The sequence below is a fragment of the Enterobacter sp. UPMP2052 genome (genome assembly GCF_053709675.1).
The window spans coordinates 1-54079 of sequence record NZ_JBSKJR010000019.1 but is presented as its reverse complement, the minus strand read 5'-3'; the positions used below and the strand labels follow the sequence as shown (position 1 = coordinate 54079).

Below are 54079 nucleotides of genomic sequence, written 5' to 3'. Positions count from 1 at the left end.
AGTGGTAGCGTATACTTCATCTGTCAGTGCCCAGGACATAAAACATTTTTTCAAAAAAGAGGCATCCCTTATTTTTCCTGCCATAGACGCACTGTATAAAACATGGCGTAGGTTTATAACGAAGGTGGTAAAAATAATTACGCCAAGGCTGGTTCCAGTTTTTAGCATATTTAACGCCAGCATTTGTGCTGAACCGGCAATCACAATACATGACCATGCGGTGCTCTGCCAGACACTCATTCCCAGGCTTACGCTGAGTGCGCCAACGATAAACGAAAACGGGAAATCGCCAATACACAGGGGCATGACAGCGCTCACCCCCCGTAAAATTATCGCCTTTTTATTCATTATCTGTCTCCTGAACGGGTTTGCATGCATGGACTCAACTGTGTGTCAGTGCGGCCTTTTCCGTCATTATGTGGATGATTTCCCTGTCAGTGGCGGGCATGGCTTTAACAACCAGCCGGCTCAGATTATCTATCGTTTGTTCCGCATTGTGACTCACAATCCCGTCGTGAGAGCTGACCTGTATTCCCTGCCGGGCCATGAGCACAGACCTGAATGCACTCATCGTGGCGGTGGAAACCTTCATGGCGCAACTGTTGGATGCTCCATCGCAGATGATCCCACTGACATCGCTGACCATATTAATGATGGTTGCCTGGATTACACTCAGATCGCGGGTGAACAGCCAGGCCATTCCTGCAGCGGCACCCATTGCCGCAGTTGAGGCAGCACACAGAGCGGAAAGCCGCGTGTAGCGGGCATGAACAGAAATAGCAACCAGGTGGGATAATGCCAGCGCCCGGATAAGTTCCTCCCGACTGCTTTTCAGCTCATCAGCAAGAACTACTAGCGGCACCCGTAATGCGCTTCCAGATAGCGACCCCACTGTTTTTTGTAGCGGATATGGCCCAGCCCCGGCAGGCTGCCGCGATTTATCAGGGTATAGCTGTGACGCAGCAGGTGGGGCATGGTAAAGGTGATGTGCTGCCAGTCACAGTCGGGGAGGATGTGGTTCTGCTGCGCCACCCACTGTTCGGTGGCTTTGAAGCCGCAGGCGCTGCAGGCTTTTGACTTGCAACTCAGGCAGAAGAAGCGGGAGTGGGTACAGTCCGGTTTCCTGCCATGCAGATCCGAAAAATCCCGAAGTCGGATCCGCATTTCCCGACATGAAGTTTCGTTGTTAACCGTACAGTTTTTTTGCTTGATTGAGCCCAACTGACAAGTGGCTAACTCAGTTTCTGAACCTTCGCAGATGGCTTTCCGGGACAAAATAGATGTTGCCTCGCGCCCGTGAGCAGGCTACGTATAACCGGTTACGGGAAGACGGCGGAAGTGCCATCAGTTCCTGCCGGATGAGGAGCTTCCAGTGACTGGCTCCCATCACGATGCAGACGTCCTGAAAATGGTCGAGTCCTTTACTGACCCCCCAGTTCAGTGAGTGGCAACCGTAACGGTGATGTTCACGATAGAAGAGCTTGATCACCGTGTTGTCCGCGTGCAGGGCTGCTGTACGCTCTGTATCCGTGACTGTTTCAATCTGGGTTGTATGTGTCCCATGGGCTGCAATACGGATGTTCAGTTGTCCGGTAATGAATTCACACACTGTAGCTGAACAGCGCCATGTCTGGCTAAGCGTCTCACAATCCACCATGATTCCCGCCATCCTGAAGCGGTCCTTGTACCGGGTTATGTCGTCATGCAGCGTTGCATTGACGTTTCCATCGTGGCTTGTGTCAAAGGTATGCTGATAAAAATCGCCGCAACACAGCACAGAGACTTCCGTGCGGCAAAGCTCCAGCAGAAAATTAAAGTCATGCCCTGCAAAGTCCTGGACTTCATCGACGAGCAGTTCATCGTAGTAACGGGCAAGCCGGGTACGGATATCCGGCAGCAATCCCCGGGCTGTCAGCAAGTGTGCGAGCCTTCGGTGATACAGTCGTCCGGCAGGATCCTGATAATGCCGTGCATTCGTGCGCGGTATTCTGGGAGGGGGCTGGTCGAAGCTCAGGCCACGCGATGCCAGCTGCTCCTGCAGGAATGGACGAAAACAGAAACCGTGCAGAAACTCAAACCAGGTCATCACACGGATCCCGTCCGGTATGTAGCCAAAGCGTCTGATAATCTGCGCCCGCAGGTGCGCTTCATTATTCACGGTGAAGGTCAGGATCAGCGTCCGCCGACCCTCCCTTAACCGCTGTATCAGCAGCGTGGTTTTGCCCGATCCGGCAACCGCAAATATCACTCTCTTATCCATGCCAGTGCCTCCTGAATATAATCAGGTACTGTCAGCTCTTCGGCGTGCAGCTGTAACAGCCGGAATGCTGCTTCTGCCTTATTGGCCAGCATGTATTCCTGCACCGTGAGTGTCCGGCGGGTTCCGAGGAAAAGCGTATCACACAGACCAGCGTTATCCTGATACAGGCAGATTTCAAATGTGGATCGGGTGTTGTCGCGATCAGCAAATACCCGGGAGCGGGAACAAAGCACGTCAGCATAGCGTTCATCGCAGTTTTGCTGATAGTTGCCGTCATTATCACGAAGGGCCGCGACGCGATTTTCCAGAAGACGGGCCAGTTCAAGATAACGACGGAAACTCGTTCCGCCGATAGCGATGATGTGAACCCCGTCATCCTCCGGCGCCCTGCCATACAGGCGGTGATAAAAGGCCTCGATCAGAATAAACTCAGCATCCCCCTCCACGAGCAGCACACGTCTGCCCAGCGCAAATTCCAGCACGTTATTATCTGGTGCTTTCATGAAGAAGGCGGCAGTCTCAGCGGAAAGTTCATTCATCAGTACCGGCCGGGCAGATCCGAGGAGGATTGCCTTACGCAGATCGAGGCGGGAGGAGATATGGCTGCTGTGTGTGGCAATAAACACCTGCGTCTGCCGTTCAGTGGCAAGCTGATTAACCAGCCTCTTCATACTAACATGGCTGAGATGATTCTCCGGCTCCTCAAGCAACAGTGCGTGGAGTTCTCCCTGCTGCTGATGCCGCTGCAGCGCAAACTCCGTTTTGATGAAGCACTGCCTTCCTTTTCCACGGTGACGAATAGAAATACCGTCCTCGGTAATGTCTAGATTCGCCTCAAGACCTGATTTAGCGCCGGAACGTACGCCAAACCGATACGTTTCCAGCGTGTCGTTTATGGCAGACAGATGCCGGGTGCAGAAGTGAATTTTCTGTTGCCGGTAATTGTTTTCAAGCCGGTACCGATCGGCCACAGGCACATTGACGTTGTAAACTGCGCGCGTATATTCCTGTGCAGCGTGCTCGTTATCGATGCGTGCACTGTCTAACAGCAGATGGCGCAGATAGCGTCTGAAGCCAGCGAAATGACCACCGGAGAAGGTGCTGAACCGCGCTGAATAGTATTCATAGGGAAAATTATCGGGATCCTGCTGTAGGACATTGTGAATATCCTGGCCGTATTCCTCCGTCATTGGTGCAATGCGCATTCTGAGACCATCCGCATCGATACCCGCCAGATTTTGTCTGCCGTTCAGGTCAGGATCTCCCCCATTACTCAGGAAAACGTCAGCTGTCAGCACGGGTAACTGATCGGCGCGACGCTCACCTTCCTGAAACTGCCTGACTGCTGACTGGGACAGGAGCGATTCCACACCCAATGCCTCGACCCGGTGCCGGCTGTCACTCAGCACAAGGTCAAGGGCCAGCAGAATAGTGCTTTTTCCGGACTCATTGTCCCCGACCAGAATGTTACGGTCATGAGTGAAGCGCAGGTCCAGTTCTGGAAACTTTTTAAAGTTGTGCAGCATAAGCCGCGTGATCAGAGGCATCTTTTATTCCTTTATAAACCGCTGACTGAAAGAGTGTCCGGGAGGGCCAGACCGCCTGTTTAGTGTTACAGCGTTATCTTACCCAGCCTTCCAGCACAAGACCCGGAACCCGTTCAAATTCCCGCGTATTATTCGTCACCAGCACAGCACCGGCGGCGATAGCGTGCCCGGCAAAGCCGTGTCGTTCCGGCCATGCGCAGCGCCACCTTAATCTCCGTGGTCGCATCCACCGGTATAGATGTGGCATATGCAGATGGTGTGTATATGCGTATGCCAGGAGTATGGCTATGCCGAACATGTACGCGGTTCTCTCTTTTTCAGCTGAGATACGAAAAAGGTTAAGACGGATCTTAACCAGCTAAGCAGGTTACGGTTTTACCGACAGTTATGACTCTGGTTATGGCGATAAAGGATGCTTCAGCTTCTCGTAAATCAGCCAACTCTGCTGTTGAAACTCAGGAGCAACAACACGCTCTGAGCGAGTAAGACAACAGAAAGATCTGAAGTATAAATTGACCTGCAGAACAGCAGGTCAATTTTATTGAACGTAAACTGGACGGTGATACTGGCTATACATCGCGTATTTGCCAGTCAGCTTGCTGAATTTTTCATCGGCAGCAGCAGGACGTTTTCTAGATGACAGTTATAGTGAAAATGATCGCCAGAGCGGCGAGAAAGCAGAGTGAAAGCGGGATTTTGTCCTTCAATGTCAGGTTCAGTTCTTCTTCAACCCATGCTTTCTCAAATTCGCAATAAAATTTATAATGTGCGTACCAGTTACTTCCGAAGATCTGTTTGCTAATGACTGTGCCGTAAAACCGGGACATGATAGCATTGATGGATCGCTGTGTGTGTTGATAGTCAAAGTTGGCATCGCTTTTTACGTTGCGGTAGATGACTTCAAGTTCATTAAAAATTTTGGTCTGCTCAATCCCCGCACTTTCGTAACTCTGCTTTTCCGAGTCATAAAACTGAATATACATGGTAGAAACACCAAATATAATTAATATCGCGGAGATGACGTTTGTGGCCAGCTCAGGAATGAAAAGTGCGAACACACCGACAGCAAGAGAAATAAAGCTAATCCAACCGGATGCCTTACAAATCAGATCATAGGTGGCAAAGTTTTTCTTAGCGCCAAATCCAACGTTATAACCGTGTCGGGCGATTAATTTCAGCATCTCTGATTGCGTCATAAAAACCTCAGCTTATGGGAACTTCAATCTGTGCCCGGGCAACCACAACCTCATTTTTTATCACATAGCATTCTACCACGTGATCTCCGCGGAAGTCGGTGATCTCTTTCTTCGTACAGTAGCCGCCGTCCGGAACGATTTGTCCCCGGATCATATTTCTTCTGCGTGCTTCGTCACCCACGTTCAGTACCTTCCACATAACGATGAAGGGTTTCTCTGCCTCCATTTCTGTCAGGTCTACCCGGAAAAGGAGAGATTTTCGGGCGGAGAGACGGAATCTTCTGGTAAGCATCTCCCTCAGGCTTCTGGGAGGGAAACCATCCTGGGTTACGGTACAGTCAAGGTTGAGTGAGTACCTGATATCCACCGGATATTTATCCTCTATAAACTCTTCGGTATCGGCCCAGAGAGCAGCATCAGCCGCATGCGATTCCAGACCGAGGCGGGCTTCCATAATATCCACCTTACGTCTGGGGAAGGCTCGTCCGAACACTTTGCGCCAGCGGTCATTTTCACTAGCAGCCCCCTCACTGTCTAAGGCATCACAACATAATTCATACGCGTGTTTCGCTGCCCGGCCAAACCAGGGGGATTTAACACGAACATATTGATTACTGCCTAACGCGAGATACCTTTCCCTTCTCTCCTCATTTGACAGATATTCAAAAAAGTCTCTTGCGAGGGCTCCCAGGCTGCCGTTTCCGGTATTGTCATAATCTGATGTGGATGAAAGAAAGCGATACCCCAGTGTGTCTATCAGTAAGCCACCCATATTGACGCCATGCAGGTTCTTCCAGGCTCTGATCATTTTACACAGCTTGCGCAGATTGTTGGATTTATCTCGCGAAAATGCGGTCATGGCCGCCTTTTCGTGAAGAGGTTTTGTAATGCGCCAAGCTCCCCCATTATAGCTTTCAGGGAATTTAAAGCTGCCATCATCCTGTCTGAATACAGGTTGAACCTCGACATGAAAGTTTTTAAAAACGACTTGAACGACCAGTCTGTCCTTTTTCACCGTCTGGCCAGGATATTCTTCCGCCAGAATGTTTCTGACATCAGTGAGCAATACAGATTGACCATTATCCTTACGGTTATAATATTCATACTGACTGGGGGGCATAATATAAAGCATATCCAGATCGGATATGCCTTTTATTGCGGTATGTCTACCTACTGACCCCACTTTCAAGCGGTTTGCTACCCGGGAACTCGTTCCTCTGAACGCAAGATTTAATGACTTGGTTATTTTTCGATAGTGATAGCTGATCTTTTTTGCCTGTTTAAGGTCAAGATTCAAATTTTCAAGAAATTCGCTGAACAACTCCCTGCGGCTCATGGGGTTTCCTTTGATATGTGAAACATTAACTTACATTATCATTACACCTTATAAAAACCAAGGTCTTCGGAGGTGAGCGTTATGTATGACTTCATGACTTAAACTTTTACAGGATGGCCATGAAGTCATTTCTGGCAGATGAAATGCTCTGCCTAAGCACGGTCTGATTACTAGTTCTTCATGCACTTAATTGCCGTAGTGCGCAGGAGAAACCAGGACGGATGATGGGTAACATCCTCATGATGACGATGAGCCCCCAGCGCAGCCTGCAGGAGACTGACTGCTCCAGCGGCCATATTCAGCAATGAAGGTGATCCCATATAACCCAGCACTGCCGGTACGGCGAGCAGTGCAGTGTCCTGTATACTCCTGCGCTTCCATATGCTGAGCTTCTGGTGAAGTTCATCCAGCCCTTCATCCGCAATACGTTCTTGGATACGCTGCTGCAGGAGGCGGATCTCATCCGGACCGGACGCGCGCTCCATTTCAACTGCACAGTCACGCAAAGAACGCCTGAAGGCTGTCACGCTTGGCTCGTAATCGGTACGGATGCGAAAAATATCGTGTAAAGACAGGTCCTGCAGAAAAGGGAGATCAATTTTCAGCATCCGGCGTGAAAGTCTGCCCGGTTCATCCAGTTTCTGGAGTATTTTGCTCTGGAACGCACAACGAGTGACAAAAGAGGCACCAGCCCTGGATGACTGGCTGATATCAGTAAGGAGACCGCGATAATGAAAGTACATGCTACGATTTTTGGCTCCGTTTACCCATCGCTCATACCCTTTACGGCTTTCATGTTTACCGCGGGTGATCCTTGCTATAAACGTCCCGTCTTCGTTTATCCGGACAGGCTGCATTTCCTGATAAATATACGCATTGGTGAAAGGACTAAGGCAATCCCGTAATTCCAGCACTATTTCGTCCGGCAATGTTTTTTCTGACACGAACCTGAAATGCCCTTCTTCACCCACTCGCCTGATGCCCCGCACGGAAAGGCTTCGTTCATAAAGCTGAGCCACAGCCGGAGGCATCACGCTGTGAAGGAAATGCCGGTCTGGGTTATCATGCAGGAGCTGCATCCTGCGCTGCTGTTCATGCCTTGCTGATTCACAAGGCGTGAAAGCAATGAAACCGGCCTGAATCAGAAGAAAATTGTCCTTAACAAAACGAATGAATTGCGCAACACCAGTTCTGATATCCCCAAGCCTGTCGGTTTCTCTGTTATGTACCAGATGATCCATCGCCTGGGATGACTCAACAATTTCAAGCCGTAATGCCGCTTCTTCCAGGGCATCGGTCAGGATTATTCGCTCAGCTGACAATAATCCGGGGCGATAAAAGGCTACCTGGTTGTGACGGGCAATCCACAGACTGAGAGGAGAGTTCTCGGGATTATGCCACTCGCTCCGGAGTACGCTGACTGCGTGGAGATAACGGCTGAGCGCGCCCCTCAGCGCTTCAGCGTCGAGGACAGAATAGTCTGTTGCCAGAAGACCGTTATCCCACAGAATACTGTAAGTGAGGGCGGGGAGGTTATTGTACATGGGAGTCTCCTCACAAATCTCCGTACAGGCAGCGCAGCCGGGTCAGGGTCTCCGCCAGTGTGCCTTCAGCACATTTCGTTGTGAGTTCCCTGACCAGCGACTTAAAGGCCTCCGCCGGTAAAAAAATCCGCAGTCCGTCGATACCGAAGAATCCCTCCGGTGTGACATGCCCGGGCGGGGAGAACATCACGCGCTCCCCCTGATGGCCGTGCGTCAGGGCTTCCGGATGTCGGGCGTACAGGCTGAACAGGCCCAGCAGTTCGGAGAACGCTTCCCAGCCGTACGGCACCACGAAGTCCTGGCCGGTGATCAGCAGGTGCAGACGGGGCGTGGTGTACCAGGCCCCCGGGCGTTCTCCGGGATGCTGGCCGTCGATGCGGATCTCCAGGCGCAGCGTGCCAGCCTCAATGGTTTCCGTTACGGCCGTAATCACCGGGCGCAACTCCTGCGCCAGATCTCTGGTCCTCTCCCCGCTCCAGTCCAGCCCGCGCAGCATCAGCGGGAAAATGGCCTTCAGTCGCGGCAGGGTGAAAATCCCAGCGAGCGCACTGTCGGGAATACCGGCGAGGTTAAAGCAGTCGCTCTCCAGCGGACGCAGAAGGTGTTCGGCATACATCTGGTCCACGACCGGGCGCAGCTCCGCCCGGAAGGCGTCAAACTCTTCCGTCCAGTTTTCTCCGGCCAGGCGGAAGATCCCCCTCAGGTAGTGGCTATCCACCGGACGGTCATGCTCCACCTGCCAGGCCAGCAGGTCACGGGTGATGTCGAGCAGTGTGCCCAGGGCCGGGAGGGTGGCCAGCCTGTTCTGGCCGCAAATAAAGGCCTCCCGGGCATAGGCCAGGATGAAGCGCAGCGCATCCCGGGAGACCGGAGCGGTGCCAAAGGTCTGGCCGAGAATGATATGCCGGTACAGCTGCCGGACCGTGCCATCCGGATCCGCGACCAGCTGAAAATACCCGTCGCCGGGCGCGACCGTTTTCAGTCCGTCATCAAGGAAGCGTTCGGCCAGGGCGTTGACCGAAGTATTTTCGCGACCGGCACGCACTTTCAGCGCCTCGATCAGCTTTTTGTGAAAACGCAGGTTAAGCTGGCTGAGCATCATCGTTCCTTTCATCTTTGTTTTGCTTTTAATGCTAACCTAGCACTTTGTCTTTAGCTATAAATCAATTTGTTTTTATTTTTAAAGTTGTGATGTATCTTGAATTACTCAATGTGATGATTGTAATGCTACAGCAATGCCTGTCCCATCTCATTTCTGCGCAGATCCGAAAACCCTGAGTTCCGGATCTTCCTCAGACGTACCGGCGCACGGCGGATGCCTCAGTCCATATCTTGTGGTCACTGTTGTCTTCCCGGCGAGGTTACACCCCATATGTTGCTTTCATCCCTCTTCCGGGCAAGCAGAGGCTGCACACCGGAAAACGCCGTTTTGCTTATTCCCTGACCGTGTTACACTTCCGGAAAGTTGTTATATGCCAGAAACTCGGATCACCCCGGAAACGGCCATCCGGTAATTTAATGACGTGGCTATATGGCTGCTTACTATCAACTTGAAAATGATGGCAGCAGGGGAAAATCAGCCGGGTGACAGTAAGATTCGTGAGTGGGTAATGATTTCATGATGGGCTGTTAAAGTAGAGATAACTCGATGGAATAAGATGTCATTTTATGGAGTGATGGATTGCCGTGAAAAATAATATAGTCATTCTAAACTTTGGTTTGACTCATAACATCAGTGCTAAACTGCTGAAGTTATTACGTTCTTTATTTCCTCGAGAATTGAATTTATCTTCACAGCCCGAACAGATTTAGTCGCTCGCGCGCTGTCTGTAATCTTGCTTCACCGCGGCGGTCATACTGCTGGGTGGTAGTGACACTGGCATGGCCCATTGCATCCTTTACCGTGATGAGATCCTCGCCGTTATCCAGCATCGCGGTCGCAAACGTTCGTCTCAAATCATGCGGAGCACATTTAGCAATGCCAGCCTGCTTCTGGCGCACCTGCAGAATATGGTACACCGCCTGGTCGGTCAGCCTGTCATCCGTCAGGGTATCAAAACGGCGGATTCGCGTGAACAATGGTCCCTCTTTCTCACCGCGTACCTCATCAATCCACGTCTACAGTCGCTGCCAGGTCCCGGCCGGCATATAAGCAAGTCGTTCTTTATTGCCTTTGCCCAGCACCCTGAGCGCACGCTCATGCGTGATAATGTCACTTAAATTCAGCCCGACAGCTTCTGAACGACGCAGACCACATCCGAGTATTGTCCCCAGCAAAGCTGCGTCGCGGGGTCCGATACAGCTTTTGTCAGCCTCGCAAACCGAAAAAAGATGCCTGATTTCACTGGTTGTCAGGGCCCGACCGCGGGGTAACCTGCTCCCCCTCAGATTACGCACGGCCAGAATATGCTGATAGCTTTCGACGTCCATCATTTTCAGCATCCAGGCCTCCCTGGCCACCCCCTTCAGGGCCGAGAGATAGGTGTTGATGGTAGCCGTGGCCCTTCCGGTATCTCTTAAGAGCTCAGTGACCGCCATTATGTGATGGCGGCGGAGACTTCCCCAGATGCAGGTAGTGGCGCTTTCAGCTCCCAGTAATCGGGCGACCACACCCAGAAAAGACCCCATCGTCTGCCGGCTGCGCGGGGAATTGAGAGACAGCAGGTAGGCCCGGGCAGGATCCACCGGGTTTTCCGCTCCGGTCAGCGCGGGCAGGTATTCATGATTGGTGGAAAGTGATTGCACCGGACGGTTCTGGTCGGGTTCCTCGTTTAGCAGGCTCATTCAGACTCTCTTCCGGCCAGTCAGCATCCGGCTCGCACAGTAAATATCGGGATAAATGATACTGCCAGAAGCACATTGTGAAAGTCTACTTTTTCAAAGGTACATTTTAATAAGTAGAGTATTTTTAGAGCTTGCCAGCGATGTCTGGCAGGAATGGAATGTCCCGGGCTCCCCTTACCCGTCCCGTTCGGGTTTATGCCTTCCTGGAGGCAGGCGGGCAGATGAAGGCACCCTGCGGTTGAGTTCATACTCGCTCTTTGCAAGGCATCGGGCTGCTGTTCATTTATGACTGCAGCAACTGCGATGTCGCAGGATCTGAGTTACAGGCAGAAAACAGAAAGGAACAGGCTGACAGAATTAATCCGCCTACAACTCTGTAAAAAAGACAGTGATTTTCCCTGATGCTCCCCCTTAAAAGGTTTGGCCGATACCCGGTGAATAAGGAAAAATCCAGTAAGCCAGTACGCCTAAAAGAATAAGCAATATAATGACACACATTAGAATACTCTTTAAAAATCGCCCCCATAAGTGATGTCCCGGCATCAGTCATCCTCCTTATGATTTATTACTTTTTTTATTAACCATAGTCTTTTCATTAGTATCTTTTCATTAGCTGTGTATTTGATTTATTGCGTAAGCCGGAAAAAACTTCGCATCTCGCAGAATACATATCATTTATGGAAATATTTATAAGCAATTTTGAAATGAAGCCGTATAAAACTGGATCGTCGACGTTGTTATCCGCAAAGAGACATTTACCATTTAGCCGTATCAGGTTACCACTGATAACCCAGGCTGACGTCATACATATTGAGAATCTTTCCCCTTACTTTTTTATATTCATACTTTACCGACTGCGTCCCGATACTAAAAAGAATATTTTCCGTCAGATTAATGATGACTCCCGTGCCGTAACCGAAACCTGTTCGCCTGTAAGATGTGTTCGTTACGACATCATCTTTCCTGTTTCGGTACTGGATCGCCACCCGCCCGACGCCTGCCGTGGCATACAGACTGAGTACAGGCGTGACGTGCCAGTAAGGACCGACACCAAAATATTTTATATCACTGTTTTTTATGATTTTTGATGTGTCTCCCCTGATGCCATCCCCTTTAGGGTTGCTGTCTGAATACAGATATGACAAGGAGGTCATAAAACCTACAGAGGAACTATCTTCCCGGTACCCGTATTTCACCGTAAACCCATCGGCACTTTGCACATGGTGTTCATGGGTAAACGCATAACCAAGAGTTGTAAATAGCGTTCCAGCTGCTGCTGTTCCAGTACAGACAGCTAAAAAAAATAATGAAAGAAGAACGGTTTTAATTTTCATGATGGTCCTCACAGTTCTTTTTAATGCTGTTATGCTTTTCCTGTTAAAACGGTGATACCACCCGTTGTATTTCCACCGTGGGATATTTTTTCCTCGACCGCAATACTGGCAGACTGATTGGGCTCAATCACACCCGTCCAACCGGTACAGTTTACGCTCCCCATCTGAGCTTCCACCCTTACCACTTCGATATTATTGATTTTCACTACCTGCCTCGCATACGCTTTTGTGCCCTGCCCGATAGCAAGTAAGACAGGAATAACGATAAAACGACGATAAGATGCTTCCGGAAGTGAATAAATGCTATTGCTCTTAACGTAATAGAACTCTGTGACGTCCATAGCATGCCCTCAGGTTATGAAATAATGCTCTACTCTTGCGTTTTGACAGAATTATTGTACCCAACAACACCTTGCACAAAATCAATATTCCGTCTACAGCACAAGGGTAATTACGCCACCACAGTAAACACTCTCTTAATTTTATTATTTTGTGAGGTTACGCCAATTTTATCTTCGCAAGTTTCAATCGTTCTAAAATTTTCGGCCTAATCACCAGAGGCCTTCTCTTATACACACGTTGTGGTAACGATATCCCCCGAATCTGTGGATATCTTCACTCCGGTTCTGATAAGCCGGATTACCGGTCTGGTTCATCTCTCTCCTTCGTTATGCCCGGGTAATTCTGTAGCCCCTCCTCTTCCTTCGCCCGGGCCTGCCTTCCCGGATATCGCTCAGACAAAGTCTGCCCCCCCTTCTCAAACTCGGGCTCCGGATACTGAAGATGGTGTAACGGGCTTACCTCTCGGGTCGTAAACGCGACGACAGACTGGCTGTAATCACGAGCTTCCCTCTGCTGGCGTAATACTTCTGCGCTTACCGCCTCGTCCATATTCAGTCCGTCGTTCATTCTGAGGCGGGACATCTCAGCGAACGGTGGAACCGCCATCTCCGGACTTTCCCTGGCGAAAATATCCGTAACAGTTCCTCCTGTCACACGCCGGACAATCAAATCCTGCAGCGTAGCCTTCGGCGCTCTGACGATAACGCCCTCTTCCGGGTATGACTTCGCCAGGATCAGACCGTCACTGACTGAATCCGCCTCCCGCGTTTTCCCGCTGAAGCTCCGCTGTATCAGCGTAAACCCGGCTTCGTTCTCCCCCAGACAGTGCCACTCACCAGACAACCGTCGTAACCGTCCGTTCTCATCACGTTCTCCCGGACAGAGCATGATTGCCTCCAGTTTTCCGGCGGGACCAAACACCGGCAAAGCGATATGAGGAGAGGGATATTTTGTTCCTGCCGGGATTACCCTGGCCCCCCGGCATACACCAGGCAGATCCTGTATAAGACGATCGCAGGCCATTTTTTTCAGAGGCTTAGCTCCCTTCCACAGACGCCTGGCCAGCGCCGTCATTCGCTCGTTTTCGCTCAGGAGAACATCATGTGCGGTTGGACGGTCTGACGATCCGGAAACCCGTTCCAGCCATCTACCGAGATTGTCGGTATAAATCTGAACGTGCTCTTTAGCCCGGGAGAGCGCGACATAGGTCTCACGAAGCGTGGCGAGAGACACCCTCACGCCCTCTGCGCCAGCCAGAACAATGACATATCTGGCGCTCGCGCCCTGTGCCTTGTGTGTCGTGCCGGCGTAGCCATAATCAAGATGCCGGTCCGCCATCTCCTGACCTGGTTTCAGTATCCGGGTGATCTCACCGCGGGTCAGGTGAATTTCGCCGGTTTCGGCGACTGCAGACACCCGCCAGTTTTCGCCAGCGGTACGTCCCCGCTCGCGATCGGAACGAGAAAAGGTCACACACTCGCCAACAGAAATGGCTATCTGGCGAGACGTAAAAATAGCCACGTCGCGAAGGCTGCTTTCAAAGGCAGAGAACAACTGTACCTGTCCTGTGTCATCCATCAGCTCCACTATTCCGCCTGTCTGGCTGTCTTTTCTTACGTGAATTTCGTAGTAACGGTCGTTAATCAGCGCCGTCTTGCCGGCATGTTCAGCCATTCCGTGCACGGATTTGAGCCGATCGCTGTGCGTTTTCTCTCTGTCCAGAACCGTAATAACCGTTTCCGTCCCCAGCTTGCCGCGGGCCTGCAATCGCTGATGAATGGCAACATTTATGGCATTTTTATCAGCATTTGTCTGGGTGACAATGAGGGTGGATGCTCTGCCTTCTGCCGTCCGTCCCGTAAAATCCGCCACTACCGCGGCCAGGACACAATCGCCTTGATCTGCCGTCTGTGGCAGTGCTATCACGGCCCCGGCAGGTTTCCACTGGTCAGGCTCACGCGGAACGGTATCTGGATCCTGTTGACGAATAATATCCAGTGCTGCGGGTACACAACGGTTCGTCAGTGCATAAATCGCAGGCCGCAGAGAGGGTACCTGACGAACGATATCCTTCATGATCGCCGTATCGAGGGGGCTCCGCTCCTGTAATAACGTAAAAGGCGCGCCATGCGCAACCGGGAGCAGCTGGTCGCGATCGCCACACAATACGGCTCGTCCCCCGCCGTTCGCAATATGCTGCAGGCATTCGGCAAAATCCCGGTTCCCGACCATCGAACACTCATCCATCAGAAAAAGAGTCTGCCGAAAATCCGGAGACGCCCCTGACTGAATCTCACGTTCCGTCTCCATCAGAAAGCTGGCCAGAGTCTGTGCTTTTATGCCGCACAGCACCATTTCTCCCACGGCCCGGTGCGTGGGGGCCAGCCCGACAACCACTGGCCGCCCCGGTGCCGGTAGGGCCTCAAGCGCTGTAAGGACCGCCTTCATCTGGGTTGTCTTTCCCACCCCTGCATAGCCTTGGACGGCCACGAAACGATCGGCACTTTCAAGGATCAGTCGGGACGCGTGGCGCTGGCCGTCCGTGAGTCCTGCCGGAAGGGTCACCGTACCCGGCGCTATCAGAGGCGGTTGCGTGCCCAGCCCCTCTGCCACAAGCCGGATAATGCGCTTCTCGGCCTCGTATGTTTCGGCCGTCACATAGCGCTGCAGCGCTGCCCCCTGCGCCCCAGGTACAGGGATCAGCTCGGCGGTGCGGATCTGCCGGCGCAGTTCTCTGTCCACGGCCTCTTTGCCAAGAGAGGGGTGAAGCGGCAGTGCATTTGCGAGTACGTCCATGCGGTTAAAAAATACATTGCTGCCCTGCGTCAGGCTGACGGCCTGTCTGACTGCTTTTTCCGTGACGCTCATTAATGCGTCCCGCCGGGTATCCAGGGCGGTTGCCAGCTCGTCTTCGTTCTGTTTTACCTCAGAAAGCACGGTTCTGGGGCCTGAAAAGCGTGACAGCCGCCGCCGGGCATCCTCCGGTGCAAGTGACGTAAAGATGCTAATGCGGTCTCCGCTCCGGGCCAGTGTGCCAAGCAGTCTGCCCGTCATTTCGCGACCTGCGACGGCGGCAAGGACAACCCCCTTTTCCTGCACGCAGCCTCCCGGCGGGGTGACATAGCCATAACCCGCTTTTAACGGTTCATGAAGGGAAATAACCCGGTCTTTTCCGCGATGTCTCACCGTCAGGCTCGCGTCGTTTATCGTTTTTACCGTGACACTGTCACGGGAATTGGTTTTTCCCTGCCGGGCGAACCAGATGAGTTTTTCTCCCTCTGCGACCTCAATCGTGTGCGGTTGATACAACCCCCAGTCGGCATTCATCTGGCTCAACTTCACGCCTGTTTTATGGCCTGCATCATCCTGTAACCTCAGGCTCCGAGTTTCGTGACTGACTCTGTCGATGATGTAGCGCACCACCGAGCGTTTTTCGGGTTCCCGGTATTCCAGCACCATCCCTTCCCGGTAAGTATCCACTTGACGGCGATTTTTACGGTCCAGCCATACAGGAAGCAGTGTATCGACCCTGACCGTTCTGTTACCGAGGCATCCTCGTTTAAATAACGCCTGGCGGATCCTGGCGTTCAGGGCGGCCTGCTCGCGGGGTCCACTGACCTGCGCGGCCACGGTTTCACCTCTTCTGAAATAACCCGCATACTCCTCCGCCAGTAAGGCATAGCGCTGAATCTTATCCGCCTCACTCTTCACAGCATAACTGACCGGCGCCGATGTCCCGTGCAGCCTGACCACACCGGCCTCTTCCAGGATCTGAAGCGCATTGCCGGTTCCCTGCCTGCCGCTGCTGTCGATCATCAGAAGCTGAGACTGTGTGCGCAATGCGGTATCCATCACGGTTACTGTGTCCCGGAGGGAAAGGGTTTCCGCGCCGGCGACAACCCAGGTGGCCTTCTCCGGCAGTTCAGCCTGAGAAAGCCTGTTGAGGGTCAGCACCGTTCCTGACTCGAGCGATTCTTTTTCCAGGAAGCGCGCAACGGCCCTATCACTGGCCAGAACACGAAATGCGCACCCCTGCGATCTGGCAAGGTCAGCGACAGCCAGAACCGTTTTACGCAGGTTTTGCATCCCGCCGGCCAGACTGATAATGGCGATGGGTAGCCTCCCGTCCGTCAGTGATGTCGGCAATACGTCCGAAGCACAACGCGTTCGTGCCATTCCGGGCACGGATTCATTTCGTATCCGGCGCGTCAGGTCCTGCAGGCTGAGTTCATCCAGAAGATGGAGCGAAGACGTAAACAGGCCTTTTTCACGATCGAGGGGGATAAGCAGTTGTGCACTGATTGCCTCTTCAATGGCCTGTCGGGCCAGCAGGGCTATATGCGATCGGGCATCAAGATTATTCAGGCTTCGGTTCAGCACGTCGGAGTACGTAAAGCGGGTGCGTTTCTCACTGAGCAACGATATGGCATCTCTCACAGCCTGGCGAACATCGGCAGGCAGGATCTGCGTCTTTGCGAGGCTTTCGCGCTTCAGCCTGCTTCGTTCAGCCGCCGCCTTCAGCAGCGTCGGGTATGTAAAGCCATTCTGTTCCAGTCGTTGCTTCCAGTCTGCCAGCAGCATCGACCGGTCCGGCAATCCCTGTTTTTGCTGTCGGGTGGCCAGGGCTGCGATATCGCGTGTCTTCAGGGGGGCATCCTCACCCACCGCAGCCCGTATACGTTCAGTGCGCCTTGAGAATAAGTCCACAGGCACGCCTTCAATTTCCCACAGTCCATTTTTGCCTGTAATGACCGTTTCGAAGCCCATCGCTTCAATGCGCTGACGGAGTTCATGACGATAAATTTTTCCAAGGGCCACCTGGAGGGCGAAGAGGGTTTCAATGAAACCACTTTTCCCGGCCTTATCGCTGGAAAGTGTTCTCCACCGTCCCTGATATTCCGTGATGTTGAGGAGAATGAGATGTGTGTGGAGGTGGGGATCGAGCTCCCGTGACGTATCATGATGAAACGCAGCGGCCAGAATTTTTCCGGTCATAACGGTCTGCTTCACACCGTCACGCATTATTCGTGTTGTGGCGAGGTGTTCAATTTCGTTCATCGCTACGCTGACCGCCTGCTGGTGCGCCTCCAGAAAGCGCCGATCCCCCATGACCAGCCCGATCACGGAGACGCTTTTTGGTGCAGACAGCGTCAGATCGTAGCCGGGCCGGTGGATATTTTTTCCGCCAGACATTCTTGCCAGACTGATCGCTCCCGGGAAATAGCCCGCGAGCGCGCGGTCAAAATCGTGGGGTTGTACGTCCCCCTGCAGACCCATCGTCTGGGCAAGCGTCCCCATCCAGCAGGAGGCCTTTTCGCCCAGAAAATAATAATTGTCTCCGGCGAGGTAGTAATCCGCACCGCCGCTGGCGACCGGGGCGATCGTCAGCATTACCAGTCATCTCCGGGCGGGGTGTTATCCGAGCGGGCATGCGTAAGAAGGTGTTGCTCGCTTGCACGAAGCGCATGCGCCGCTGGCAAGCCCGTGCGTTCCTGCTCCGGTCTCTTCCCCCTTTCCCCGGTCATTCCCTCGACGCCCTGGCCCTCCGGCACTGCCTGCTTTCCGACGGCATCGTCTGCTGATGCCGGATGGTCCGCGCCAGAGGTACAGCCCGCGGTGACGGCTTCTCCCGGACCGTCCTCCAGTGACGAGAGCAGCCGCATCACACGTTCATTCTCCAGGTCCCGGGAGCGGATTTCCGCGTCTATTTCCTGATCGAGGCTGTCGTTGAGCTCGCGTGGAAGAAATTCAGGGGCGATGATATCGAGATCTTCAAAGCGCATATTCATTCGCACCACCGGGTATTGCCCGGGCAGTGTCACAAAGCAGCTCAAATCAGGCAGGGACTGTATATCCGAATAGTTAACGAGATACCGATCTTCTTCCTGCTTACTGAATGAGACTCCGTCACGTACCGTGTTAGCCCCGTAACTGTACTGCTCACTGAAGATGCGGGCGCGGCGCTGACCCAGCTGACGCATGACGTAGCTGGCCACACCTTCATCCGGTGAACGGAAAAAAAAGCGCGTATTGAGCAGATCCATCATTGCGTCGGCAAAGTCCTTTCCATACGTGAAATCGAGCTGGGGTTTGTTCTGAAAACCCAGGACAAAGCAGCCACCAAATTTACGGGCTTCCGACAGGACCAACGGCAATTCAGGAAGTTTATGCAGGGAGGTGAGCTCATCAAAAATAAACCACACCCGACGGTTCGAATTTTCCCCCATTTCCAGCAGACAGTTTGCGGCCTGAGCCAGCCACATGGAGATCAGGGGTTTGAGCGACGTGTGTTGTCGGGCGTTTGATGTGATCCACAGCCAGCCACGAGGCTGTCCGGGTTCATTTACCCGCGTCATCCATTCCCGGATAGCAAAACGCGGTCTGCCGGTGTGTTCAATTCCCTGCATATACCGCAGTGCCTTCACATAATTCGTCAGAACACCGCGTATGGAGATCGCCGTTTTCTCCACCTTTTCCTCCATCAGATTAGAGGCTTCTGTGCCCGCGACGTATTCGCGCAACGCTTCAAGATTGATGGCCAGCAGGGTGCGCAGCAAGCGGTTGTAGGTCCGCTGAGGGTCGTTTTTCAGACGAGCAGAGACCGCAGTAAAAATCGTACGGGCAGCCCCGGTCCAGAAGGGATCTTCCCGCGTACCCTGCGGGATCAACGTATTGGCGATGGAATCGTAATCCGGCGTGGACTGGCACTCCAGCCAGAGATCCCAGTACTCGCAGCGCCTGTCGAGGGGATTCAGCAAGCTGTCTGTCGTCGGATTATAGTGACGTTTTACGAGTGAACATCCTTTGTCATACACTACCACCATATCCCCGCGCGCCCGCAGCTGGCGGAGCAATTTATTCAGCGCATTCGATTTTCCGGACCCGGGCGTACCGTGCAGGAGCAGATTTTTTAGTTCGCTGTCGCGAACCAGACTCAGTTGATCAATATGCAGCGTCGACGCGTTTCCCGACTGATGCAGCATGCGCGTCACCGATTTCACATTTTCCGTTAACGTTCGCCCACCGGTCTGAACATCCTGTGCCTGGTTCGCCCCAAGCCGTTTAAGCCAGTAATAGACGCCATAGCCTGCCACCAGCACCACGAGACTGGCGAGTAACACGGCGATCCCCAGCTCCTGCATAACCAGCTGGCCGGCATAGGTCATATAGGGGTCTTTCAGGATCGTACCGGACGTGAAGTGCAATATCTGGCCCTCGTACCTGACGGCATAAACAGGTGGAACCCTAAACAGGGCGTGCTCCCCCTTCGCGGTAACGGATAACCACCAGTACAACGCGCCGTTGCAGATCTCCTGCCAGGGAACACGCAACCAGAAAATAAATGGCACGAGCAGAATAAAAAGATTACACAGCCAGAAAGCGATACGCCGGTTAACCTGCATAAACATATTCAGCATATAGCTGAAGACCTGCCCCCCCTGCGTTATATGTTTGGTTACACTCATCTCTCCTCCCGAAATATATCCAGTCCTGGCAGTGTTCCTCAAGGCAATATTTCCCGGCATATTCGCTACCGGGCCGGGCAAAAATAATCCGTGGCGGAACCGAAACAGGCATGCACGATGCCCGGAGAAAAACGCGGTAATATGAAAACGGAAGTCTCTTCTGTCTCACGTTCATGGATCCGGCTGACAGGATGAGGCAACAGCTCACCTTTTTGGGTTGGATTTTCCGAGCCTGTGCTGACTCTCAGTGCGGGTCAGGAAAAGTGAGTGCCCGCTCACGTCAGGATGCTAAATATTCGAATTTAAGGGCAACCTGTTCAGTGAAAGCCATCTCAGCATTTATCGCGGACCGGGAGATCTTTCTGGCTGATATACAGTGATTTTAAATCCGGGCGATGACGACGGAGTAAGGGCACTCTTTCAGGAAAACCGAGAGGATGTCATCCGATATAATGTCGTTATGGACAGTATAGTAATGCTGAATACCCGTAAGGGTTACCCGGCGTGGTTATTTTCGCCTGTAGTCTCATTGAATGTGTCTGGCGCAGAAGACACCTCCTGACGGGCCGTTTCCTTTTTCCTTGCTTCATCAAATTCTGTTTTCCCGGTCTGATAGGCCTCAGACAGATGAGCCGCATCAGCCGTTATTTTTGCCTGCCTGGCATTAATAGTCTGCTGGGCAGTTTCAAGTGATGTCCGGGATCCATGATTGTGCTCAGTAACGTCAGCCTCCAGACGGCCATCGTCGCGGGCACCCTCAACCGCGGCTGCCTGAAGGATCTCATGCTGGTGCGTATTGAAATCACGCCTGATTTTCTGCGGGGGCACGCCGGTCGGCGCAGATGACCCCGCCTCTTGTGTCGTTAGCTGCTGCCCCTTGCGATATGCGGCTTCAAGTTGGGGCATCATTCTTTCCTGCACAAATTGCGCGGCAAGCTGTTCGCGTTTTTCGCGTGCCTGTGGTGAGGAAACATCGGTCAGAATCGCATCGGCATCCGGCACCCTCTGCTTCACGTACTCCACAAATTCCTGCGTGGCATGACTGCGTATCGCCGCACTGTGATTTTCTACAAAGCTTGCGAGCCGGGCAGACTCCAGAGACCGGGTTTGTGTGTCGCTGAGCTGGGTTGCCTGAATGCGAATGTCACTGAACGTCGCGGCCATCTGGTTGACCAGTGAACCGGATGCATTTTCTGTGTGGCTGCTGTTATCGGTGACGCGGTGGCTGGTGATGACATCCATACCGTGGCGTATATCCCTCAGATCCTGAACGCTGAAATCCTGTGACTGACCCTGGCGATGGCTGATTTCGCTGCTGACGCCATGGCTGGTTCCGCGTTGCCCGCTGGCATCCACTCTGGTATGCATATCCGCACCTGCACTCACCCCGGTGCCGAGACGGGCCAGTTTGCCAAAAATCTCATCCCCGGAGTCAATTTTCGCGTACGCCCCCGCCCCGGCACTGAGTACGAGATGCTGACTTTTCTCCATTGCCGCCCGGAGGGCTTCCGACTCGCTGACGTGATTGTCGCGGGCATAGCGTGAGACCACACTCTGAAGCTGGCTGATCGCCTGCGCATCACTGGTACTGACACTCTGGTCTGTCCCCTGGCTGACAGTATCGCAGTGACCACGCTGACGTGCCCACTGCGACAACTGTGATACCCCTGAGTTAATCGTTTGTCCCAGCGAGGTCGTCAGATTGTGCAACTGCCCCTGCGCCTCACGCTCCTGGCGCTGAAATCCACTCACCGCAGCGCGATCCAGCTGAATATCGACAGGCAGACGCGATATCGCGGTACTGGTATCGTAGACTGCACTGCCGTCCGGGGTCTGGCTGGCCATCGCGCCATTTGCCAGCTGCGTGGTCGCCATCCCGCTGCGTCGGGCATAGTTCGTATCCCATTTATTCCCCGCAACATTGTCCGTTTGCAGATTATTGAATGCCCATATGCCGTCACCGGCACGCGCGGATTCAGATGAGGCGGTGCTGTTCATGGCCGTCCCCAGGTAGTTGCCCGCCTGCGATACGACGCTGCCCAGCCCTTTGACCAGCCCCATGGCCAGAAACGGGACAGACAGCGACAGCCAGCCGGCAATGGCACCGATATCGGCATGGGTCTGCTGAATAACGGACAGATTTGCCAGGCAGAAACTGAGGGAGTGGGTTTTACTGGTCAGCCATGCACTGACGGCATAGTTCAGGATGGCAAACATAGGACCCCAGGCCTGGAGATAAATCAGGGTGAAGAGAAACCCTTTAAGAACCTGAAGCGTCAGAGAATGAAGGGTCGCCAGCAGAATAATCACCGGGAATAGGCCGATCACCATCGCCAGCAGGACGGTGTTCATCAGCGGCAGATACGTCGTGGCGATACTGCCGGAGGTAATCTGACTCAGACGCATTTTGGCGTAGGAAGACTGCGTGGCGAGGTTAATCAGCCCGGCGGCATCCCCGTTATGCGCACTGTAGGTTGAAATACCCTGTTTAAGGCCATTCATCACCACCGCAGACCGCATGATCTGACTCGCCGTTGCCCCCCCGCTGTAATAGTAATTGTAGCTGTCTGCCATCAGCGTACCGAACAGGGCGCTGCTGTTCGCTCTGGCGCCGGTAATCCGGGAAACGTAATACTCCCAGGTTTTACCGCCTGACAGGGTATCGGCATTCAACTGAGGTTTCAGCACACGACTGGCCAGCTCCTCACAGGTCCAGAAACCTTCCCGGTTTGCGAGTGTATTACCCGCAGGCACCATCACGCCGCGCAATGGGCTGGGCTGGCTGAAAATGAGCGCATAGGGATCTGTGCTCGTCATGAGCGCCTGAAAGGAGTACTTGTGGTTAAGCAATATGTCACCCACCACGCAGTTTCGAACATAGTCTGTAAACAGTTCCGCCAGATCACCGTTCCGGAACATGAAATCCGTGGCCGCTCCCACCAGATTTGCGCCAAACAACATGCCGGTTTTACTGTACGTCACCGAATCCGGGACGTGGTATACCGTCTCAAACGCCTCTGTCAGTGCCGTCCCCAGAGTTGTGATAAATTTTGCGGGTGCGGCCAGCCCGAGCGGGACATGCTCAACGGTATGAATACTGGAGGCATCCGTACGATCGATGATTTGTACTGTGCGTTTAGGAACCATCAGAATGCTGGTCAACAGGATAAACGCCATCAGAAATTTAATAACCTCCAGCGGATCCTGACCCCGGAGATAGAAGGAGAATAACACCATTGCGGACATCAGCGCGGCGATCCGAAACATTGAGGACCACTCTGTGGTGCCCATCAGCGTCGCGACGCCGTTAAAAACTGTCCCGAGGAACTCTCCTCCGGTCAGGACATAGACCGTATCCATCAGAGTCCCCCCTGATTCCCGGTGAAACGATAGTTCTGCTGATAGCGTTCCAGCAACTGACTGGACGTTGCCTGTCGCAGGTAGTTCATTTGCCGGTCCAGGTCGATGAGCGCATCGGCTTTGGTCTGCACCTGTTGCTGAAGGGCCTCCACCTGGGCCGAGGCTTCGGTGACATTTTTACGCAATGCCACCATCTGGGGGTCGGGATAGTTTCTGCTGCTCATCTGCATTCTGGCCTGATCGACAAGCTCTTTCAGGTACTGCAGAAGCATGTCATAGGCTATGTAGTCTGACAGTCTGGACAGCATATTTACATTGAGATCCAGCTGCATAGGATCGATGAGGTAGCGCAATACCGGCACTGAGGTGCTCTGGATGAACCCCTTTTCTGTCTCTGTCAGTCCTTCATCCGTGCGCAATTTGTCGCGGATCCCCGCAATCAGGGTTTCGACCTTTCTGACCAGCGCATTGTTTGCACTGACCGTGACGTACCCTGTCTTCGTTTTCAGACAGTCACCCTGCGAAACACACCGCTGGATCTGAACGCCACCGCCATACATAAGCGCCCGAATCAGGTCAGGATGATCGACCAGAGGAACCAGCACAGAAGGCGTCCCGTTACCATCGTAAATGAGGGTCCCGGTCAGATTCATCACCAGCTCCTTCAGCTCAGGATCGTCGCCGAACATGGCATTGCTGCTGAGAATTTCCCACATCAGATTTTTACTGCGCAGAACCAGATCTTTCTCCTGGGGACTCGCGTTATTCAAGACGTGGCCCATCTCCCCGCCTACGGTGCATCCCTGACGGGAGGCCGCCCAGTCTGCAAATAAATTATGATCGCCGGCGATATCCTGGCAGACCTTCTGTTGCGACACCTGTGTGCGTGGCCAGAGGCCGCCGATGATTCCCTGTGCTGCCTGGCAGCTGGAGATATTCATACTGTTGAGGTCCGTTGCGATCTTTTGCAGATAGTCTTTGGCGTCTTTGAGTTCCGGAGCCACAGTCTGCAAGGCAAGATCGAAAAAATACCCCTGCGAATTGGCCATCAGGTTTTTCACAAACTGCTGCAGCTGATCGCTGTTAATGAAGGAAAATGCACCGAGGTAAGCATCAATCCCGCCACACCCCGCCGTCAGTGATGGCGGAGACAATGACATCACCTGAATCTGTTTGACCTGGTTACGCAAAAACAGATTCCCTCCCGTGACATAGCCTGCGGCCTGACCCTGCCAGGCTGCAGCCCCGGTTGCATTTCCCTCAAACCCCAGTTTATTGAAGAACGTATTCAGGTCACTGTCCACGCTGGCAAAGGCGGAAGCGCTCGCGGCAACGATCAGTGATCCAGCGAGAAAAATTTTCAACATGATGGTTATCTCTGGTGCATGAGAGTCGACGATGGCATAGCGAAGCATGGCCACAGGACGTAAAGGCAACGCTTAAATCCGCTGTCGATAAGGGATAAGCGCGACCGGTTAATCCGGCGAAGCGTTAAGGATCTGAGTAATGCGCTGCCTTACTGCAGGCATGTCTGCTATGCCGAGCGCCAGCGGCCAGGCCTGAAGGGTATTCACGTTTACAAGGAATGTCGCCGGCGTCACGACGGGTTGTCCGACGCCATAGAATGCCTCAATCACCATCTGCGGAGCCGGAATAGCCCGGGGAAAACTGGCATCTCCGAGACCGTCCAGGGTATACGGGAATACTTTGAGTCCGGTTTGCAGGGACAGCTGCGCCAGTTGCGGATCGAACTGCTGACAGAAGTGGCACCTTCCCTGCATGAACAACACAATCAGGTAGTCCCTCTTAAGAGGCTGAGAATAGAGAGCATCAGGCGGTGGACCTTGACCCTCATCACCGTAGCGTATGACGTCAGGGCTGAGGGGAAGTGCGCTCCGCTGCGCGGATTCAGCGTTTCCTGCCTCCAGCATCCGGCGCACATCCCGTGTAGCGGCATGGAGACAACATGCGCCACTTGTCAGGATCAGGAGGGCCATTTTGCCCCATCGGAATAACACCATTCACCTCCTTTCTGTTCCAGAGAGTGTTCAGTACTGTGCCTTGAAGTCCGTTGCCACATCGAGAAAACGTCGGGCGAGATCGTCCTGCGTCATAAAACCGTATACCAGCGGCTGAACATGCCCCATCTTTGGGTCAACCAGAAGGACGGCAGGAAGATAACTGACCCCCAGACGACGCGCTTGTCCACTGTCCGCTCGCGTCTGAGGGAGCGACTCGCTGCGCGTGCCATCCACACTCACCGGGATAAGCGACAAGCCGTACTGCGTGGCAAATTCTTTCACGCTGGCGGCCATGAGGCTGTCGATCTGATTATGCCCGCGATAAAACAGAAAAAGCCCGTAGCGCTGACCCAGCGAATGGATGGCCATTAACTGCCTCTGGTGACTCTCATTTTGCTGCAGAGTGGCCGTGCGGTTATAGCGACTATGCTCAAGGTTGTAATCCAGCGCCGGGTAATCCAGCAGGGCTTTTTTGGCCGTCTGCGTGAACTGGCCGGAAAGACGTATCAGATAAGCCTGCAGACGCAAAAAATCTGCCGCGTGCTGTTCCGAAGGTGAAAGAATGGCGCGGTAAAGTCGCTGTTGCGTCAGCTTTTTCAACAGGACCATCTGCAGGGTCGGAGAAAGGCGGCTGAGGGGAATGTTCTTCTGGGTGTCCGCCTCGTCTTCAGGCCGGGGTTCGTTGTACCAGTGCCAGCCAACAATGGGTCGTTCAACATAGGTATTTATCGTGGCAGGCCCCATGGCGGAGTCCTCGCCCTTCGCAACAGGGACGTTCACAAAGATGAGCAGCCCAATCAAAAAGACCTTCACTGAGCACCGTCCTTCATTTTGTCTGTGATTTGCTGTTTTATCCGTTCGATCAGCAACTGGTCTTCCGGAAGCGTGGTGCCATTTTCAAGATCATCATAAAAATCAGCAAAGTTCATGGCACTGAAATCAAGATGCTGTAGCTCAGCCACACTCAGCCCCCGGCAGTCGGGTGATTCCCCGCGCCCGAATCCTTTCCCAAGCTGCCCCCGTCGTCCCTGCTCCTGAATGATTTTTGCGAGCTTACTGTCAAACTGGCAGTATCCTTCTTTCCTCTCGGTGCACACGCCCAGGATCTTGTGCGCGCAGTATCCCCCGACATAGATGGTCAACTTCCGTGCTTTTGCCTGTCCCAGCGCCTTTTCCTCCGAACTGCAACTGGCAAGCCCCGTATCCTGCCCCCAGCCGCTATCCCTGCAGCAGTTACTGAATCCAGCCATAGCTTTACGACAGCTTATGGCCCTGCCGGTGAAAGCCGACACGTTCATGCTGTTCAGTTGAGCCACGTCCTTTCCTGCCGCGGCCAGTGCCGCAAGACCAGATACGGCGGAGCGAAAATCAGCGTTCGCCTTGTTTTCTGCGTGATCGCAGCTGCCGTCAGCACACACCAGCTCGCCCCCACACAGGTGCGCGGTGCTACGGGTGTGTTTTTCACAGGAGAAGACCACATGTTCACGCAGACAGGTATCACTGAGCGATGCAATGCAGGCAATACTGCCCACAGTGCAGGCGGGATTTTTCATGTAGGGGTCGCAGGTCCCGTTATCCGGCGATTGTGAAATATAGGTATCGGTGTACTGCCAGCAAGCGCTGTGCAAGGTAAGTGGCTGTCCGTTAACGATAAAGGTTCGGTTTCCGCCCGGCGAGGTACACACGCTGCCGGTCTTGACCTGCTCAGTCGGATCAAATGGACAGGTCTCCGTCCACACCACGTCCGGCACCCACTTTTTCTCTCTGACCTGCATCTCGAGCGTGAGGCTCATTTGACCGTCAGAGCCGTTTTTCAACCAGTTTAACGTCTTCCGGGCATAATTCTGGCAGCGGGACGGATTCCCGCGCAGACAGTTTTGATTTTCAATCTCTCCGACCGGAGAGAATCGTTCCTGACTGAGGGTTGCCCCCGTCGCACCGGTTAAGACCCATGTGTTCTCCTTTTTGGCCACGGACTCGGCGTTCACTCCCCACCAGCGCATGCGGTAGGAGAGATTTCTGTCAGTAAAATGCAGGGTAAGCGTGGCACGGATCACTGTTCCTGATGCGGGTGCACGAAACTGAAATGTCACGCGTTTGTCGCCATCGTAGCGGTAGACAATATCGTTATTGCGCATGCTGAACGTTTTCGTGATAACGATATCTTCGGCGTGTCCCCCGCCCGGCCCGGCATTTCGGGTGCAGGTAAGCTCTACAGCAGGCGTGCGCTCACAGGTAAAACGGCTAATCTGCGTGTTATTGATCTCGACGTCGCGACACTGCGTGTCGGTGTCCTGCGTCAGGCTCTCCGCCTTATCCTCAACCTCCAGCGAGCCGTGGATAAAGGGAGCATCCGTTGAAATCCGGTCTGGTGGACGATGCTTGATCACATCCAGCAGGGCTTTGCCTGCCTCAGTGTGATTCATCTCCCGGGTACCCTTACTGTCAAGCGCACTATTCTGGTCTGCCGTTATCCCACCATACAATTTCGACTGTTCCGGCCTATCCGTAAAGCCAGGGATTAATGCCGCCGGATCGGCATTTTTCAGGGTGTCCAGTCCCTTTCCCTTTTCACCGTTGGCGTAATGGGAGGCATCGTCATACTGCGTATTGGCCAGGGCGCATGCGCAGCAAAAGATGCCGGCAAGGACACTTAATATGGGTTTCATTTGACCTCCCGTATTCCAGCCAGAAACTGTCGGGCAACGTCGCGACACTCTCCTTCTTCAGCAATGCGTGCCAGCGCCTCCTTTATTCGGAGATTGCCGGTTAAGCGGTCATACCCTGCCTCACAGGTCACCACCAGGGCGGGCACCGCGCTGATGTCATAACGTTCAAACAACAGGGGATCAATCTGAACACCGCCGGCATTTTCTGTCCTTATGAGTTCAAAAAGCACCTGTACCGTTTCGTGAAAATCATTATTGATAAGACCATTGACCAGCACGGGAACATGAAGATGGCTGGCCTGCGCTATCATCAGCTTCAGGCCATCGCGCGGCACAGAAAAAGAGAGAAAATACAGTATCTGGCGCGCATCTCCCTCAGCGGCTGGCCGAAACGGTTTCCCGGCGACGGTCGCATTCGGTGAAAAGACAACGGGTGATCGGAGAGCTCGCGCCTGTGGGATCGGGTGGGGTAATCGCAGGGATTCGTCCAGGCTCAGAGCCTGCGCACAGGTAGCGGTCAGCAGCCCACCAGACAGCAGGATAACGATCATATTTTGCATGAGGAGATCTCAAAGAAAAACGCAGTTGCGTTTGCGCCAGATGAGGTAACCGAAGTTCTGCCGGCTGGCCGGTGTGGCATGGCCGGCTTCCCAGGCCATCACGGTTCGGCCAAAGGGGTGACACCGTGCCGAATCGGGGTACATATTCACCATCTGATACCGGAAGCGGTCTTTTGGCATGACCGGAGAGGGGTATTCAAAACACACTTTATTGTTCTGACCCACGCTGTTCATGATCATGCCCTGCCGGTGCAGTTTGTATGCCATGCGTTCTGACAGCAGCACACTGGCTGCCTGCGGGCTGGCCTGGTCAGGAACAAACCCCGTGAAAGGATAAAGACTCCCGTGTGAACCGGCACACCAGAACAGAGAGTTGAGGGGCATGGATACCGCGCTGGCCAGGGCATCCGCAGCACAGGCTCCCTGAGCGATGGGGTTCGCAAACAGAAACGCCTCGGGAGACAGTACCGACGCCAGCGAACTGTCATTCCAGGTGGGGTCCAGTTCGGAAAGATACCCGATGTCCATATCGCCTCCCTGCATACACCCGAGATCGGTAATAATATTGAGCCACCAGGTCAGCGGGTATTTGTACCAGTGGACGTGATAAAACGCGGCAGTATCATCCCCACCCTGACGTTTTCCACCACCACTGCCAAGTTTGCCGGCAGAGATACTGAACCCGCCCAGATTCACCATGCAATATGGGGCCCGGGTCACGTCGGTGAGAGCAAAGGGTTCCCAGTACCCAATCGCAATACCAATACGGTAAAGCTCACTGACCGGGCAGATCTGTACAGGACTGGACGGATTCTCGGTATCTGGTTCATTGCCGGCCGCCACCGGTACATTGCCAATCGTCAGGGGGAAAAGGCATCGCCAGCAGATATCGGTGATCGGATTGACAAAATGTCCCTGACACTCCGGTGCAGAAGCCCGTACTGTCGCTCCGGCACTGAGTAATGCCACCAGCGCCAGGACGGATAATGTGTCTTTCATTCGCGTCTCCTCTCGATGTCAAACCTGACGAGGTCAGGGTGCAACAGACGTCCTCTCTCCTTGTTCCGCTGTTCCGCTGCGCGACGATCAGGGTGTTTTTTTCATTCCTTCGGCAGTGCGACGGAGGTGATTTTCAGGCGTCGTCCGTCCTGTACGACCCGGGCCGGGATATACGTTAACTGCAGCCTGCGGGATATGACGCCCTGCTGATCGAAGTAAACCCGTGAAGACAGGCTGTCCGACGCCTCCCGCACGTTTCCGTTCACCAGGATGATTTTGTAATGGGGTGTGGAAGGCTTCTGAGCCTTCATCCAGGCGATCTGTCGCTTATCATCGCCATCGATAAAATAGAGCGTGAGGTTCAGGGAAAGCGTGTCGAGGGGATTGATGCGATCACCCTGATGAACGAAGACGTGATTTCGTGCGTCCACAATGTCCTGCTCCGCGGTAAAAGTGGGATCATACCAGGAGACATGTTCCCGGGAGTCTGCTTTCAGGCCAGGTACCGGAACCGGACGAAATGCATGTGCTTCCACCCGCTGCGCAAACTGGTGCTGCAGAGCAGAGAGCGTGCCGTCGTTCATCATTGTCGCCAGTCGCGTCTGGATAAACGCGAGAAAACTCTGTTCCGCAACCGGCCAGGTATCACCCCAGGTCCCCAGATCTTTCGCCTGAGACAGTGGCGAAAGCCCAACCAGTAAAAATACCGCGATAAGGCTGTCTCTCATCGAAATTCTCCTGATTGCCCGGCTCCGGACTAAGGGCCCTGAGAGTAAGCTCACGATTGATGACGTGAACAGGCTGGTTCATAACCGGTAACGCTGTTATTCGTTAACTGTGTGATGACAAAAAATTCGCCGTTGTCATCATTGGAGCAGGTCTGGCTTTCTCATCATGGGCGCTGACGCTGCCGACATGCGTTTCGCCACGTCTGCCTGAATCTCCGGTGTGATATCCGGTGCGCCGGCGACCACCGCCGGTGCCACCAGGATGATCACGTCGTGATGTCGTTGCCAGTCAGTGAGTGCGCCGTTGAGCGCGGCACTGAAACGGCCCGTGGTTTTTTTTACCGTCTCCTCTCCGGGGTGTTGATGGCTCAACTGGGCCATAAAGCTGTTTACCGTGCCCTGCATATCAAAGGTCACCACCTCCAGCTGTCGCGAACAGAAAATGCTCACCATAAGCCACATATTCAGGAGGAGCAGAATGCCGCTGACAGCCGCCACTGATCTGGCGATACGTCGCCAGCTGCGTTGCCGGCGTCGCGACCGCATGCCTTTTGTTATCGGGATCTCTGTTGCGTCCATTTCAGAAGTAACTCCATTTCATCAGGATACTTCTGGCAGGCCAGACGCCAGACCGTCTCAGCAACACTGTTCCCCTCCCGCAGACTCTGCTCACGATATTCAAAATCTTTGCCATCCGAGGAGGACATCACCCGACTGAGCGGGTCGAGAAGCAGACGGTGATAAGAAACCTGACCGGCGACACGCAGCATAAAGGCACTGAAGTGGGCATCTTTGGCAGACGGGAAACCTTCAATGATGCTCTGTTCAGCAGGGCTGAACTGCCCTTCATTTGTCTGGTTATATTTGCGAAACGCCTCAAGGTTCTGACGCAGCAGGATCTTGAAGGACGAATTTGACCAGGCAGCTCTGGCTGCAACACTGGCCTTGTCACCATCAAAATCCTCAATTCCCTGTGTGATGGTGATATAGGCGCCGCCGTATTTCCTGGCCGTTCGGTAGCCGTTTTCAATAAAGTCGCCGATAAAACCGCTCTCACTTGCGAGCAGTTTCCAGGCTTCATCAATGATGGCGGCCTTACGTTCACTGCGTGGCGAGAGGAACATGCGCTGTTCGACATAAATCATCATGGAAAACATGATGGCGGCCAGAAGATCGGGTTTGTTCTTGAGTTTGCCCATCTCCAGTACACAAAACCGAACCGAATCATCCAGCGCCGGGTTTGGGCTGTTGAAATACTCCCCGTATATGCCGCCGGTGGTGTATTTGTGCAGGGATACGATAATTTCTTCCATCCGGTTTCGTACGGTATCGGCCGTACGATACTGATCGGATACAACCAGCGTCTTAAGATGCGCGACGACATCATCGATTAGCGCCGCATTTCTTTTTTCCATCCAGACGCTTTGCACGGCGTTCAGAAGAATGGATTTGGTGGTATCGCCAACCCGCCCTGACGGGCATGACAAAACCAGGAGTAAATCGCGAATACTTTCCGCCGATTCAACAATATTCACGACCCCTGCAAACGGGTTAAATTTCAGCTCGGTGGCGTCGAGATACACGCCCCCCACATTGGCACACAATGTTTTATAAGAATCCCCCATGTCGAAAACCCATGCCCGTCCTTCGCTCTCGAGGATCTGGCGAATAAGGGTTTGCATGAGGAAGGATTTTCCGCCCCCTGACGTCCCGCATATACCCAGGTTATAGTTGTCATTACCCAGCCCGGAGTCACTGTCAAACAGATCCAGAAACGAGAGCTGGTTGCGATAAGAGGGGATCGGCACGCCTCTGGAGCAGATCCGGTTGTCCGCGACAACGGGCATCAGATTCGCCACATTGAACGCTTCTGCCCTCAGCGTGGCACCACTGCGCTTCATATCACTCCATAACCCTTCCGGCATCATGAAGGGAAGCAGTGCGAGGTAATTACGCATCTGCATAAACGTTGGCGGGCACAACACAATCCCGTTGGCACGAAAGGTATTGTTTAATGCCAGCTCGCACATCAATGCTTTTTCGTCATCATCCTCACAAAACAGCGTGACGCTCAGGCTGTAACGCGCCAGCGCCGACTGTCCTTTCGAGAGGCGGGAGCGCAACCCATCCCACTCCCGGGCCGCCGCTTTTACGCCAGGTACCCATTTTCCGAAGGGAGAGTTTGCACGCTTGTCGTTAGTGGCAAATTTGCGCAGCGCTTCGTTCTGACTCTTTGCCTGAGGCTCCAGCTCCGTCGTCAGGGTGATGGCGAAGGGACAAGGTACGGTTGATCCGGGATCCAGGAGGTTACTGAGGTTATTTCCCGCCTGCCACAGGGCAAACTGTTGCGGGTTTTTCTCCGGCATGAAACTCATTATGCGCGTGGAGATTCGTTGACCATTAGCCGCAGAGAGGCTCTGGCGAAGACTGTCTGCCCTGACTTCAAGCGTGATTGAGGGTTCAACACACTGTGCGTTCAGTTCTTCATAGGGATCCACCTGACGGGACGGTGGCATGACCTGGTCGTGACGATAATTGATCAGCTCACGTACCAGCCCCAGTAATCCCCCATCATTGACCAGCACGGAATGCAGGCGGGCAGCAAAGAGAGATTGCTGCAGGATACTCAGCGTTTGGCCAAGCGAGCTGAAGACGCGGTCATCGAGACGACGACATTCTTCTGCGTAGCTGATAAACAGACGGTAATTACGTAGCGAGAGTGGATATCCTTTGTTATTTGGCAGACCATAGAGGGCGCCACGCTCATAAAATGCGCGGGTTATGCGTGCAAATTTGTCCGCATGTTCACCCCGCCAGCTCATCCCCGTCAGGCCCGTATCCAGCATATCACTGATGCATTTACTCCCCAGAAGCAGCACGCTGAGGGGTCTTTCACGGGGAAGCTTATTGCGCAAAAAATTGTCCAGCGCATCCACAATGCTCTCATTCGCACCGATGAGCGGTGTACATTCGAGAACAAATCCGACGGTGGCGCTGTTGATGAACATACCGGTTTCAGGGTCGAAATGCCGGTAGGGAAGCATGCTGAGCAATGAGGGATAGTCCATCTCCCTCAGCACTGCGTCCGCTTCCGGTGCTCCGTCCTTGATGTGCCAGTCGGTAAGCATGCGTCGGAAAAATTCATTGTAGAGGGTCATTTTCAGTGCCCCATCCAGTGGTCAGGTACTGCAACAAATGAGACAACAGACGGGGCATGAAAAACGTCTTCCTCATCCACCCATGCCGCAATCCACAGGCGCGCAATAACAGGGCCCGCTCTTCCGGGCAGCCTCGCGCGGGTCTGCGTGTTTGAGGCCATGACAGCGTCTGGCCCGCTGGGTGAATACACTCCCGTACCTGCCAATACGTCGGGATTGAACGAAGATGGCTTTGACGATGGGATATCAGAGAACGCTGGTATGCTGGTTTCCCCTTTTCTGCTGGCCTCAGCTGGCAGGTGCCGGGCTATCTGGTTAGCGTCCTCCATGGTCAGGCAGCGATCGTGAGCCAGCGATTGACAGTCAAAATCCGTATTCATTCCAGCGCAGCCTGAAAGCAGGCTAATACCTGTAAGCATCGCAGTCAGATTCCTGGTCATAGCTGGGTCCTGTGGGCTGAGAAAGGTTGTGAAGAATGGGGGCAGAAATCGCGTGAATACGTGTTATCCAGACAAGTTTCCAACCATCGCGCAGTTACACGTGAAACAAGCGCGAGGACGAGCGCTGGCTTTCCGACATTGAACACACATTCAGCCCATTGGGATCCGCATCTGCACTTGCATTAACATGGTCTTAAAGTGGTTCTCCGGATAACAGCCTTACTTCCATGTGGCCGGTGACGGGTTCACCGTTCCAACGGCGTCACCCAGTTTTAGCTCGTTTAACACCTCTTTCGTGATGGTGATGCCATTATCTGAAGATGTTTCTGGTGGTGTCTGCCGGGGTGATTTTGCTTCCTCTCCATCGACATACCTGAGCTGAAAACCTTCCTGAAACACTACAGAGACGGAGACGCCTGCCCCGACAGGGATGACGGGGTGATATTGTTCAGCACGCTTGATGAAATATTCCGACAGGGTCTTCCCTGCCTGGGAGGTCCCCCCGCCCAGACCCGCGCGAGCAACTTCTCCACTCGTTACGCTGTGTGAGGAGCCAAGACCGACCGTTGTTGACCCGACACTGGACATGGCGCTTCCCATGGCATCAATGGCTCCGCCGGCAAAAGCAAACCCGACTATTTTACCGTTACGTATCACGGGCGTCGCACGGATGCCGTTTTTGCCCATAAAAGAGATATGACCTTTGATTTTCTGATCGATGATCCGGTTGTGGATTCGGCATGACAACCGATCGGTGCGTAACAGCGCTCTTTCGCTGGAGATGTCGCCATACGCGGCGGCCGTCACGAAGCAACCGCGCAGATCATATTCACCGTCATTGGGGAGTATCACTTTCCCCGTCAAACGAAACTGCATGGGAGAGGAGGCACTTTCCCCCGTAACCGATGCATTCGCATCTGCGCCTTCAATCACCGTCGCGGGGGCAAAGCTGCCAGAAGGGATATAAGGCAGAGAGTGACGTTTATCGTTGTTACGGCTGTACCCGACGGTCATGGTTGACAGCTCAGACGGGTGCTGCGCACGGTCTGAGGATACCGTCTGGTTCACCGGGGGCTCCGGATAAAATGCCGTTGGGGGAGGCACTGATGCTGGTAAGGATGTGCCAACAGGAAGTTGAGGTTCGGCCCTGTCGCCCCGCAGTTTGAGCGTATCGATATGATGTTCTGAACGCAGTGAGTCCATCTGCGTCTGGAGATGTTTTAATGCATCGTTTTGCATCTGGACCGTTTTCCGGTACACCTCATTTTCTCCGGTGATCTTCGTCAGCTGCAGCTCAAACTGATTCAGTTTTTTGTCCACCTCAGATGCCGTGTGCTGCAGGTCAGCGACTGCGCTTTCACTGACCTTTTTGCCAAAGGTGGTCGAGGTCACCGCCCCGGTCATATCCGGTACAGGTTTAGCTGGCTGATTTTTTCCGGGTGCAGCCCGGGAAGGGGATCCAATGTACCAGGCTACAATACCTGCGCCTGCAAGACCCAGTAATAGTGTCACCAGCAAAGCCATCTGCTTGTTGCGTGTCATCACGTTAATATTGGCCACGATGCACCTTCCTATTCTCACTCGAGGCGGTCATCCATACAGAGGCAGCTTCGTCAGGCATTAATCGGGTTTTGAAAGGAAAAATCATCACGGCGCGAACGCCTTGTGCCTGAAATAGTGTCTCAGTGAACGCCACCACGTGACGGTCTGTATTGCGGACATTCAGCCGATAGAGACGCAGCTCTCCACCGCTCCACATGTCCACCGGCTCCACCTTGAGTCCGGTAGTTAACTGAAGCCGTGGCAGGGCGACGACCGGAGCCTTCAGAAAACCCTGCGGTGTCTTTCCCTTCAGAACAGCCTTCTGTATATCGGTCAGCAAATGGAGGTAAGGCTGCGATCTCTCCCATTGACGGGTGGACTCATTCTGCGCAGGTGTACCGGAGATGAAATGCAGCACCCGGCCCTGTCTTTTCTGCGGCAGGCCGATAACCGAGACCGTCAGTCCCCCTGCCGTGCGTAAGTAAAATGTGAAGGGCCTTGTCTGCGTTGTCATGAGCACACCCCCCCCGTTCGCCTGTCCCTGGGCCTTGTTGGCATTGACAAACATGCCCTGGACACTGTCGACAGCAATAATACGGTCCCCCGGTACGACAAACAGATTGGGGTCTGTGTTGCTGATCGCGATTCTGACTTGGCTGTCAGGTCCGACGGGAATATCAACAGGGGGCAGGGAAACGGGACTGGCAAGAACCTGGAAATTCCCGCAGGCGGCTAAAAACAGCCCGAACTTAATGTAACGCAGACGCATTTGTCTTCTCCCTGAATGCTTTGATGGTGACCATCCCCCGGCGATAACGGAGTTCCAGTCTGAGAGTCTTCTCTTCAGGCGGTTGCTTATGACTGCCTATCCATTGCTGAACAGTGCCATGAATATCCACCGTGCCTGCGGACGGGTAAGTATCCAGGCCTGAGAGATAGAATGCCGAGGTGACGTTATTTTCAATGACCCGCCGGGCTTCTTCTGCCAGGACATCCTGCATGGCAGGACGTGTCTCATTGTCGAAGAATCGCAGCAATGCCTGATGATTGGCCTTAACCGATTCAGGAGAAACGTTGTAGCGAAGCAACACTAACGATTCGGCAGTCTGCTCGAGATAGCTCGCATCCGTTCGGTTGCGGGACAGCGTGAAGGATGCATCCAGTCCCATCGGAATATAGGTTTCCTCATGACTGTTAATCAGGGCATCGATCTGTAACCAGGCCAGCGTGTTGCCACTCAGGGAGATGACAAGCAGCCCCAGGAGCATGACAAATGCGAGCGAGGTGTAACGCCCGATAACGCGGTGCGCCTTCAGTTCCACACTCTCCCTCCTACGGTTTACTCAACGAAGCCACAACCGGTATGACGAATCAGGTATTACTTTGTATCTGCCTTTGAAAAGCATCGAAGGAAAAGACCAGTAGCAAAGGTTAAATAACCAGGTGGAACCTTTGCCCTTTTTGAAATGTTTTAATCCCGTCCAGAGTATGACTGCCATGATCAGGCCGGTTACATACTGTCCCGTATAAAGGCCCCATGCCATGGGGCAAAAAACCGCGAGAGTTTCGTCTGTGGGTAATCCCACGGGACCTGACCGTTCATTCAGGGTCTGGGGAAAAATAAAGCGCGCAGCACGCGTTTCATTCATGACGGTTGGCCAGCTTATCAGCCACCCGACCGGGCGGAAATAATGGCAAACACCACTTTTGTGACCACGATGAATACCGGTATAAAAAGGAAGGTAGCCGGATTGTGGTTGCGCAGATAGAGCAGAAAAACCAGTACCGCTTCAGCCAGCATGAAGTAGTACATCATGGTGGAATCCGGACCAAACGTATCCTGAGCGTCCGCTTTGCCTGCAGAAGTCAGATCTTCTGCGTGCACCATGCCCCGTGCGGCAAGCCAGAGCAGTAGCGAAACCGCAAGATATTTTAACATGACTGGCACCAGACGACGGTTAGGCAACCTGGGGAAAAGGGCCATCATCCCAGCCATACCGCGTAAAAACCAGAACCTTTCAGGTAGCCAGGCTAAACGCTCTTCACGCTGTTTATGCAACGTCTTAACCATATTTCTTCCTCAAACAGGGTTAACAGGAGATCATATTTCTCTCGTCATGAAAGTCATTCTGGGCAATGTCTTTTGCTCGTGGACGCTACCGCCCCAGGATGTCAACCCTGTCGTGGGGAGAGCACACCCGACAACGCCTGCGACAAAAGAATTCCCCTTTTTCCTGAACGCATCACGATATTCCAGGGAAAAACTCTCCGGATATAATTTAGGCCCAGGTGATCGACGTGTTTTCACTAAACACTAAAACCGTCACCAACGCTTATTCATTATGATAAAAACAGTTCGAATAAAAAGTTAGACAGGTGTCGAGTGATAATAATCCCACAGTGCCTATAATTAAGCCTGAAGTTAACGCGTCCTCGTACCTTCGTTATTCGCAGTGAGAAAAATCAATGCCCTCACTTAAAAACCATTGTCTTTTTTATAAAAAACATTCCTTATTCAATAATAATCATTCTAAAAAATGTTGAATTGGAGAGGGAGCGTTTTTAACGCCTAAGTTTTAAGACAGGCTTCAGACAGTCACACTATGAATGGAAAAGTTTATTCATAGTCTGATGATGGCAGGTGATGAAATCAATTTTTCTGGAATACGATTGATCCATTTCTGCTCTTCTGCCGCACATAACAATCCCTCCCGATTAAAAACACCTAACTTTGCATAAACATTTCTGGCTTTGTTTTCCACAGTTTTAGGGCTTACTCCCTTATAAGACGCAATTTTTCTGATTGAGCATCCGCAAATAATCATCCATGCTGTTTCCCATTCTCCTGGCGTGACTCTGGCCAGCGCTTTCTGTCCGGATAACGTTATCAGACTGGTCCTCTTCCTTGTCGGTAATGCTCCGGGCAGCAGAGACGAAAACCAATCTATACGTTGATTACATTCCGCCAGATCGGCCAGAAAAACCATCACACCTCCCCTGTTTTTGTATTCGCAGGGCGTTAAGGTCATGATGAAAGCTCTGACGCCGTTAACATCGCAGAAAATGTTCCAGACCAAAAGATTGATTGTCTTTTTTTGTTCAGTAACCAGTGATTCAAAACTGTGTATAATTTCACTATTTCTGACCACTGTTTCTGTTACGTAATACTTAGGAAGATCAGAATCAAAAGTGCTCCCAGGGGGCAGGAAGCGAGAATTAAATCCCTCGCTGGCATCGACAATGTGATGGCTGGAATCTTTCATGTACCAGCACTTTATGGAACGTTTGTGAAAAAAATAAATATCACGATAAAGCTGTTGAGCTTCGGTTTCATCTTGTGGGTCTTTCTGCGCCTGCATATTCAGCTCCTCAAATATCGATAATGACAACGCCACTTTTAGCTAATCATCTCTTAATATCATTCTAATGCGTGCCTGTGTCTGTGATTTCAACCAGTCAATCAGGCTGGCGTAATTATTTCGGGTATCAGCCTTGATATCCTGAAGATCAAACATAAGTTTCAAAATCTGCTGGGCCACAAGCCGTGACTTGACGGCCTCCACCATGATTTCCTGCTGAATTTTATCCTGCTGAGAGAGTGCCTCATCCTCTCTTTTTGCTTTAGCACTCAGATAGACCCTTATCCCTAATTCGAGCATTTCTGAGCAAACGCTTGAGATATTTGCTTCAGCATGAGTGTCGCCTTCCTCGCGTCGCTCATTCACAATCGCACGAATGCTATCCAGGGTTCTCTGTTTCATATATACATTTTGCCGTGGCATCACCCTTTCCTCGTCAGAGACAATGCACAGGAATAAGGTTCGAAAGGCGTCATAGAACAGACCCTCGCCTCATTCGCAGTAAAACAAATGTACCACTTATGCAGTGCTACCGTATTTAACCTAACTCTTTAATTTTTATTAATTAGCCCTTATAAAACCACGCCTCGGCACTACATAAGTGATTATGCAGCCCTTATCCGGCCAATATACTGAAGAATAATTTTTCACTTCAAAGAATAATTTTTAAGCTGATGAATGCAAATGTTAATCTCGAAAATCATTTATTTGCGTGGGGTGTGCTGTAAAGTGAATGAGGAGCGCCATTCGCCTGAGCATGTGTTCGGGATGGTTTACACCCTCCCCTGATATGAAGAATTGAGGAAAAATGGTCAGAGCAACTGCATTCATCCTGTCAGTCCTTCTGCCGGCCCCCCTTTATGCTGGAGACTGTTTCGAGCGTGCCGGAAGGGATTACAAAATAGATCCCGACCTTATCAGGGCGGTAGCCTGGAACGAATCTCACTTCCATAACAACGTAACAGGAAGGAATCCGGTTTCGGGTTACGGTTCTGGTTTAATGCAAATAGATTCCCAGCATTTTCCTGAACTGAAAAAATATGGCATCTCCCCACAGCGACTTCTGCAGGATCCGTGTCTTAATGTCTACACGGGAGCCTATTATCTGGCAAGAGCGTTTCAGAAATGGGGAGTAAGCTGGCAGGCTGTCGGGGCCTACGACGCCGGTTTTCAACATTCGGCCAGACAAGCGATGCGGCGATACGCCTATGCCAGCAGGATAGCAAGAACCTACAGAGTCATAAAGACCATGCGGTCGGACGATGACGATTAAGAATACTATCTGAAAATAGCATCCCGTTCTCCGAGACATTGACTCAGCGGTAATTTAACCGATAAGAAAACCAGGCATATGGCCTCAAATGAATATCTCACAACATCAGGAGACCGTAAAAAAACGGCCCCCTTTTCTTTCATTACAATTGCAGAAAAAAAATGAGCACTGGTGCCTCAGGAAATTACGCGCTCAGCAAAACAAGCTCATATTTAGTGAGCGGTAACTCATTAATATTTCGTTAATGAAAACCCCCACATTTCTGTGCGGCACAGGGTATTTCTTATGCAAACATACAGGATAATATGTCCGTGCATGGCGCAGAGGCGCCAGTGACTCGTTAAGATCAGGCGAGTTGTAACCATTATTCTTCACGATGATGAATACTTTTCCAGAAAAAATACTCCTCCATTACTCAGCAGACGAATGATGTTTATACGCGCGCCAGGATTCATTTAAAAGGCCATTGCCAGATGAAACGTAATCTCACCAGTTTACTGTATTTTGTCACGGTTGCCCGCGAGCGAAGTTTTACCCGTGCGGCGGCAAATCTCGGTGTCAGTCAGCCCGCATTGAGTCATGCGATTGCTGAACTCGAAAAGAGCACGAACATTCCCTTGCTCTTAAGAACAACCCGTCGGGTTACGCCGACCGAAAGCGGCCAGTGTTTACTGCATGCCATCGGATCGCACGTTGATGAAATACAGTCAGAACTCAATAAACTCAGCGAATTCCACCTTCAGCATGACCGAACGGTCAGGATCAACTGCGCCTCGCTTTTGATGAGTCCCGCGCTGATGAGGAAGCTTAATCACTTTATTATGGCAAATCCGGAACTTCGTCTCGAGTTAGGCGATACGGATCGTCCCGAAGCGTTCGCCGGAGAAGCGTTCGATGCATACCTCAGACTGGGGCCGGGTAAGCGTAAAGAGTGGAACAGTCACCCTGTCAGCCCCCCTGTCAGAATGGCGGTCGTGGGTTCGCCAGCCTATTTTGAGCGTCATAACGAGCCCGAACGGCCACAGGACTTGTTTGCACATCACTGTATCCGGCAGATACAGTATGGCGAGAAACAAACCAGCCGGTGGATTTTTAAAAAGGGAGACAATCAACAGGATATTCTTGTCGACGGCTCGATAGGGTGTCAGTCTCCGGCCCATCTGATTACCGCCGTCTTATCCAATGCCGGACTGGGATATCTGCCGGAAGGTGACGTCCTTACCTTTATTGAGAAAGGAAAAATGAAGAGGGTTCTGGAGGACTGGTGTGAGCCTTTACCCGGCTACCATCTTTGCTATTCCGCCTGTAAAAAAGCTTCTGAGCCTTTGTTGAAGCTCATCGACTCGCTGGTTGAGAAGTCGCAGAGTTAGGCATTAGCGTTGAACGTCCGGCGATGACTGTCGGCACGGTAAATCCTGCTGCCAGAGCAGGTGAAGCCCTGCATCGCAGGGCTTCACCTTTTAGCACGCCATCAGGAATCGATGTGCTTTACTGGCAGCGCTGGCCGCCTGAAAAATATAACGTTTATCGTTCTTAAGTGATTTCAGCCACGACGCAATATAGTTTTCGTGCTGGACCTCTCCACTCACGCCCAGGTCAGCCATCAAAAATGCGCAGCCCAGCTCAGCGATCAGCTCTTCGAATGCGTAGCTCTCTGAACCAAATTTGCCCCCCTTCTCGCGGTCAAGGCGGCTTTCTGCGCCCGTCCAGTGAACCAGTTCATGCAGTCCAGTCGCGTAAAAGTTCGCGGCATCTGTGAACAGATGGCGTTCAGGCAGCCAGATTTCATCTGTTGAAGGCTGATAATACGCCCGTTGGCCGCGTTCATTAATATTCGCGCCAGTGCGCTGAAAAAGCGCTTCAGCCTCTGGCAGTGGATCAAATCCGGTCACTGGCTGCGGGCTGATTTCGTTGTCCAGGTTCAGTCCGTCTGTCTGCTCGATGTTAAACACGGTGAAGGTTTTAAGCATCGGGATCCGCTCCAGCTCGCCGGCATCGTTTTCCTTCTCCAGGGTCTTATAAAAAATGCCGGTTGTACCGGTTTCACCCTTACGGACCCGTGCGCCCTGCTCTGTGGCCTGATGGTAAGTCAGCCAGCGTGGATCCTGAAAACCATGTTTTGCCGCACTGCACCACAGCAACATGATATTCATCCCGGTGTAGGCCTTGCCGGTACTGAAATTTGACGGAATACCCGATACTGCGCCGTTACGCTTCCACGGACATACCCACGGCTTAACCCCCCTTTCCAGGGCCTCGATAATGCTGTTGGTTACCGTCTGGTACACGTCCGTTTTTGATCTGGTTATGTCTTTACACCGTTTCGTTTTTGAGGAGCCTGACGGCTCCAGCGGGGATACGCTGGTCGCCTGTGCGGCAACAGGGGCGGTTGTTTGGGTATGCAGGTTCATCGTCATGGCAGTTTCTCCTTTAGTGTGAATTTCGTCTTCGTATCGCCTGACGGTTCGTCTTTCCCGGAGTCGTTCTGGCCCGCAAGGGCGCGTAGCGTGCTATTTACCCTTGCGGGCCGGGTTGAGACGGGGGACGATTACCGGAAGCCTGATACGAAGGAGAAAGGCAACACAGGAGAAAATGACGATGTATACCCGGGCTTACCGCCCCTTATGCTGCGCGGGTGAAATGTGGTTAATCCTGATGTTGATTCTGGGATGGCCGCACAAAGGGGCCAGATGCGAAGCAGGTCGATGCGCACAGAACGCAAGCAAAAAACGGAAACGCTGCTGAAGCCCGTAAAACTGATTGGTAAAAAAACAACAACGGCGGGCCGGAGCAGATAATAATTTCGCCGAAAATGTCCTGCGCGCCGCCTTTCCAGGGCCATCCGCAGTGCACAGTAATACTGCAGCAATGAAAATAGCTCCGGATCCGCCAGCAATGGCACCCACCAGCTTATTCCTGAGTGTCGGATTCATCCCGGCTCCAGCTACGGCGGTTGTCTTCGCGGATCTTGAAATAGAGATTCATCAGTACGGCGATGATGATACCCACCAGCACACCGATAGCGTTCCACTGCTCGGGGCTGTAGGCATTCAGTATGCCGTTTAGGATGCTCCCGGCTGAAGCGCCATAGACAGTACCAGTAGTTAGTCAGTCCATGCGATACATACTCTCACCTCGCTTTGTGCGGGTGTTGGGTGGAGGATATAAAAAAAGACCACCAAATGGCAGCCTTATATAAAAAGTGATGACTAATATCGTTTCATAGTGGGGACTGGCGTCCGTTCAGACCAGTCAGGCCGTTCACCGGCCATAATGGCACGCTGTTGAGATGGCGTCACCGACTGGGTTATCTCAGGCATTGACTTGTATTCAGGTTCTTGGGGAGGACTGATAACAATATCAGAGCTGCAACCTGACAGTAGAAAAAATGCAAATACAGATGAATTGAACTTTAACACTTCAAACCCTTCCAATGGGATAAGATTATGCATAAATAACGTGGTGCCGTGTGCCTCCCGGTGCCCTCACCGCAGTCAGTAGAGGCGCGCGTATACCTGCAGAGACAGTTAGCTGAAACGCTCTTTCGCTTAGAAAGCAATTCACCACCTCCATAATTTAGTTCTCAATCATTCTCCCCGTCAATAATTATCTCAAGACGAAAAAAAGACCAGCAAGGAGTTGCTGGTCAGGGGTCATGCAGTTGTCTCTGCGTGTTTGGCGCGTCCCCGCCCCGTGTTTTGAAGTATCGAGAGCATTATTGAATGCCAGTTTAAATATAGCACTCAATGCGAAACTTTCACTATGTTAAAGGCCCTCAGAAACGTCCTTTTGCACAGCATTATTCAGTGGATTAAATCGGTGACCTTAGCAGGGAAATTATCCCAAACGCCAGCACGCCATCATCCATGACTGGACATCAGTGAATGTTAAAAGTGTCATCAACATAGTTTCAGCATTTCTCATTGCAAGTCAATCACACGTAGAATTTCGATCATTTTCAATAAGTTAAACGCTATACTTAAGTAATGCTAAGGAAACACTTAAGTCAACTAAGGATGATGGTATGTGGATAGTAATTGATAGTTTGATTGACCCATCGACAGGCACTATATTTTCGTGGATTACCTCAACTAACAAGATGAATTTGATACTCTGGCATAGTGGGAAAATACAATTTCTACCTGGAGATGAGATAACAACTATAAGCGAAGGCATTAACAGAACTTCAGAACATAAAAAATATATCATATAATCCAGTTCAAGCCCTCTCTTTGGTCAGTACTGATATCCAATCTGAAATGCCCCAGAAATAATAAGATATTTTCAGGCTGTCCAGGCATTTGTCGTATAGAGAATTGCTGTTACAAAAGGGACAACTTACAATAGCTTACGGAATTATATTGGGCTTAGCGGAAGACGCTTATCAAACTCGAATCCAGAAATAAAAGCCATCATATGATGCCCGCATTCTGAAATCGAACTGGTGCCATACTGATTACAAGTCAGGTGCTAAACCTGCCGAGCTAAGTCGGCACTGGTCCGCCACCGGAGCCTCGAACCCCGTACCACAACACATGGGTTGCCGCTCTTCCCGATGAGCTAGTGGCGGTTTGGTGGCCCTTGATGAACCTGAACCAGCGGCCGGGCGAGAATGAGTCACACGCTCCAACCAGCTGAATTAGAGCCAGTCGATAAAAACCCGCCTGAAGCGGGTTTCAGTGTCAACCGTTTAAGTTATTTAAATACTTCCGCCACGGCCTGGAAGTTAGGACCATGCTCACGAGCAGCGATAATGACATAGTATTTCCCGCCCTTTTCATCTGCCAGTTTTGAGAGTTGTTTATGAAGATCCGAGGGTGAAGAAATTTGTCCGCCTGAAGCGCCGACAGATACGTTACCAATGTACTCGAGTTTGAAGTGATGAGCTTCGTCCTTGGAAATCATATCAGCTGCAGATACGCCAAAGGTTGCTGCTGTTAAAGCCAGTACAGTCCCTAGTAGTGCATTTTTCATACCATTCCTCCTGTTGATGAACGTATATATTTAACATTAGCACTTAATATGTAAATGATCCGTATCAATTATGTAGACGAAATGGGCAACATTCCAAAACACTAACTAAAAGTCCTGCGGAATTAACCGCAGGGCTTAGTGAATTCTTACTGGTCGAAAATTTTCAACGAATTCCCGATACTAGTATTGATATTATCAGGCTTGATAGCCCGCAGCCACTTGTAGAGGTTGTGCCCGGAAACGCCCAGACGGTTGGATACTTCGGCAACGAAATTATCGCGTTCCGGTATCTGACGGATGGCTTCTTCCTTATATTCAGGTGCAATCGTGTTATGCCTGTAGGCACCCCTATGCTCAAACTACAGGGCAGAAGTCTACCGGGGTGGGGTTAATCCAGGCTGTTAACCCCGTGACGGGTCATGTCAGGACGTTGCCTGTGATTTTCAGTGGTGAAATGGATAATCCGAAATAGTGGCTAAGCTGAGTGTCACTGAGCATGTGGTCTGTCGGCCCGCAGGCATAGCATCCCGGCCGAAGCAGTAAACACAGGTCGGCCACCTGACTGGCATGACTGATAAAGTGGGTGTTCATGATGATGGTCTTCAGATCCTTCTTTGCGAACTCATGTAGCAGGTTGATGATGCGATGCTGATATGTGAAATCGAGACTGGACTCCGGCTCGTCCAGAATAAGCACATCGGGGTCCGGGGCAAGTGCTTTCGCGATAGCACAAAGCTGTAGCTCGCCGCCGCTGATCTGATTGACATGCTTGTCTTTCAGATGCCCGGCACCTAACCTGACCAGCACGGCTTCAGCCCGGTCATAATCATCAGGTGTGGGCGTCCTCAGATAACCTTTATCCCCTCCCAGACCAAAGGTAATAAAATCAGCTATGGAATAGTTAAAGGGGATATGTCGGGTCTGTGGTACCCAGGCCAGGCAGACCTTTTTGTGGTCAGGGCGCTCAATGGTGCAGCGTCCTGAAAGCGGACGGAGGATCCCGGCAATAACTTTGAGCAAGGTGGTTTTCCCTGCACCGTTGGGGCCAAGAACACACAGCACTTCTCCCTGCCCCAGCCGGAAGCTGAGATTCTCGAAAACCGGCCGTTGACCTTTAAAGCCATAGGTCAGGTTCTCAGCGATGATCATGGGAGGCTCCTCTGATATACAAAAATGCAAATAACGGTGCCCCTGTCAGGGCGGACAGAATACCGACGGGAATTTCTGCATAGGTGAGCGCGCGGGCAAGCGTGTCAATCACAAGCAAGAAGAGCGCACCACATAACGCCGTAACGGGGATTAGTTTGCCGTGGTTGTTTCCGACCAGGGCTCTGACAAGATGGGGGATAACCAGTCCCACCCATCCCACCACGCCACAGATAACGACGGACGCCGATATCATCACAGAGGCGGAGACCAGAAGTACTATCTTCAGTAACAGCGGATGTAAACCCTGAATTTTCGCCTCATCATCGCCCAGAGAGAGAACATTCATTGTCCACCGCAGCCTGTAAATCACGTAATAGCAGAACATAAAGAGCGGGATCAGGCTGAAGACTTCTCTTTTGACCAGCGAGGAAAAGCTGCCCATCAGCCAGAATACAATGGCGGGCAGGGTATCCTCCGGATCGGCCAGATATTTCAGGACAGAGACAAAAGCGACAAATACCGAGGCAACGATAAGACCCGAGAGGATCGTCACGATCGCCTCCTGGCTTTGCCGGAGAAAGCAGAGGCCGAACACCAGGGCGAGGCTCAGCATCCCGAAGATAAAGGCACATCCGGTGGAAACCTGATAAGACAACCCCATCACGATCCCCAGCGCTGCGCCGAAAGCTGACGCCGAGGAGGTGCCGAGCACATCCGGGCTGGCCAGGGCATTTTTCAGCACGGCCTGATACGTCGCACCCGCAACAGACAGTCCTGCCCCCACCATTACGGCAGCGAGAATACGCGGCAGGCGAAGATCGAAAATCACTGCCGCTTTTTCTTTGCTGTACTCAGCGTGGGGTGCCCCCAGCAGGATATGCACCACATCCTGCACCGACAGAGAATATCGGCCGATAAACAACGAAGCCAGGCTCATGAGAACCAGGCTGACACACAACAGGACCAGCAGCTGACGGTAGGCTTTTTGTTCCGGCATAACGTTCTCGGGAATGGCTGAAAAGGGACGTCGCTTAACGCTGGCGTAGGACTTCATTCAACAACCGATCCGGGATCGCGTAGTCAAACATGGTTTTGTAATATGCCCTCGTCAGGCTTTTCATATCCGCATCACTCACAAAGTCCGGCTCCAGCTTGCTGACCATAAACAAAGGAAGCAGGGGCGTTTCAGCAGACAATCCGCCCCAGTTGTGTAATCCCACCGGCGTTGAGTAGATCTGCTTGTTTTTCCAGGCGCGTGTCCCCTGCCACATCTGTCCGGGATTGCGGTTATCGAGCAGAGCCCGGGCACTCCCAAACACAACAAAAATCACATCCGGGTTCCACGCCATGATCTGCTCCATCGAGACCGTAATGTACCGACCGGCATCACCGCTGACCTGAAGGTGTCCGGCAACATTCTCCATGCCGGCCATTTTGAGGTAGGTATCGCCGAACGTATGGGGACCACTCACACGAAGGGTCTTGCCGTCACTTTGTTCGAGGTATAACGCTCTGACGTGCCGCTGACGTATCCGGTCGGCATAGGGCTGGATGGCTTTCCGGGTCGTCTCCCACGCCCGATGAAATTTGTCGGTCCGGGGCAGTCCAAGCGCATTCTCAAATGTGGTTTCCCAGTAGCTCTGCGTCGCTTCGGGATCGTATTTGGCACTGCCGCCAGTATCCAGATTGATGACCGGCACCCCCGCGCGTTCCAGGTGGTCATTCTGGCTTTGTCCGTAATAGAAAATCAGATCCGGATGAAGCGTCAGTAATGTCTCCAGGTTAACGGAATAATCGTCGTTGATAAAATGCGTGGTGATCCGTCCGATGTCAGGCTTCATATCCTTCAGAACGTTCATATCAGCATGCAGGAATGCCCAGGGGCCCACCCCGACGACCTGACGGTAAGCCAGCGGATTGGCGAGGATCACACCGAACGGGCAATTACCGGTAATAATGATTCGATGATGCCTGATGGGCTCATTCATCGCGGCATGAACAACCACAGGAAACAGGCACAGGGCCAGCAACAGCGTGTACAGGACGTGAAGAACTTTCAGCATAAAGGAGTGCTCCGGGTACGTTAAGGATGAGAAGGTTCGTCCCGACAGGCCATACAGGCTGTCAGTTGCGCTTCCGGTCGTGCACGGCATCAACGTCTGCCGCCGGGGTGTCTGTCGTCGCCGGGCACGGAAGTGCATTTTCTGACGTGCGCCTGCCTGAGCCGCAGCCAGCTGACCCCCAGTGATAAAAGAGAGAACAGGGCCCCTGCCGCCATGCTGGCACGAATGGCCCCTCCCCCGAAGACATTAAACATGACGGCAACCAGGGCTGAACCGATGATTTGTCCTGCCAGGCGGGAGGTACCCAGCAGGCCGCTTGCGATATTGTTTTGCACCGGGCTGACGGAGGTCATGATCAGCAGATTATTAGGGGTCTGAAACAGACCAAACCCAAACCCGCAAAGCGCCACGCGCCAGAGGATCTGCGCGTCTGATGGCGAAGGAGGGAGCCACGTCATCAGAAGCATGCCGGTGACCAGCATCCCCAGGCCTGCTATTGCCACCCGTTCGGCACCAAATCGTGTAGAGAGCTCGCCTGCAATCAGAGAGGTCATCATGGTGGCCAGAGGCCAGGCCGTCAGCATCAGCCCGGCCTGCACAACGTCACGGTGCAGGACGTTATGAAAATAAAAAGGCAGCGCGACATAGGCCAGCAGTTGCGTGCTGTAGGACAGCAGGGACATCGACAGAGAAAGGGAGAAAACCGGACTGGCGAACATTGCCATGGGGATCATGGCTTGCGCCTGCTTCGTCTTTTGATTGATAACGAGTTGTCTTCCCAGAATCAGGAGGGCGATAAAACTGGCCGCCGCAAACGGGGCATGGTTGCCTGTCACACTCAACGTCAGGCATGCGAACGACAGGCAGGTCAGGAAGACCAGACCGGCACCGCCACTGTCAAAGGGCGTCGCTGCACAGTGCACCCTTCTTAACGAGAAGCAACCTAAAATGAGTGAAAGACAGGCCACCGGGATATTGATCATAAAGAGCCAGTTCCAGTTAGCCAGCGACAGGATGCTTGAGGCCACAGACGGCCCCGCTGCGGCTGAAACCGAGACGACCATGACGTTGATGCCCAGTCCCCTGCCAAGCAGTCGTGGCGGATAAATCGCTTTGATCAGGGCGGCGTTCACACTCAGTATGGCTGCCGCACCGAGCCCCTGGATGATGCGAAAAAGTGTCAGCATATTCAGGGTGGTTGACAAGGAACACCCCAGTGAGGACAGCGCAAACAGGATGACTCCCGCCATAAAAATCCGCGTATTACCCAGCGTTCGCCCCAGGGCTGAAAAAGGAAGCAGTGTCGCAATCACGGCGAACTGATAGGCATTGATGATCAGAATCGACGCGGATTCGGACACCGAAAAGTCTTTTGCAATAAGGGGAAGCGCCACGTTCGCAATCGTGCTGTCCAGCATGGCAATGACCGTACTGAGCGAGACCGCCAGCACGGCAATGATGCTGACCGGTTCAGTGCCTGTATGCGATAACCTGTCCATATCCCCCCCCCTGTTGTCAGCCATCACAATGAAAACGTTATAACATAACACGATAATGATAATTATTATCCTTTGAAAGGATAATTAACAAAATATGTCGTCCGGGATGCCTGTCTTCCGCGCGCATTAATGGGGCTGAATAAGATTACGAATAAAGACGACACCGTCACATTTTAATGGCCACCCTGTCTGTTTCTTTCCCTATTCACAGCCAGACAATTCAAAAAACACTGCGAAATATAAATAAACGAATAAGTCCGCTTATAAATCTATTTATAAAAAATATTATTAGTGCATTTATATAATAAACCACAAATAAACATAAGGTGCATTTCTTTACGCAACGCAAGAAAAATTAAATGCGTCACATTTCATTTAGTTAGTCATGATCATAATAAAACTGCTGAATAGCCGCCCTTCTTTTCCTTATCGAACCTGACACGGTCTCAGGCGCATCGCCGGAGAACCGTTTTGTTTTCACCAGCAGTGGAACTGACACACGTTCAGGAACGGCAAATAATGTTTAAAAAAGGAAACAACAAAATGAAGAGAATTATTCCCACAGCGATAGCCGCCTCACTCACCCTTATTCTCAGCGGTTCTGTTATGGCGCAGGATAGCCATTCTCTGCAGGCCGCACCGGGTTATACCGCCACACAAACCAGGGGGGAAACCCTCTGGAGCGATAATGACAACGCGATCGGCGTGTTGGGTTCGCTACGTCTGTTTGGAAAGACCGATTCTGCGCACACGCAGAAACACGATATTCAGAACAACGATTCCCGACTGGGGATCGCCATGCGGCATAACCTGAGGGCCGGTGATAGCGATACCTTTGCGCTGGGATACTACGAAACGGGCATTCACGGACTGGATTCCTCAACGGATGGCCTCAGCAACAACGTCTATACCCGTCAGGCTTACGCAGGGGTGGGCAGCGAAACCCTGGGTATCCTCACGTTTGGTAAACAGTATGCGCCGACGGACTGGGGGCTGGGGGTGGATACCACCTATGCCTGGGGCGGCAAAGGAAAACACGATCAGGCCGGCATGTCGACGGATATCGTCAATTCGGCGGGCATCTGGTACTACACGGACGATCATCTTACCGTGGGGGTCATGGCGCAGGGGAATGACAACGTCGACAAGATTGGTTTTGCCAACTACGGAAACGGGCCAGACCTGCACGATGCCTTTCGTGACGGCACCGCTCTGGTTCACAACGGTGCGGCGATGGCGGCCCGCTATCAGTGGGAGAATGGCCTGGCGTTGTCCACGGCAGCGGCCTACAACCACTATACGGTGAATGGCGGCCTCAGTCAGGGCTGCACGCCTTTGGGTCCGGACAATCACTGTTACCCCTGGACCGAAACGGACGGACAGCCCTATGACGGGAATACCTATTCCATGGGGATGAATGCCAAATACACGACAAACGTGGGGGACCATGCCTGGTACAACGGTGCCCAGGCCACGTGGTACGTGAATAAAGTGGATAACGTCACCTCAGCGACCCGGGGGCAGTATCGTCATAATCCTTTGCGGGCAGACGATCAGGAGACCATCCTGGGCCTCGAATACGATTCCCGGCTCCATTTAACAGACAACTGGAGTGTCTACGCCGATGTCAGCTGGCTTCGCGGAGGCGATGCCATGGAGGGACAGCATCTTGAATCGACCGTGCTGGGAACCGATTACTGGCTGGGTAAAAATGCGGTCACCTACGTGGAATACAGCTACCAGAAAGCCTGGGGCAACGCCAATGACGACTGGAATATTGACGATCATCTGGGCGCTGTAGGGCTGCGCGTCTTTATTTAGGTGGGTCTGACAGAGGAAGCGCGGGCTCGACAAAACAGTCCTGTGTCTTGCCTGTGCCTCCTCTGCTCATCGCAGTATGGTAAATCAGCCACGTCAGGGAACGCCTGCCCCCGCCCCGTTGTATGTTCATCCCAGGACACCAAAAGCGACAAACAGTAACACTGTCTCGAGAGAAACAAAAAAATGATTTGTTATAACATAACAAATATCAATCCCAGACAAGGAGTAATGAGGTATGGCCTCACGAACGACGCGACGTCAGCTCATTCTGGCCGGGCTGACGACACTACTCACCAGTACGATGTTCAACACGGTCTCCTACGCACATCCGGTACATCAGCAGAAGAAAAACGCCCGCCGTACACGCAAACCGCGGGTAATGATAGATCCGGGCCACGGCGGAAAAGATCCGGGTGCCACAGGGTATGAAGGCACACTGGAGAAGCACATTGTTCTCGAAACCGCAAAATTTCTTCAAGCCATGTTGATCATGAATGGTGTGGATGTACGGCTCACACGTACAGAGGACATCTTTGTTCCACTCTATGAACGGGTTCAGATGGCCCATCATCACGAAGCGGACCTGATGATATCCGTGCATGCGGATGGTTTTACCAGCCCGAGCGCGCACGGAGCCTCGGTTTTTGCCCTCTCGACCCGCGGGGCGACAAGTGCAATGGCCAGGTATCTGTCAGACAGTGAAAATGCTGCCGATATAGCAGCAGGTGAAAAGTCCAGTGCCGGAGACCGGTATCTGCAGGAAGTCATTTTCGACCTGGAACAAACGGAAACGCTCCGGGAAAGCCTGGCGCTGGGTTCTCAGCTCATTCACCATATTGCCCCTGTCCATACGCTGCACGCCCCCACAACGGAACAGGCCGCTTTTGTCGTACTTAAGTCTCCTTTTATCCCTTCCATTCTGGTTGAAACGGCCTTCATAACCAACCCTGACGAAGAAAAACTGCTCAGTACGGCCTCTTTCCGGTACCGCATAGCCGGTGCACTGGCAAAAGGGATAACAGATTATCTGAACAGTAAAAAATTATTATAAAATAATGCATTACTGCTGGAAACTTACGAAGCAATGTCCCGAGGGATCTCTGTGCCGCCTGCCGGCTTTCGGGGATCGTCACTTATCCGGAGGACATACACGACATCTCAGTGCCTTTATTCTCAACTCGTCTCTTCTACACTGTGTTAGGGACTGTACTTATTTCGTTCAGCAACCTTGCCGTTGCAGCCCCTTTATCACGGACCAGAGATCACTCTCTGGATTTTTACGGGACGCTGGTTGCAAGAAGGTTCATGAGCCACGAAACAAAAGATGATGGCGATCGAACATATCTTTATTTCGGCTTAAAAGGGACGCAATGGCTCAGCCAGGACTGGCAGGCTTACGGGCAGTGGGAATACACCGTCAGCGCGGCAGACGCGTCACGTAATGCCACACGTCTTGCTTTTCTTGGGATAAAACAACGGACGCTGGGTAGTCTGGATGTCGGCAGAAACTGGGGCGTGCTGTACGACGTCACCTCCCTGACCGATCGTTCTCCTCTGTTTCGGGAAATGTCTTACAACTATGTGGACAACATGATGCGCGGCCGGGCTGAGGACCTGCTGACCTATCGCCAGTCATTTAACCTCGCCCGTATGCCCGTGCATCTTGCACTGCAGTATCAGTTTCCGGGTCATCAGACAGATCGCCCGTTGATGAAACAATACGGAAAGGGGCTGGGAGCGTCTTTTGGGTTTGCTCTGACTTCCCGGTTCAGCGCTATTCTCGCAGCCTCCTCCTCTACCTCAACCGGGACACAAAGGAAGGATGCGAGCTATCAGAATCAAGTCCGAACGCTGGCGGGTGGCCTGCGATATCAGTCACCGTCGCTGTACCTGGCGGTTGTATCAACTCGCAGCAATAATGCCATTCACCCGGAACCTGCTGCCAACGCCAGCCCCGCATTCAGCGAGGAAGTGCTGGTGAAGGTGATGTTGACCTCCAGACTGCAGCCGCATGTGGGTTATACCCGTTTACGTCAATCGGAATCAGGGTATCACCAGGATATTCTGAGCGATGAAGAGGTGGGACTGACGTACTATCTGGGGAAAAACATGCAGGTTTTTATGGATTATAAGCTGAATAATCTGAGACAACGCAGCAGCCAGCCAGACGTTGCCGACAAGGCAGAGATCGGCCTCAGCTATCACTGGTAGAAACCCGGGTAATGAATGAACCGGAACACGGGAAAAGCAGGTCGTTATCAAATCGCAAATTATCTTCAGGCCATACTGACCATAAATGGTGTGGATGGCCTCGCTACTCACAGTTCATAACATACCTCAAGGCAGGGGGCAGAATTAGAGCTGTAAAAAAGTGGGTTGGTAAATTACTCCCTGGCCGCTTACCAGATATGGCTGGCAGAACCAGCCCCCACCAGTTTACGCTGGTGACCAGACAAGGAGTGTCAGGAAAGGATGATTAGTTGTAGCGACTCGCAATCGAAACTTCACCGACTCGCAATCAGCGCCATTTTCGGCTCGGATTAAATGCAAATGAAAAATGCTCCCGGCTCACATTAAGTGACAACGGACTCGCTTTTATCCTGCCCGGCTCGCAATCCATTTTTGCTGGCTCACAATAACTTTACATCAACTTCT

General features: G+C 52.5%; 41 protein-coding genes and 6 pseudogenes. 5 read left to right on the top strand and 42 right to left on the bottom strand.

The genetic code is table 11. From position 1 onward, the window contains the following. The 33 genes and pseudogenes from ACWKX3_RS23470 to ACWKX3_RS23310 all read right to left on the bottom strand — a co-directional run. The coding region (locus ACWKX3_RS23470) for an AzlC family ABC transporter permease (RefSeq protein ID WP_454542601.1) at window positions 1-348 on the bottom strand (348 nt) is incomplete at its 3' end. A 34-nt stretch (window positions 349-382) separates the two neighbouring features. Continuing rightward, window positions 383-922: pseudogene (locus ACWKX3_RS23465) on the bottom strand (L-serine ammonia-lyase, iron-sulfur-dependent, subunit alpha); the annotation flags it as partial. A gap of 11 nt (window positions 923-933) precedes the next feature. Further along, window positions 934-1119 (bottom strand): annotated as a pseudogene (locus ACWKX3_RS23460) (transposase zinc-binding domain-containing protein); the annotation flags it as partial. Between the two features lie 118 nt (window positions 1120-1237). Next, the gene (locus ACWKX3_RS23455) at window positions 1238-2260 is read right to left on the bottom strand and encodes a DNA helicase UvrD (protein ID WP_454542600.1); all 1023 of its coding nucleotides are present in this window, start codon (window positions 2258-2260) and stop codon (window positions 1238-1240) included. Next, complete coding sequence (locus tag ACWKX3_RS23450) at window positions 2245-3807, bottom strand: ATP-dependent nuclease (RefSeq protein ID WP_454542599.1); 1563 nt, start codon at window positions 3805-3807, stop codon at window positions 2245-2247. The genes ACWKX3_RS23455 and ACWKX3_RS23450 overlap by 16 nt, the downstream gene beginning before the upstream one ends. Before the next feature lie 73 nt (window positions 3808-3880). After that, window positions 3881-4037, bottom strand: a pseudogene (locus ACWKX3_RS23445) (VapC toxin family PIN domain ribonuclease); the annotation flags it as partial. 402 nt (window positions 4038-4439) lie between these two features. Further along, complete coding sequence (locus ACWKX3_RS23440) at window positions 4440-5003, bottom strand: SLATT domain-containing protein (protein WP_454542598.1); 564 nt, start codon at window positions 5001-5003, stop codon at window positions 4440-4442. Window positions 5004-5010: 7 nt separating this feature from the next. Next, window positions 5011-6339 carry a nucleotide-binding domain-containing protein gene (locus ACWKX3_RS23435; protein WP_454542597.1) on the bottom strand — a complete coding sequence of 443 codons (1329 nt, stop codon included), beginning with the start codon at window positions 6337-6339 and terminating at the stop codon, window positions 5011-5013. 170 nt (window positions 6340-6509) lie between these two features. Next, window positions 6510-7883: a hypothetical protein gene (locus ACWKX3_RS23430; protein WP_454542596.1), complete on the bottom strand. Its 1374-nt coding sequence runs from the start codon at window positions 7881-7883 to the stop codon at window positions 6510-6512. A gap of 10 nt (window positions 7884-7893) precedes the next feature. Beyond that, window positions 7894-8982: a transcriptional repressor PifC gene (gene pifC / locus ACWKX3_RS23425; protein ID WP_454542604.1), complete on the bottom strand. Its 1089-nt coding sequence runs from the start codon at window positions 8980-8982 to the stop codon at window positions 7894-7896. A 692-nt stretch (window positions 8983-9674) separates the two neighbouring features. Next, a pseudogene (locus ACWKX3_RS23420) lies at window positions 9675-10667 on the bottom strand (tyrosine-type recombinase/integrase). A 776-nt stretch (window positions 10668-11443) separates the two neighbouring features. Further along, window positions 11444-12001, bottom strand: a complete 558-nt coding sequence (locus ACWKX3_RS23415) for an Ail/Lom family outer membrane beta-barrel protein (protein ID WP_454542595.1) — start codon at window positions 11999-12001, stop codon at window positions 11444-11446. A 29-nt stretch (window positions 12002-12030) separates the two neighbouring features. Beyond that, window positions 12031-12342: a hypothetical protein gene (locus ACWKX3_RS23410; RefSeq protein WP_454542594.1), complete on the bottom strand. Its 312-nt coding sequence runs from the start codon at window positions 12340-12342 to the stop codon at window positions 12031-12033. Between the two features lie 298 nt (window positions 12343-12640). Beyond that, a complete protein-coding gene (gene mobF / locus ACWKX3_RS23405) occupies window positions 12641-17734 on the bottom strand; it encodes a MobF family relaxase (protein ID WP_454542593.1) in 5094 nt (1697 codons plus the stop codon). After that, complete coding sequence (gene traD, locus ACWKX3_RS23400) at window positions 17734-19809, bottom strand: type IV conjugative transfer system coupling protein TraD (RefSeq protein ID WP_454542592.1); 2076 nt, start codon at window positions 19807-19809, stop codon at window positions 17734-17736. Before traD ends, mobF begins: the two co-directional genes overlap by 1 nt. Before the next feature lie 495 nt (window positions 19810-20304). After that, window positions 20305-23169, bottom strand: a complete 2865-nt coding sequence (gene traG / locus ACWKX3_RS23395; protein ID WP_454542591.1) for a conjugal transfer mating-pair stabilization protein TraG — start codon at window positions 23167-23169, stop codon at window positions 20305-20307. Beyond that, complete coding sequence (gene traH / locus ACWKX3_RS23390; RefSeq protein ID WP_454542603.1) at window positions 23169-24536, bottom strand: conjugal transfer pilus assembly protein TraH; 1368 nt, start codon at window positions 24534-24536, stop codon at window positions 23169-23171. Before traH ends, traG begins: the two co-directional genes overlap by 1 nt. Window positions 24537-24644: 108 nt before the next feature. After that, window positions 24645-25100 (bottom strand): conjugal transfer protein TraF, encoded by a 456-nt coding sequence (gene traF, locus ACWKX3_RS23385; protein WP_454542602.1) that lies wholly within the window; start codon window positions 25098-25100, stop codon window positions 24645-24647. A 117-nt stretch (window positions 25101-25217) separates the two neighbouring features. After that, window positions 25218-26003, bottom strand: a complete 786-nt coding sequence (gene traF, locus ACWKX3_RS23380; RefSeq protein ID WP_262389971.1) for a type-F conjugative transfer system pilin assembly protein TraF — start codon at window positions 26001-26003, stop codon at window positions 25218-25220. Next, the gene (gene traN / locus ACWKX3_RS23375; protein WP_454542590.1) at window positions 26000-27859 is read right to left on the bottom strand and encodes a type-F conjugative transfer system mating-pair stabilization protein TraN; all 1860 of its coding nucleotides are present in this window, start codon (window positions 27857-27859) and stop codon (window positions 26000-26002) included. Before traN ends, traF (ACWKX3_RS23380) begins: the two co-directional genes overlap by 4 nt. Beyond that, window positions 27856-28410 (bottom strand): type-F conjugative transfer system pilin assembly protein TrbC, encoded by a 555-nt coding sequence (gene trbC / locus ACWKX3_RS23370; protein WP_172980158.1) that lies wholly within the window; start codon window positions 28408-28410, stop codon window positions 27856-27858. Before trbC ends, traN begins: the two co-directional genes overlap by 4 nt. An 18-nt stretch (window positions 28411-28428) precedes the next feature. Then, a complete protein-coding gene (gene traU / locus ACWKX3_RS23365) occupies window positions 28429-29418 on the bottom strand; it encodes a conjugal transfer pilus assembly protein TraU (protein ID WP_454542589.1) in 990 nt (329 codons plus the stop codon). A gap of 101 nt (window positions 29419-29519) precedes the next feature. Beyond that, window positions 29520-30146, bottom strand: a complete 627-nt coding sequence (gene traW, locus ACWKX3_RS23360) for a type-F conjugative transfer system protein TraW (protein ID WP_454542588.1) — start codon at window positions 30144-30146, stop codon at window positions 29520-29522. A gap of 138 nt (window positions 30147-30284) precedes the next feature. Further along, a complete protein-coding gene (gene trbI / locus ACWKX3_RS23355) occupies window positions 30285-30725 on the bottom strand; it encodes a type-F conjugative transfer system protein TrbI (RefSeq protein WP_454542587.1) in 441 nt (146 codons plus the stop codon). Beyond that, window positions 30701-33304 carry a type IV secretion system protein TraC gene (gene traC, locus ACWKX3_RS23350; RefSeq protein WP_454542586.1) on the bottom strand — a complete coding sequence of 868 codons (2604 nt, stop codon included), beginning with the start codon at window positions 33302-33304 and terminating at the stop codon, window positions 30701-30703. Before traC ends, trbI begins: the two co-directional genes overlap by 25 nt. Before the next feature lie 2 nt (window positions 33305-33306). After that, on the bottom strand, window positions 33307-33744 hold the full coding sequence (gene traV, locus ACWKX3_RS23345; protein ID WP_454542585.1) for a type IV conjugative transfer system lipoprotein TraV: 438 nt from the start codon (window positions 33742-33744) through the stop codon (window positions 33307-33309). 219 nt (window positions 33745-33963) lie between these two features. Then, on the bottom strand, window positions 33964-35304 hold the full coding sequence (locus ACWKX3_RS23340) for a TrbI/VirB10 family protein (RefSeq protein ID WP_454542584.1): 1341 nt from the start codon (window positions 35302-35304) through the stop codon (window positions 33964-33966). Further along, window positions 35291-36055 (bottom strand): type-F conjugative transfer system secretin TraK, encoded by a 765-nt coding sequence (gene traK, locus ACWKX3_RS23335; RefSeq protein ID WP_454542583.1) that lies wholly within the window; start codon window positions 36053-36055, stop codon window positions 35291-35293. Before traK ends, ACWKX3_RS23340 begins: the two co-directional genes overlap by 14 nt. After that, entirely contained in the window at window positions 36036-36608 is a 573-nt protein-coding gene (gene traE, locus ACWKX3_RS23330) for a type IV conjugative transfer system protein TraE (RefSeq protein ID WP_454542582.1), read from the bottom strand. Before traE ends, traK begins: the two co-directional genes overlap by 20 nt. A gap of 21 nt (window positions 36609-36629) precedes the next feature. After that, a complete protein-coding gene (gene traL / locus ACWKX3_RS23325; protein WP_046889151.1) occupies window positions 36630-36935 on the bottom strand; it encodes a type IV conjugative transfer system protein TraL in 306 nt (101 codons plus the stop codon). 17 nt (window positions 36936-36952) lie between these two features. Continuing rightward, window positions 36953-37357: a type IV conjugative transfer system pilin TraA gene (locus ACWKX3_RS23320; protein WP_454542581.1), complete on the bottom strand. Its 405-nt coding sequence runs from the start codon at window positions 37355-37357 to the stop codon at window positions 36953-36955. Between the two features lie 550 nt (window positions 37358-37907). After that, complete coding sequence (locus ACWKX3_RS23315; RefSeq protein WP_454542580.1) at window positions 37908-38645, bottom strand: helix-turn-helix transcriptional regulator; 738 nt, start codon at window positions 38643-38645, stop codon at window positions 37908-37910. Window positions 38646-38687: 42 nt separating this feature from the next. Continuing rightward, the gene (locus tag ACWKX3_RS23310; protein WP_454542579.1) at window positions 38688-39068 is read right to left on the bottom strand and encodes a relaxosome protein TraM; all 381 of its coding nucleotides are present in this window, start codon (window positions 39066-39068) and stop codon (window positions 38688-38690) included. Window positions 39069-39453: 385 nt separating this feature from the next. Between ACWKX3_RS23310 and ACWKX3_RS23305 the strand changes: the two genes are divergently transcribed. Together ACWKX3_RS23305 and ACWKX3_RS23300 are read left to right on the top strand one after the other, a co-directional pair. Next, on the top strand, window positions 39454-39918 hold the full coding sequence (locus tag ACWKX3_RS23305; RefSeq protein WP_454542578.1) for a transglycosylase SLT domain-containing protein: 465 nt from the start codon (window positions 39454-39456) through the stop codon (window positions 39916-39918). 473 nt (window positions 39919-40391) lie between these two features. After that, window positions 40392-41288, top strand: coding sequence for a LysR family transcriptional regulator (locus ACWKX3_RS23300; protein WP_454542577.1), 897 nt, complete (start codon window positions 40392-40394; stop codon window positions 41286-41288). 90 nt (window positions 41289-41378) lie between these two features. Here the strand turns inward: ACWKX3_RS23300 and ACWKX3_RS23295 are convergent, their stop codons facing one another. The 9 genes and pseudogenes from ACWKX3_RS23295 to ACWKX3_RS23255 all read right to left on the bottom strand — a co-directional run bounded on the left by ACWKX3_RS23295 (window position 41379) and on the right by ACWKX3_RS23255 (window position 49603). Further along, window positions 41379-42335, bottom strand: a complete 957-nt coding sequence (locus tag ACWKX3_RS23295; RefSeq protein ID WP_153682292.1) for an ArdC family protein — start codon at window positions 42333-42335, stop codon at window positions 41379-41381. A 195-nt stretch (window positions 42336-42530) separates the two neighbouring features. Then, window positions 42531-42851 (bottom strand): hypothetical protein, encoded by a 321-nt coding sequence (locus ACWKX3_RS23290; protein ID WP_454542576.1) that lies wholly within the window; start codon window positions 42849-42851, stop codon window positions 42531-42533. Beyond that, a pseudogene (locus tag ACWKX3_RS23285) lies at window positions 42829-43044 on the bottom strand (phage holin). The gene ACWKX3_RS23290 and the pseudogene ACWKX3_RS23285 overlap by 23 nt, the downstream one beginning before the upstream one ends. A 1569-nt stretch (window positions 43045-44613) precedes the next feature. After that, entirely contained in the window at window positions 44614-44892 is a 279-nt protein-coding gene (locus ACWKX3_RS23280; RefSeq protein WP_153682294.1) for a YdgH/BhsA/McbA family protein, read from the bottom strand. Window positions 44893-45083: 191 nt separating this feature from the next. After that, window positions 45084-45218 (bottom strand): annotated as a pseudogene (locus tag ACWKX3_RS23275) (transposase); the annotation flags it as partial. Between the two features lie 91 nt (window positions 45219-45309). Further along, a complete protein-coding gene (locus ACWKX3_RS23270; protein WP_454542575.1) occupies window positions 45310-46041 on the bottom strand; it encodes an ABC transporter ATP-binding protein in 732 nt (243 codons plus the stop codon). Then, window positions 46028-47095, bottom strand: a complete 1068-nt coding sequence (locus ACWKX3_RS23265; RefSeq protein WP_454542574.1) for a FecCD family ABC transporter permease — start codon at window positions 47093-47095, stop codon at window positions 46028-46030. Before ACWKX3_RS23265 ends, ACWKX3_RS23270 begins: the two co-directional genes overlap by 14 nt. Further along, window positions 47073-48104 (bottom strand): ABC transporter substrate-binding protein, encoded by a 1032-nt coding sequence (locus ACWKX3_RS23260; RefSeq protein ID WP_454542573.1) that lies wholly within the window; start codon window positions 48102-48104, stop codon window positions 47073-47075. Before ACWKX3_RS23260 ends, ACWKX3_RS23265 begins: the two co-directional genes overlap by 23 nt. Window positions 48105-48193: 89 nt before the next feature. Further along, the gene (locus ACWKX3_RS23255; RefSeq protein WP_454542572.1) at window positions 48194-49603 is read right to left on the bottom strand and encodes an MFS transporter; all 1410 of its coding nucleotides are present in this window, start codon (window positions 49601-49603) and stop codon (window positions 48194-48196) included. A 543-nt stretch (window positions 49604-50146) separates the two neighbouring features. Between ACWKX3_RS23255 and ACWKX3_RS23250 the strand changes: the two genes are divergently transcribed. The 3 genes from ACWKX3_RS23250 to ACWKX3_RS23240 all read left to right on the top strand — a co-directional run bounded on the left by ACWKX3_RS23250 (window position 50147) and on the right by ACWKX3_RS23240 (window position 53635). After that, window positions 50147-51424: a porin gene (locus tag ACWKX3_RS23250; RefSeq protein WP_454542571.1), complete on the top strand. Its 1278-nt coding sequence runs from the start codon at window positions 50147-50149 to the stop codon at window positions 51422-51424. 235 nt (window positions 51425-51659) lie between these two features. After that, window positions 51660-52475 carry an N-acetylmuramoyl-L-alanine amidase gene (locus ACWKX3_RS23245; protein WP_454542570.1) on the top strand — a complete coding sequence of 272 codons (816 nt, stop codon included), beginning with the start codon at window positions 51660-51662 and terminating at the stop codon, window positions 52473-52475. Between the two features lie 110 nt (window positions 52476-52585). Then, entirely contained in the window at window positions 52586-53635 is a 1050-nt protein-coding gene (locus ACWKX3_RS23240) for a porin (protein ID WP_454542569.1), read from the top strand. Window positions 53636-54079: the final 444 nt, after the last annotated feature.

Excerpts from the sequence above, each read along its gene's own strand:
- ACWKX3_RS23455 (WP_454542600.1), bottom strand. The coding sequence starts at position 2,260 with ATGGATAAGAGAGTGATATTTGCGGTTGCCGGATCGGGCAAAACCACG.
- ACWKX3_RS23450 (WP_454542599.1), bottom strand. The coding sequence starts at position 3,807 with ATGCCTCTGATCACGCGGCTTATGCTGCACAACTTTAAAAAGTTTCCA.
- ACWKX3_RS23440 (WP_454542598.1), bottom strand. The coding sequence starts at position 5,003 with ATGACGCAATCAGAGATGCTGAAATTAATCGCCCGACACGGTTATAAC.
- ACWKX3_RS23435 (WP_454542597.1), bottom strand. The coding sequence starts at position 6,339 with ATGAGCCGCAGGGAGTTGTTCAGCGAATTTCTTGAAAATTTGAATCTT.
- ACWKX3_RS23430 (WP_454542596.1), bottom strand. The coding sequence starts at position 7,883 with ATGTACAATAACCTCCCCGCCCTCACTTACAGTATTCTGTGGGATAAC.
- pifC (WP_454542604.1), bottom strand. The coding sequence starts at position 8,982 with ATGCTCAGCCAGCTTAACCTGCGTTTTCACAAAAAGCTGATCGAGGCG.
- ACWKX3_RS23415 (WP_454542595.1), bottom strand. The coding sequence starts at position 12,001 with ATGAAAATTAAAACCGTTCTTCTTTCATTATTTTTTTTAGCTGTCTGT.
- ACWKX3_RS23410 (WP_454542594.1), bottom strand. The coding sequence starts at position 12,342 with ATGGACGTCACAGAGTTCTATTACGTTAAGAGCAATAGCATTTATTCA.
- mobF (WP_454542593.1), bottom strand. The coding sequence starts at position 17,734 with ATGCTGACGATCGCCCCGGTCGCCAGCGGCGGTGCGGATTACTACCTC.
- traD (WP_454542592.1), bottom strand. The coding sequence starts at position 19,809 with ATGAGTGTAACCAAACATATAACGCAGGGGGGGCAGGTCTTCAGCTAT.
- traG (WP_454542591.1), bottom strand. The coding sequence starts at position 23,169 with ATGGATACGGTCTATGTCCTGACCGGAGGAGAGTTCCTCGGGACAGTT.
- traH (WP_454542603.1), bottom strand. The coding sequence starts at position 24,536 with ATGTTGAAAATTTTTCTCGCTGGATCACTGATCGTTGCCGCGAGCGCT.
- traF (WP_454542602.1), bottom strand. The coding sequence starts at position 25,100 with ATGCTGGAGGCAGGAAACGCTGAATCCGCGCAGCGGAGCGCACTTCCC.
- traN (WP_454542590.1), bottom strand. The coding sequence starts at position 27,859 with ATGAAACCCATATTAAGTGTCCTTGCCGGCATCTTTTGCTGCGCATGC.
- trbC (WP_172980158.1), bottom strand. The coding sequence starts at position 28,410 with ATGATCGTTATCCTGCTGTCTGGTGGGCTGCTGACCGCTACCTGTGCG.
- traU (WP_454542589.1), bottom strand. The coding sequence starts at position 29,418 with ATGAAAGACACATTATCCGTCCTGGCGCTGGTGGCATTACTCAGTGCC.
- traW (WP_454542588.1), bottom strand. The coding sequence starts at position 30,146 with ATGAGAGACAGCCTTATCGCGGTATTTTTACTGGTTGGGCTTTCGCCA.
- trbI (WP_454542587.1), bottom strand. The coding sequence starts at position 30,725 with ATGGACGCAACAGAGATCCCGATAACAAAAGGCATGCGGTCGCGACGC.
- traC (WP_454542586.1), bottom strand. The coding sequence starts at position 33,304 with ATGACCCTCTACAATGAATTTTTCCGACGCATGCTTACCGACTGGCAC.
- traV (WP_454542585.1), bottom strand. The coding sequence starts at position 33,744 with ATGACCAGGAATCTGACTGCGATGCTTACAGGTATTAGCCTGCTTTCA.
- traK (WP_454542583.1), bottom strand. The coding sequence starts at position 36,055 with ATGCGTCTGCGTTACATTAAGTTCGGGCTGTTTTTAGCCGCCTGCGGG.
- traL (WP_046889151.1), bottom strand. The coding sequence starts at position 36,935 with ATGAATGAAACGCGTGCTGCGCGCTTTATTTTTCCCCAGACCCTGAAT.
- ACWKX3_RS23320 (WP_454542581.1), bottom strand. The coding sequence starts at position 37,357 with ATGGTTAAGACGTTGCATAAACAGCGTGAAGAGCGTTTAGCCTGGCTA.
- ACWKX3_RS23315 (WP_454542580.1), bottom strand. The coding sequence starts at position 38,645 with ATGCAGGCGCAGAAAGACCCACAAGATGAAACCGAAGCTCAACAGCTT.
- ACWKX3_RS23310 (WP_454542579.1), bottom strand. The coding sequence starts at position 39,068 with ATGCCACGGCAAAATGTATATATGAAACAGAGAACCCTGGATAGCATT.
- ACWKX3_RS23305 (WP_454542578.1), top strand. The coding sequence starts at position 39,454 with ATGGTCAGAGCAACTGCATTCATCCTGTCAGTCCTTCTGCCGGCCCCC.
- ACWKX3_RS23300 (WP_454542577.1), top strand. The coding sequence starts at position 40,392 with ATGAAACGTAATCTCACCAGTTTACTGTATTTTGTCACGGTTGCCCGC.
- ACWKX3_RS23295 (WP_153682292.1), bottom strand. The coding sequence starts at position 42,335 with ATGACGATGAACCTGCATACCCAAACAACCGCCCCTGTTGCCGCACAG.
- ACWKX3_RS23290 (WP_454542576.1), bottom strand. The coding sequence starts at position 42,851 with ATGAATCCGACACTCAGGAATAAGCTGGTGGGTGCCATTGCTGGCGGA.
- ACWKX3_RS23280 (WP_153682294.1), bottom strand. The coding sequence starts at position 44,892 with ATGAAAAATGCACTACTAGGGACTGTACTGGCTTTAACAGCAGCAACC.
- ACWKX3_RS23270 (WP_454542575.1), bottom strand. The coding sequence starts at position 46,041 with ATGATCATCGCTGAGAACCTGACCTATGGCTTTAAAGGTCAACGGCCG.
- ACWKX3_RS23265 (WP_454542574.1), bottom strand. The coding sequence starts at position 47,095 with ATGAAGTCCTACGCCAGCGTTAAGCGACGTCCCTTTTCAGCCATTCCC.
- ACWKX3_RS23260 (WP_454542573.1), bottom strand. The coding sequence starts at position 48,104 with ATGCTGAAAGTTCTTCACGTCCTGTACACGCTGTTGCTGGCCCTGTGC.
- ACWKX3_RS23255 (WP_454542572.1), bottom strand. The coding sequence starts at position 49,603 with ATGGACAGGTTATCGCATACAGGCACTGAACCGGTCAGCATCATTGCC.
- ACWKX3_RS23250 (WP_454542571.1), top strand. The coding sequence starts at position 50,147 with ATGAAGAGAATTATTCCCACAGCGATAGCCGCCTCACTCACCCTTATT.
- ACWKX3_RS23245 (WP_454542570.1), top strand. The coding sequence starts at position 51,660 with ATGGCCTCACGAACGACGCGACGTCAGCTCATTCTGGCCGGGCTGACG.